The sequence below is a fragment of the Streptomyces sp. NPDC012935 genome, assembly GCF_042900345.1.
Taxonomy (GTDB): domain Bacteria; phylum Actinomycetota; class Actinomycetes; order Streptomycetales; family Streptomycetaceae; genus Streptomyces.
The window spans coordinates 1-44,992 of sequence record NZ_JBIBBC010000031.1; the positions used below are offsets into that span (position 1 = coordinate 1).

Below are 44,992 nucleotides of genomic sequence, written 5' to 3' on the forward strand. Positions count from 1 at the left end.
CTCCGCGCCATCGGCGAAGCCCGCCTGATCACCCCGCTCCGTTCCGCAGGCGGACACCGCCGCTACTCCCGCTACCAACTGCGCATCGCCGCCCGTGCCCGCGAACTCGTCGATCACGGAACCCCTATCGAGGCCGCCTGCCGCATCGTCATCCTCGAAGACCAGCTCGAGGAAGCCCAGCGCATCAACGCCGAATACCGCCGCGCCGCCGGTTCAGCGGACCAAGCGTCTGCGGCCGCAGACGGCTGAGCCCTGCCGCTCCCCAGGGACTTCGCGGCTGCCGCTCACGCAAGTTGCCCGGAACGCAGGTACTCCGGATCACGCAAGTTGCCCGGAACGCAAGCATCCCGGGCAACTTGGTCTTTGCGGCCATGCCCAAGCCTCGCCGGTGAGGGGGCGGGTGGCGACGGCCTGTTCCCTCTGTGCGTGGGTGCGGGCGCCGGAGAGGGCGACCGCCGCGGGGGAAGCCGGTGGGCGCTCTGGTTGCCACCGGCTTCTCGGCGGACCTGCCCTGCCGTTCTCGCCGTCACCCTCTTCGTCTGCACCGTCGTCTACCGGGCCGCTGCAGCAAGTGGCGCTGAGTGGCCTGCACCAGCGCTGCCACATATCACATTGTCATCCGGGCGAGACCTGGCTGCGCTGGTGTCGGCGGGCCGGCCTGAGCGAGAGTGCCGCCAGCCCCTAGCGATATTGAGGTCTGTCGTGACTGCTGTGCCCTTCCTTGCCCCGTGGCTGGCCCTGGCCTCGGCGCTGTGGACGATGCTGCCCTTGATGTTCCCCCGGCGGCGCCGGGCAGGAATTCTCATCGCCCTCGCGCATCTCCTCGCCACCGCGGCCCTCATGCGCCCCTGGACGCAGGGCTGGTACTGGCGCGACGGCGCCTGGTTGCTCCTGGTGTTCGGTCAGGGCGCCCTGGTCTCGCTGGGACGGCTCGGCTTCGAGCTCAGCCCGCTCGGGGCCCGCTCCCGCACAACCCCCGCCGACCTGGACGGCACTTCGTAGCCTGCGGACAGCAGTTCGTGCGCCCGCACGCCGACGACGGGCCGGAGCCGGTGCACTTGCATAAAGACGGCCTTTGCTGTCCGGGTTGTCGGTGGTGCGCTTGCGGCGCGGCGCCCCGCGGACCGCCCCGCACCCCGCCGCCGAGGCACGGGTTGTCTGTGGGGCACCGTCAGTCCTCTCGCGTGGGCTGGCGGGGTCAGAGGTGTTCGCGGAGCCAGGCCAGGAGCCCTCCCACGGCGACGGCGCCCAGGGCTGTGGCGGCTCCGCGGACAAAACCGGTCAGTGCGGTTCGGGACAGGTGCCGGGACAGGCGGCGCTGTCGCAGCGGGTGCCGGCAGCTGCGGCCGGGCTTGGGGTGCGGTGTGGTGCTGATGGTCGGGCTCCAGTCATGTGGGCCGATGCGCCCCGGGTGTGCCGGGGTTCTGGTCTGCGCATTCGGGCCTCGTCGGACGTGAACACCTGAGACGATGCCCGGGCCTGATTTGTTGCCCAAGTCGCAACAAATGCTGTGAGCAGGTCTTTTGGAGTGATGTACGTCATGGCGAGCGGCGGCCCGGGAAGTTCGGGCGGCGGGGGAGCGGGTCGCGGCCGCGGCCGACCGCGTAAGGATCTCGACCCGGAACTGGCCCCCGAAAGTAGCCCGGTGGGCCGGCCACTTACGGAGGCTGATCGGCGGCTGCTTCGCCCGGACGCCGACGCGGCGCGCGCCCTCGGGGTGACACCGGTGACGCTGTCGTACTACCTCTCCGGCAAGAAGGAAGTGCCCGAGCGGGCCTTCGTACGGCGCCTGCACACGGTGCTCGCCCGGCAGAACAACACCCCCACCGACGCCGAGGCGGTGGAGCAGACCGATCAGCTCTACCTGGCCGCACTCGCCGTGCTCCAGCCGCTGGTGTTCAAGCTCCACATCCTCACCGACCAGAGGGAGGAGGCCTTGATGAGGGAGCAGGCTGCCCGCGAGGCACTGCGCAGGGCCCGGTCCTCGTTGGAGCTCGCCGAGCGCGAGGTTGCCGGGCTGCGCCGACAGCTGCGGCTGGCCCGCAAGGAACGGGAGGCTCTTGCCTCTCAGACCGAGGACCTTGTGCGGCAGTTGCGCCGGGCACACGAGGAGGCAGCCGGCGCTGTCGTCGCGGAAGCGATCAGGATCGCCCAACAAGCCGCCGTGGCACAGTCCGCCCGTGACGCGGCCGGCCGCAGAGCAGGCAAGATCATCGTGATGGTGTGTGCGGCAGCCTCTGCGGCCGCTGCCGCGGTGGTGGCACTCGGACCCGTGATGCTGGGGGGCGACACACCGTGGCAGGCGTGGGGATGGACCGCCTGCGCCGGCACGGCCGTGGCCCTGGGGGCTGCGGGCGCCAGGCGCTACCGACTGCTGCGACGCCTGGATGTGTACTGGGACTGGCGCGCGCACCTCCTGCTCCTGGCCCTGTCGGTCGCGATGGTCGCGGGCTGCGCGTTTCTCCTGGCTGCGGGCCTGGCCACCCACCAGGACTACGTGGCACGCCGGCTGCGCGTGTCGGCCGACGTCAGCAACTGCCGACAGACCGGCAGAATCCTGATCAAGGCAGCAGACGAGAACGGCCCGAGCCAGTACGCCCCCATGTACGACTGCGATTACGAGTGGACGGTCAACGGCCGCACCTACCGTCAACGCACCGACGGCCTGCAGGAGTTGGACGGGGAGCGCACGACCGTCTTCGTGGAACCGACGCGACCGGACACCATGGTCCCCGAGGTCATGTCCCCGTACCGGGGCCTGTACGGCATGGCTGTGCTCGTCCTCCTCATGCTCGTCTTCCCCGGCTGGCATCTCAAGGAACTCCAGGACAAGGTCGCCGACCAGGTACGCAAGCGCGTCGACCATGCCCTCTCCAACGCGAGGGAATCAGTGGTGACCACATCCTCCTGAGTTCGGTGCGTCGACCTGCGTCAGCGACCCATAGCATCGCTCCCTGCGTCGCCCGTTCCAGTCCGTGGTGGGTGAGGGCGCTGGGAAGACCACCGCTGCAGGGGAGGCCAGCAGCCAGCCCGCCATCTCAGTGTTGTCGGTGAACGCGCCGGGCTAGTGTGAGTACAGGTTCAGCGCGCCGAGGTCTTCTTCGCCGGGTGAACAGCAAGCCCCGGCCGCGCCTTGCTCGGCCGGGGCCGAACGCTGTCGTCGTCACCTCGGGCGGCATCCTCGCCGCGCTGTGCGGCACGCTGCTCTCGTTGCCGCACGAAAGAGTCGTGGCCCTCAACTGGGGGACCGTCAACGCCTTACTGATCGTTTCAGAATGACTGCTGCGCTGGTCGCCGCCTCACGTCAGGCGGGGTCCTTCTCCCAGTAGTTCTGCGACCCGCTGGGCGGCCTCGTCTGCTGGTAGCTCGGCCGGCCAGGGGAGTCGTTCGGCGCCGTCCTGGACTGGTTTCTCATCACGATCCAAGGGGATGAACTGCCAGTCTCGGCCGTGCCGCCAGAACACGATCACTCCGTGAGGCCACGCAGGAAGGCTGGTGGTCCACCAGAATGCTGTCCCGCCAGCCTTCCTCGTGGCGCTCGTCGGGGCCGTGACCTATTGCGATGCAAGCCGCGGCGAAAGCGGCATCGGCGGTACGTCGATGCTGCCAGAACAAAGCCACTGACCGATCTTATCGATGGCTTCAGCGAGTCTGCGATCTTGCGTCTGGCGATCTTGATCGGCAGGCTGTGCGGGTGCGTGCTGATCTTGCCTGACTTTCAACGAGCACGCTCACTTCGCCGGCGATCGCCGCCGCATGCTCATCTACCGCTGAACCAGGCAGTCATCTACTCGGCCGGCGCTGCCAGGGACACAGCGGGGCCGCGCCGAAGAGCGCGTACACGCAGGCACGGACCTGGTCTGCGACCACCTCGGGTGTGGAGCTGTCCAGCTTGCCGTCGAGGTGCAGGAATGCCAGACCGTGGACGAGGGCCCACACGGTACTCGCCGGGGCGCCCGAGCTGTCCGCAGCCGGGAAGGGCGCACGCCCCGGCACCACCGCCCGGACGAGGGACTCGGACGCTCCCGGGGCGGCCTGACCTGCAAGATCCACCTGGCCGGTGAAGGCGGACTCCGCCCGCTGGCGCTGCTGATCACGCTGGGCCAGTGGGGCGACGCTCCGCAGCTCATCCAGGGGCGGACGGTCCGCCGGCTTCGACAAGACGACCTGCAAACGCAGGAGCGAAGTGGAGCGGACGATCAACGCGTTGAAGTTGGCTCCGCCCATGATCAGCCGGGCAGGCCCTAGACCTGCCCGGCGAGGGGATACCTTCACGTCTCGGCGCGGCGCAACTTACGGTTTGTGGGTTACCCAGAGCAGTTCCGCCGGCCAGCGGTGTGCCCAGTCGGGTGGGTCGGTTTCGTTGTAGCCGTTGGGTGTTCCGGGTTCGGGCCGCGGCTCGATGAGGTCGTCGATGATGAGACCCGCGCCGCGCAGAACCTTGACCCAGTCGCCGTAGGTGAGCTGATAGCTGGTCGCGCCGTCGTCTTCGGCGATGGTGTTCAGCCCGAAGTAGTCCTGCTGCAGCGTCGTAGTCACGCGGCCGGCGGCTTCGTCGTAGCAAGCTTCGAACCATGGGCTGGCGACGTTGAACACCAGGCGCCCGCCTCGGCCCAAGACGCGTGCGGCCTGCGGGACGGCCAGGTGCGGGGGCGCCCAGCTGAGCCCACCGAAGTCGCAGAACACCAGGTCGAAGCTTTCGGCGGCGAAGGGGAGCTGTTCGGCGGCGCCCTGCACCAGCGGGTAGCGGGCCGCTCCCATCGCGCGGGCCGCTGCGGCGAGTTGGGCTTCGGACAGGTCGAGCCCGACCACGGTGGCGCCCTCGGCGGCGAGCACCCTGGACCACTGGCCGGCGCCGCAGCCGAGTTCGAGGACGCGCTTGCCGGTGACGTCGCCCAGGGCGTGCAGGTGCGCGTCGGGGATGGAGTACATGCCCCACAGCCGGGGTGCGGCGCCGATTTGCGGATCGTGCTCGTGCTGGTAGGCGCTGCTGATCTGGTTCCAGAGCCGCCGGTTGGCGGGGATGCTGTCCACGCGCCGACTCCAGCACTGCCTGCCGGGGGCGGTCAACACGATGAGGGCACCGGCCGGCCCTCGCCTCGCTCCGGCCCTGTCTCGGCCATGATCCGCCGGACGAGCCCTAGCCCCGGCATGTACTGATCGTCGTTGGCCGTGCGCTCGGCCCCGAACGCCGGCATCGCGGCGAAGTGCCCGTCTGCGTGTCCGGCACAAACCCTCGCCCCACCTGCCACGCACGGCTGCGCCTTCGCCCGCTTGAGCCCAAGCTTCTCCAGCCGCTAGATGTAGACATGCATAGGAGACATAAGCCCACTGTCCCCACTCGGTAACGTCGCAACGCGAGCGCCGTGCGCCCTGGCGGTGGCCTGCTCGGCCTTCATGCCCTCCGGTGTGATGCTGCGCGAGTGGGTCCGCCCCATCGCGTAGCCGACCGCCGGGGACGCCGGGTTCTAGGCCCGCCCGCCGACGGCGTGGGCACCGCGTCTCTCGTCATGCAGTGCTCACACGGAGAGGCTGGAGATACGGGCCCAGACGGTCTTTCCGGTCGGGGCGCTTGCGGCGAGCCCAACTGGCTGCTCAGGGCGTCACGATGAGCAGGCCCCGGCTGTGTCCGCCAGGTACTCCAATGGGCGACGCGAGGGGGCGTGGGGCTGGGATCGGGCACGGCGCACACCACCGTGCTGCCGGTGCGGGCTATGCCGAGCCATCCCTTGGGCTGCGCATCGCCGGGACTGGGCAATGCGTGCTGAACGGCGTTGGTGGTGAGCTCGTTGACCACGGTCGTCAGGTCTACGGCGAGCGCGTTCAGCCGCCAGGCGCTGATGGTCGTGAGAATGACGCGGCGGATGGCCTTGAGGCTGTCGGGATCGCAGGTGAACGCGCGGGCGGCGAAGTCGGCCGTGCTGATCCCCAGTTCGAGTCCCTAGTCCGGTGTGATGGACAAGGCCCGGGCAGGTGCGAGTCGCCCTCGCTGCCGGCCCTCGATGAGCTCGGCTCCCGCGGCGAGCTGGACCCGCGGTAATCCATCGGTTGCACGCCGATCACGGCGTTGTCCTGCCAGTCTTCGCCCTACTCGAAGTAGCCGTCCATCCCGCACTGTGGGGCACACAACCGTCCTGCTTGGCCTTGGCGGAGCGGGTCGTTGCCCGGCGCGCTCCGTCCTGGTAGTCAGGGGCTGGCTGTCGCTTTCAGGGCGGCTTCTACCTTCTTCACCTGTCGCAAGACCAGATCTGTCGGGAGTACCGGCATGAGATCCGCCTTCTTCTGCTTCGGCAGAGTGCTGCCGAAGGTTTCATTGATGTTGAACCAGACGAGGACGTTACTGCTGCGCACGATCCCGTACGCCGTGTGGTTCTCAATCCCGTTCATTGAGAAATGCATGCTCACCCTGAGCGACTCGTCGCCTGGTTCGAGTGGTTCTCCGAGCGAGAGCTTCGCGCGCACCGATTGGACGGACTTGTACACCACCGACGGACACGCCTTGAGTGACTTTTCGACCGAAGCGAACACCTGCTTGGCCTGACCGGTGGGATAGCTGGTCAGTGCCACCGATTTGGTCCCTACGCTGTTCTCGGGGTCACGCAGGTGGAACCGCGTATAGCCCACTGTGCCTTCCGCCCAGCCGTGGTGGAGCAGCTTCACGCGGGCAGACAGATCTCCGGCGTGGTGGTGGTCACCGCCGGCTTCATGTCCGCCGGTGTTTCGGTGCCGTGCGCTGCTCCGTAGCCGCTCGCTTCGCCCTCGGCCAGTCTCGCGGCTTCCAGTTCTCCCTGAGTGAGTGCGCGAGCCTGGACGGCGGCAGCCTTGGGGCTGGATGCCTGCGCCCCGCATCCGCTCACGGCCGACACAGCAAGGATCATCACCGACGTCGCCGCCCAGAGTCTTCGCCGAACAAGCCCGATGGGCCCGCGGCCCCTACGCGAACTGCGAAACATCCCCGCCCCTCCCGAACAATTGGGTCGAGAGCATAAGCCAAGCGTCGGCGTAGCAGCCCGGGCGGGATGCTGAAGCATCGCAGAACGTGTAGGCCCGGATCCTGACTACGCAGTGACCTCCCGTGTCACGACACGCCTCCCGTCCTGCTGACGACCCACTCTGTGCGGGCGGCGGCCTCCCGGTCACCTGCGAACACTGGGGCCAGGCTCTTGGCATCTGCTGATCTCGCGCGGGTACGCGGCAGGTCCTGACAGCGGCCCGAGTGCCAACTGCCGGGCATGGGGTCGGGGTCCGACCGGGGCGAACGGGCCCGATATCCGCGCCAAGTCACGGTCTACGGCTGGGGTACCAGGCATGGGTCAACGGCCGCCGTTCCCCGTCAGGGTTTGATGCGTCGAGTCATTGCCTTGACGAGGTCGGTCCTGGCGACGTGGAGGGCGAAGCCGTCCTCGCCGTCCGCGGCGGGCTTCGCGTACCAGGGCAGCGCGCGGCGGCGCCACTTCGCGGCGGTGAGGTTGCTGGGGAGCGCCGGGAGGGGCAGTGCCCAGTCGCCGAGCCGTAGTTCGCCGTGCCAGATGCCGGCGGGGAATTCGGCGACGGAGACGCGTACGACGAAGGAGCCGCCGGTGGCCGAGGCGACGAAGGAGGTGCTGTCTCCCCGGTCGTTGCTGAGAGCTACCGCGAGAGCGCCCTCGGGGTGGGCGGTGAGGGTACAGCGGCCGGTGAACTCCAGCTCGGTGGGGGCGTCGGGGGCCCATCGGACGGTGTCGTTCAGGCCGAGGTGGGGCAGCACGGGGTGCTTTTGTTCGCCGAGGTCGAGCGTGAAGTTGCCGTGCGGGTGGGTGGTGTAGAGGGTGGCGGCCCGTGGCCCCGTGGTCGTGTTCACGACGTGTGTGGCGGCTTTGCCGGACACGGCGTTGGCCCGCTTGCTGCCGATGCGGACTTCCCGAGTGATGCCCTGGGCGCCGATGGCGAGGGAGATGTCCCACAGTCCGTCCCGGAGCGGATCGCCGTCGGCGGCCGTGGTGATGTCGACGGAGGCCTCGAAGCCGGCCTTCTCGTAGGCGTAGTGTCCGTTGTCCTCATCGGCGCCGAGTCCGGGCGTCGCGGTGTGCGTGACCGGCAGCCGGAACTCCTCCTTGGAGTCGCGTTCGCGCAGGACGAGTTCTGTGCTGACGTCCTCGGTGGCGACGCGGTGGAGGTAGCCGTGTCCGGCGAGGTGCAGCGTGGTGCCGTGCAGTTCGGCACGGTCGATTCGGTGGCGTACGCCGAGTTGAGCCGTGACGTCGTAGCAGTTGTCGGGGATGGCGCGGTCGGGGTCGCGGAGGAAGGGGTAGCGGGCGAGGGCGCGGCCGCGGTCGATGATGAGGGGGGTGGACACGGAGCTCCGGGCGAGTTCCTTCTCGAACCGTACGAGTGCGAGGAGTTCGTCCAGCATCCGGTGCCGTACGAGGTGCAGCCGCAGCCGGGCCATCGCCGAGAGCCGCTCGTTGAGGCCCTCGTGCCACAGCGGGGCGATGGTCTCGGCGAGGCGGGCGAGGGCCTTTTCCTGCTGGGGGCGGGGCTCGTGGACCAGATGGTCCAGGAGCTGCTGCACCTCGACGGTGAGGTGCCGCTGCGCCAGGTGGTCGCGTCCGGGGCCGGGCGGCACGCTTTCCAGGATCATGTCGACCACGCGGGGCAGGAAGGTCAGCCGGGGCTCGGTTCCGCCCGTCCGCAGGGTGATGTTGCCCTCGTCCTCGCGCTGTACCCAGAACAGGCAGTCGTAGGAGGCCAGTACCGAGATGCCCGCCGCGTGGAGGTAGGCGGGCCCTACGAACAGCTGGTCCTCGCCGATGGACAGGTCCACGGGGAAGCGCAGGGCGTGACGCTCCAGCAGTTCCCGGCGGAAGAGCTTCATGGGGTTGAGCGTCCAGTAGACGCGGGAGGAGAACACGTCGGTCTTCGGCTGGTCACGCCGGAACATCGAGGCGGGGGCCTCGCGTCCGCCGACGCCCACCATCTTGCCCAGCACGACGTCGGTGCCGTTCTTCTCGGCCATGGCCACCATGCGTTCGAGGGCTTCCGGGCCCAGGTAGTCATCGGCATCCAGGAAGAACACGAAGCGTCCGCGTGCGTGGTCGAGTCCGGCGTTACGAGGTGCCGAGGGGCCGCCGGAGTTCGGCTGCTCGAAAATGGTGATCAACCCTGGGTACACGCCCGCCAAGCGGTGAAGTTCCCTGGCGGTCTCGTCGGTTGACCCGTCGTCGACGACGATGATCTCCAGCTCATCCTGGCCGATGCTCTGCTCGGCGACGGATGTAATGCAACGCGTCAGATAAGGCATCGCATTGTACGCGGCGACAATTACGGAAACGGCCGGGGTAGCCATCGTCACGCTCTCCAAGGAATACAGGGAACGCCCCGTATTCTGGATGGCTTTTTAATTGGCCGATCGAATGCTGTTGGGCGTCAATTGCGAGGGAAGGTGCCACAAAGGAATGTGAAGATACCATGACCTCTCTGTGCCCGCGTAATGACCACTCGATGAAGGGCCGGTTCGAGCCAGGTCGGATCTGCTGAGATGGACGACACTGCGCCGCAGGTCAGCCGAGTGGCGATGCCTTGGAGGCCCCTTCGCTGCGGTTGATGCCGAGCTGATCCCATGCGCTCCCTATGGGTGATATGAGCATTCGCTGTGATCTTTGTCATACCCGCGAGTAACGGGATGTGTATTGCGTGTGCGCTTCGCGTAAAGGGATGATCACTTGACCTTCTTTAGCTTCTCTTTATGTACGAGGTATCTGTGTCAAGGGTGGGGAAAGGCTGGCGGCTTGGTGCTGCCACTGTTCTGGCGGGGGCACTACTGACATGGGAGGGCACTGTAGGCGGTACACCCGCCACAGCCGCCGTTGCGTGCCCGTCGGGTATCAATTCGGACTTCAACGGCGACGGCGTCAGGGATACGGCGATCGCCGACCCTGAGGCGAGTGTCGACGGCGTGCAGAAGGCGGGGGTCGTGCATGTCGTCTACGGCGGCGGGAAGGGCACCCTCACGCTCTCGCAGGCAACAGACGGCGTACCGGGCGTGCCCGAGGCCGGCGACCAGTACAGCCACGCGCTGGCCGTCTACGACGCCGACCTCGACGGCTGCAGCGACCTGGTGGTCGGATCCCCGTACGAGGACATCGGCGCCGCGCCCGACGCCGGCGGCGTGCAGGTGATCTACGGCTCGACGAACGGGCTGAACGCCGGCGGCAGGGCCGTGAAGGAGATCTACCAGGGCAGCGACAAGCCGCTGGGCGGTACCGCGGAGGCCGACGACTGGGTCGGGTACGCAGTCGCGGCCGGCAAGACCTCCGGCGGCACGCCGTACCTGCTGATCGGCAGCCCCGGTGAGTCGATCGGCACCGTCGAGGACGCCGGCTCCTTCTACTACGTGAGCGGCACCGCACAAACAGTCGTCGGCATGGACCAGGACACCGAGACCGCTGGCGCTGTCCCCGGCGTGGCCGAGCAGGACGACCGCTTCGGCAGCGCGCTCGCCGCGACGCCGACCCACTTCGCGGTCGGCACACCCGGCGAGGCGCTGGGCACCGCGACTTTCGCCGGCGGCGTGGCCTGGTTCAGCCACACGCTGACCTCCGACTATCCGAAGCCGCTCGGCGGACTCGGGCAGGACCAGGACACGATCGACGGGGACGCGGAGATCGGCGACCAGTTCGGCACCGCACTCGCCATGGTCCCCCACCGGCCCTCCGGAGCCACCTCCACCACCGAGTCGCTGCTCGCGGTCGGTGTTCCCGGCGAGGACGGCAAGACGACCGTCGACGCGGGCGCCGTCCAGGTCTTCCGGCTCACGGCCGGCGGCACCTTCAGCGAGACCGCCTGGATCAGTCAGAACACCGCGGACGTGGACGGCGCGGGAGAGGCCGGCGATCTCTTCGGCAAGCGCCTCGCAGCCGTCAACACCTCCCCGAACGCGACCTCTACGGCCACGACCACCAGGCTCGCGATCGGCGTGCCCGGCGAGGAAACGACCGAGGAGTTCCCGGACGAGGGCGGCGTCCACATCGTCCCGCTGGTCGGCGCGCCGGGTGCTTCCGACGTCTCGATCGACCCGGCATTCGGCATTCCGTCCGCACCGGCACCGCGCATGCTCACCGGCCTTGCCCTGGACGGCACTTCCTCGCTGCTGTACGTGGGCGTGCCCTATGGGCCGGCCGAAGGACGCGCGGTCTACGGCTTCCCCTGGAACGTGGCCTCCGGCGGTGCGCCGACGCAGACCTTCAAGCCCGGCGAGGGCGATATCCCGGCGGGCGGCGTCGCCTTCGGCGCCACCACCCGCTGACAACGTCACCACACTCGTGGCACTCACATGCCCGACGGCCGTGCTGACGCGCGACCCGATGAGGGCGGCAGCCCTCGCGGGGACGCTGCCGTGCGCCTCCGGTTCAACTGACGACCCGTCAAGTGCCTGGCATGGCCTCACCGGAGCAGGCGTTCCGGCGAACCGGACCTTCTGACAGACGTGAACCAACTGGAGAGCAGACCCGTGTCCGCAGACAGACACAGACCGATACGCCGAGGCGTGGTGCTTCGTGCCGCCGTGGCGGCGGCCGTCACCGGCGCGGTGGTGGCCGGCGTGACGGTCCTCCCAGGCGGGGGAGACCAGCCGGCGCAGCCGCAGACGCCGGTGGCCGCCGAACAGCCGATGCAGACCGAGGAGCAGGCCCTCGCCGTCGCGCAGGAGACCGGCAAGAAGACCGAGGTCGTCGGCCTGCGTACCGAGCGTAGGGAGATCTTCGCCGAGCCCGACGGCTCCTTCACGGCCCGGGAGTACACCGAGCCCATCCGTACGGTCCGGGACGGCAAATGGTTCGACATCGACGCGACGCTGGTGGAGCGGGCTGACGGCAGTTGGGGGCCGAAGGCCGCCACCGTCGATCTGAGCTTCTCCGCCGGGAAGGCATCCGAGCCGTTCGTCACGATGCAGCGGGCAGGCCGTGAGTTCGCCCTGACCTGGCCGTACGGCAAGCTGCCCGCGCCGCGCGTCGAGGGCGACACCGCCACCTACGTCGACGCCCTGCCCGGCGTGGACCTCGCCGTCCGGGCCGAGGCCGACGGGTTCGGGCATCTGCTGGTCGTCAAGTCGCCCGAGGCGGCGGCCGACCCGCGGCTGGACAGGGTCGACCTAGGCCTGACCACCAAGGGCCTGAAGGTCGCCGAGGACACCGCCGGCGCCATCGTGGCCGAGGACGCCGCCGTCGGCGGCACCGTCTTCCAGGCGGGCGAGCCCGCGATGTGGGACTCGGCTGCCGTGACCGAGGCCGCAGCCCGCAAGCAGGGCCCCAAGGCCGTGTCAAAGGCTCTGAGTTCCGCCGTAGCCGGTGCGGACGAAAACACGACGCCCGGCCCGCAGGCTCATACAGCCCCCGAGCCCGCCCTCGAAGGCCCGGGCGGCGGCGGACGAGTCGCCCCGCTCAGCGTCGAGGTCGGCAAGAACAAGATGAGTCTGCTCCCCGACCAGAAGCTCCTCCACGGCGATAACACCGTCTTCCCGGTCGTCATCGACCCGATCCAGCGCACCACCTCGCGCACGTCCTGGACCGGCATCATGTCCGGAATGCCCAGCGAGCAGGACTGGAAGTACTCGGGCAGCGCGGGTGTCGGAAAATGCCCCACCGACTACAACCCGGTCTCCTGCAACGGCGTCGGCGTGCGCCGCACGATGTTCACGATGCCGCTCTCCTACTACAAGGGGAAGCAGATCATCGGAGCGACCTTCTCCGCCCGGGTGGAGCACATCTACAGCGCCACCCCCACCGCGGAGCCCATCCGGTTGTACCGGGTCGGCGGCAAGGACTACTCGCTCACCTCGTCCAGCAACTGGTCCAACACCTCCGGCGACTGGGTGGACCAATTGCAGACCGTTGACAAGGCGATCTCCCCGACCTCCTGCTCAAGCCAGGCCAACCTGCACTTCGAGAGTGGTGAGACCGGCGAGCTGACCAACGAGATCAAGACGGCAGCCGCGGGCGGCTGGAACGCGATGACGCTGGGCCTGCGCGCTGCCGACGAGACCCGGTTCGCCGAATGGAAGCGGATCTGTGGCAACGCCTACCTGTCGATCAAGTACAACAACCTGCCGCGGCAGATCAAGACGTCGGACATGTACACCGACCCTGGTGGCCTGTGCCGCTGGGGCTCGACCCGCGCGTACGTCGACCAGCCTCCGACGCTGCAGGCCATCGCCAGCGACCCCGACCACGGAAACGGCCAGACCGACAAGGTCAAGGTCGAGTTCAAGGTCGAGTGGACCGAAAACGGCATGGCCAAGTCCTACACACACCTGACCAAGGAGTGGCTGTCGCCGACTTCCGGCACCAAGTTCGAACACACCGTCAGGTCGACGATCCCGCAGAACACCGTCATCTACTGGAGTGCCCGGGCCACCGACGGTGATGGCTACGGCCCCTGGAGCTCGGAGGGCGACACCGCCCAGCGCTGTGAGTTCACCTACGACGGGCGCTGGCCGGGCAAGCCGCTGGTGAACTCCACGCAGTATCCGCCGGGCACCGATTACCACGACGGAGTGGGTACCTACGGCACCTTCACCTTCTCGCCTAACCCTAACGACACCATCCCGGACACCGATGTCGTCAAGTACCGGTACTCCTTCGACGGCGCCGCGCTGAAGGACCTCCCCCCGGCCACGCCGGGCGGCTCGGTCTCCGTTGACTGGATGCCGACCTGGCCGGGACGGCACGTGCTCGAGGTGATCGCCGTCGACAAGGCCAACCACGCGAGCAGCACCCCGTATCACTTCCTGGTCAGCGAGGGTAAGCCCGTTCTCGCCCAGTGGAACCTCGCCGACAAGGCTGGCAACACCGAGGCGCATGACGAGAGCGGGGAGTTCTCGGCCACGGCCGGCACGGCTGTTACCTTCGGCGTGGACGGCCCGGGCGGAAAGGTCGACAAGGCGGCCCGCTTCGACGGCAGCGCCGATGCCTGGCTGGACACCGGCAAGACGGTGCTCGACACCTCCAAGAGCTTCAGCGTGAGCGCCTGGGTGCGGCCCACCGCCCTGGACCGGAACATGACGGTGATCAGCCAGGACGGCACCGGCGAGCCCGGCTTCACTCTGGGCTACGACGCTGGGGCGCAGGCCTGGAAGTTCGCCGTCCCAACCAACGACGTCGACTCGCTCGGAGAGTGGAAGGCCGTCTCCACCGGAGTGTCCGTGGTCAAGGACCAATGGGTGCTGCTGACGGGTGTGTACGACGCCCAGCGAAGTGGCGGCCCTCAGCTCCAGCTCTACATCAACAAGGACCTCAAGGCCTCGGCCGGCCGGCGCTCGACCTGGAAGTCGTACGGTCCGCTGCAGATCGGTCGTGCGACGGCCAAGAGCGGCTATCGCGACCACTTCGTCGGCGACCTCGCCGAGGTCCGTGTGTTCGACCGCGTCCTGCCGCCGGCCCAGGTCGCCGAGCTGATGACGATCAAGCCGGTGCGGAAGGGCTATTGGCAGCTCGACGATGCTGCCAGCGGTGCCTCCGCCGATACCGGCGGCGGTCAGGCGCTGGCTCTCGCGGGCAACGCCTCCATCTACCGCCCCGATCCGGACGACCCGTTGGGCACCGCCGCCTTGGTGGGGGACGGCCACCTGGTGGTGGACGGAGACGGGGACTACGCGTCCACCGCGACCGCCCCGGTCACCGGCAACAGCAGCTTCACGATCTCAGCCCGCGCCCAGCTCACGTCGCTGGACCCGGTCAAGTCGCAGACGGTGCTGTCCCTGCCGGGCGCCAACGCCAACCGCGTCCAGGTCCGCTACCAGGCCGCCACCCAGCAGTGGGAGCTGGCCGTGGCGAAGACCGACTCGGCGACCGCTGAGATCGTCACCTTCACCGACAACCAGGAACTGGCGAAACCCGACGGCTCCGGCCAGCACCTCGCGGTCGTCTACGACGCAGTCGCCAACTCCATCCGTTTGTACGTGCAAGGCCAGCTCGTGGCCGGTGCCTACGGCGAGAACGACACCCTGTGGTCCGCCACCGGCGGTCTGCAGGTGGGCCGTTCGCTGCGCGGGCCAAGCGAGTACTTCGCCGGCGCCCTGGACGAGGTCCGCGTCTACAGCGGTGCCGCCGACCAGATCGCGGTGCAGCAGATGGCCGCGCTGACGGCGGTACCAGACATGTGACGCTACGTCACTTCCCTGGGTGTGCCGGGGCCTTGAGGGCCCGGCACACCCGTCCCATGCCGCTTTCCCCTCCAATCCATGACGTTCTCCTCTGAAAGGGAACCGACCTCATGTTTCGTGGCCGCTCACTGAGCCGCCGCATGCCGAGACAATCGGTCGTCGCGACAGCGATGGGGCTCGCCCTCGCACTGTCCGCGTCGACCGTCCAGGCAGTGGCGCTCGACGACGGCGCCCGGGGCCGCACCAGCCGCCCCGGCGTCCAGGACGACGGCGATCCCGCCAAGGGACGCGACGCCAAGTCCAAGTCCCGGCCCTCGGACCCGGCCCGCAAGGCCGCGGTCAAGGGCCTCGACAGGGCGGTGTGGCCCAAGCGGGGCGGCACCGAGGTGAAGCTGGGGGCCACCGCGGAAGCGGGCGGCCTGCCGCTGAAGGTGCTCAAGCCCAAGAGTGCAAAGGCTGCCAAGGCCGCGCCCAGCGAGGTGCAGGTCGACGTCCTCGACCCGGCCCGCGCCGCGAAGCTCGGTGCCGGCGTCCTCCTCGGGGTCGAGCGGTCCGACGGCGGCGACAAGGCCGCCAAGGTCCGCCTGAGCGTCGACTACTCCGACTTCGCCGAGGGCTTCGGCGGTTCGTACGCCTCCCGGCTGCGTCTGGTGCAGTTGCCCGCGTGCGCCGTGTATGCCGCGCCCGGCAGCAAGGAGTGCCCGCAGCAGCCCAAGGTGCTGCCCACGGTGAACGACGTACGCGCGGGGACGGTCTCTGCGGACGTGACGGCCGCCCCGGCCGCAGCCGAGGGCGTCTCCACGATGGCGGGCACGACGGCCTCCCTGCTGGCGGTGGCTGCGGGCCCGTCCAGCGCGCAGGGCACCTACAAGGCGACGGCCCTGTCGCCGTCGGCCAGCTGGAACGTCGCCACCTCCTCCGGCGCGTTCAACTGGAACTATCCCCTGCGTTCCGTCCCGACCCCGGGCGGCCAGGTCCCCACCGTAGGCCTCGGCTACTCCTCCCAGTCCGCGGACGGCCGCACCTCGGCCACCAACAATCAGGGCTCCTGGATCGGTGAGGGCTTCTCCTACGACCCCGGCTACATCGAGCGTCGCTACAAGCCCTGCTCCGAGGACGGTCACACCAACTCCGGCGAGCAGTGCTGGGCGTTCGACAATGCAACCGTCATGCTCAACGGCAGCGCCGGTGAGCTGGTAAAGGACGACACCACCGGCAAGTGGCACCTGTCCTCCGACGACGGCAGCAAGGTCGAGAAGCTGACCGGCGCCACCAACGGCGACAACGACGGCGAGTACTGGCGCATCACCACCTCGGACGGCACCGAGTACTACTTCGGCCAGAACCGCCTGCCGGGCTGGGCCACGGGCAACGAGGAGACCAACTCGGTCTTCACCGCCCCGGTCTTCGGCGACGACTCCGGTGAGCCCTGCTACAACGCCACCTTCACCAGCGCCCACTGCAAGCAGGCCTGGCGCTGGAGCCTGGACTACGTCAAGGACACGCACGGCAGCGTGATGTCCTACTTCTACGAGCGCGAGACCAACTACTACGCGCTCAACGGCAAGACGGACGTCAACGGCACGGCGTACCACCGCGGCGGCTACCTCAAGCGGATCGACTACGGTCAGCGCGACGGTCAGGTGTACGCGGCGAAGGCCCCCGCCCGGATCGTCTTCAACACCGCCGAGCGCTGCCTGCCCACTGCCGACTTCGACTGCGCGGTGAGCAAGCGCACCAAGGCCAACGCCGCCCACTGGCCGGACGTCCCGGTCGACCAGGAGTGCAAGGTCGACACCAAGTGCACCTCGCCGGTCCAGACGTTCTGGACGACCAAGCGCCTGACGTCGGTCGTCACGCAGATGCGCAAGGACGCCACGACCTATCAGGACGTGGACGCCTGGACCCTGACGCACCTGTTCACCGACAACGGCGATGACTCCAAGACGTTGTGGCTGTCGAAGATCGAGCATGAGGGCCGCGCCGGTACAGCGGTGAAGCTGCCGTCCGTCGACCTCTTCGGTGAGCAGCTCGCCAACCGTGTCGACGCGGTCGGCGACAACATCGCGCCGTTCCACCGTTTTCGTCTGTCGATGGTCCTCAGTGAGACCGGCGCCCAGCTCGACGTCACCTACGCTGCGACCAACTGCACCAAGGACGCACTGCCCAAGCCGGGCGAGGCGATCAAGCGCTGCTACCCGGTGAAGTGGGCCCCGCCGGGCTACACCGATCCGATCACGGACTGGTTCCACAAGTACGTCGTGTCGTCGGTCATCGAGACGGACCGCACCGGCGGCAGCGACGGCATGGTTACCCGCTACACATACGAGGGCGACGCAGCCTGGCGTAAGGCGAAGCCGGACGGCATTACCGACGCCAAGTACCTCACCTGGGGTGGCTGGCAGGGCTACGGCAAGGTCACTGTCACCAGCGGCACCGCCGACAATCAGACCACCCGCATCGACTACACGTTCATGCAGGGCATGAACGGCGACGCGGATCCGGCCGGCGGCATCCGCTCGGTGACGGTCAAGGACTCCACGGGCGCCACGTACACGGACGACGAGGAGTTCACCGGCCACCAGTTGGAGGCGGCGACCTACGACGGCGACAAGCTGGTCTCGAAGACCATTGCGACTCCGTTCCGGCACTACACCGCCACCCAGACGCGCAGTTGGGGCACCACTCGTGCGGCGATCGTGCGTACCCAGACTGGTCGCGGCTTCGAGCTGAAGTCCGACGGGACCTGGCGGGAGACGAAGTCCACGACGACATACGACACAGCGAAGGGCGGCCGGGTCACCCAGGTCGAGGACCTGGGCGACGTCTCAACTACCAAGGACGACTCCTGCACCCGCACCTGGTACGCGGACAGCACGGCGCAGAACATCCTGTCGCTGCCGTCCCGCAGCGAGTCGGTGGCGGTGAAGTGCTCCGCCACTCCGGACTACAAGACGCAGGTCCTGGCGGACGAGCGCACGTCCTACGACGGTGGTGCGTACGGTGCGGCGCCGACCAAGGGTGACGCGACGAAGACCGAGCGCCTGACGTCCCACAACGGCACCACGGCGACGTACCAGGTCACCGGCACCACGACGTACGACAGCTACGGCCGCCCGCTGACCCAGAAGGACGCCAAGCAGAACCTGACGAAGACGGCGTACACGGAGACCAACGGCCTGCTGACCAAGACGGTCGTCCACAACGCCCTCGACCACGCCACCACCACCGACTACGCCCCTGCCTGGGGCATGTCCAAGGGGCAGACAGACCCCAACGGCAGACGGACGGACCTCGCCTACGACGCAATGGGCCGCCTGACCTCGGTGTGGCTGGCGGACCGGGCGTCGACTCAGACACCGAGCATCAAATACTCGTACAACGTCCGTAAGGACAAGGTCACCTCGATCAAGACCGAGAAGATCGAGAACGACGGCTCATACGGCAGCGAGTACCAGCTCTACGACAGCCTGCTGCGGCCCCGGCAGATCCAGACCGAGGGCCCGGACGGCACTCGCATGGTCGCCGACACGTTCTACAACGGCACCGGCAGCATCAAGAAGACCAATTCGACGTACAACGCCGCCGGCGCCCCCTCCGACGAACTGCTGCTGGTGAGCAACAGCCAGGTCGGCCAGCAGAGCCTGCTGGAGTACGACGGCCTGGGCCGCACCACGGCACAGATTTTCGCGGTAAGCGGCGCCGAGCAGTGGCGCACGACGACCACGTACGACGGCGAGCTGACCCACGTCAACCCGCCGACCGGCGGCGTGCCCTCGACGACGATCACTGACGGCCAGGGCAACGTCTCGGAGCTCCGCCACTACCGGGGCGCGTCCCCGGGCGCGGGTGTGCCGTACGACGCGATGAAGTACACGTACACCACGCGCGGTTCACTGGAGACGGTCACCGACGCCAAGGGCAACGTGTGGCGTCACGAGTACGACCAACTGGGCCGCAAGACCAAGTCGATCGACCCGGACGCGGGCACCTCGCGCACGGAGTACGACGAGCTGGACCGGCCGGTCGCCGCGTACGACGGCCGCAACAAGAAGATCTCCACGGTCTACGACAGCCTCGGCCGCGTGGCGACGACCTGGCAGGGTGAACCCACCACTGGCACCAAGCTGTCGGAGACCAAGTACGACAAGGCCGGCTGGCTCGGCCAGGCCTACGGCTTCCTGAGCTACGTCTCGCCGACGGAGTACTTCACCACCGCCGTCCAGTCGATGGACGAGTTCTACCGCCCCCTGAAAACGGCCTACCAGGTCCCAGCGTCGCAGGGCTCCCTGGCCGGCACCTACGTCTTCACCGCAACGTACAACCGTGACGGCACCCTCCAGAGCACCGGCCTGCCCGCCATCGGCGACCTGCCGTCGGAGGCGCTGACCTACACCTACGACGCCCTCCAGCGTCCCAAGACGATGACGGGCTCCACGTCGTATGTCACGAACACCGTCTACTCGCGCACCAGCCGGCTCCAGCAGCTGGAGCTGTACTCGGGCAGCGGCAAGAAGGTCTGGCAGACCTTCAGCTACGAGACCGGCACCGACCGGCTGACCCGCTCGGTGGTCGACGTCTACGGCGCCACCGCACCGGCGAAGGACTCCACGTACTCCTACGACCAGGCGGGCAACGTCCTGTCCATCGCGGACACGGCGAACTCGGCCACGCCGGACGTGCAGTGCTTCGCGTACGACAGCCGCCAGCGCCTCGCGGACGCCTGGACCCCGGCGGCAACGGAGACGACGGCGGGCGGCACGGGCACCCGTGGCTCCACCACCCCGGTGAACGGCACGGGACCGGCCGCCTGTGACGCGGCGCCCGGATCGAACTCGCTCGGCGGCCCGGCCCCGTACTGGAAGTCGTACGAGACCGACGCCCTCGGCAACCGCACCGCGGAGACGCTGCACGACACCGGCCTCGACACTGCGAAGAACATCACCCGCAGCTACGAGTACGGCACCGCCGGAGCCCAGGGCGATGGCCCGCACCAGCTCACCAAGGTCACCGAGCAGACCCCGACCGGCGACAAGCAGTCGACGTACGAGTACGACGACGCGGGCAACACCACCAAGCGCACCATCGGGGGCAACGCCCAGTCGCTGACCTGGACCGACACCGGCAAGGTCAATGAGGTCACCGAGGCGAACGGCTCGAAGACCAGCTACCTTTACGACGCCTCCGGCAACCGGCTCGTCCGCAAGGACCCAACTGGTACCACCGTCTACCTGCCCGGTACAGAGCTGAAGCTGTCGGCCGACGGCACCAAGACGGAAGCCACCCGCTACTACGAGTTCGCCGGACAGGCGGTCGCGGTCCGCACCGCGGCCAAGCTGTCCTATGTCGCCTCGGATCACCACGGCACGGGCGAGGTGGCGATCGACGCCACGACCGGCGCGATCAGCCAGCGCCGCTTCGACCCCTACGGCGTAGCCCGCGGCGAGAAGACCGGAACCTGGCCGGGTGAGAAGGGCTATGTCGGCGGCACCATCGACGCGTCGACCGGACTGACGCACCTTGGGGCGCGCGAGTACGACCCGGTGATCGGAAAGTTCATCTCGGTCGACCCGCTCATCGACTACACGCAGCCACAGCAGATCAACGGCTACGCGTACGCGACCAACTCGCCGGTCACCAACGCCGATCCCACTGGCCTGAAGAACGCGGCCTGTGAGGACCCACGGGTCGAGTGCCGCGGAGGCCAGCCTGTCGGCTATAACTCGGACCCCGTTGTAGACGCTCAGTCCGATGCCAGCGCGGCTGCCGCGAATCTGGCGGGCGCGCAGTCCCAGCAGTCCTCCGCCAAGCAGCGGATCAAATCCGCGGGCAAGGCCCTAGTCAAGATCGCCCGGGACATCCTGGGCGTGGACGCAGCCCTCGACTGCATCTCCACCGGGGACGTCGGAGCCTGCGGCGAGACCCTGCTCAACATCGCCGGCAGCTTCGCCGGCGGCCTGGCAGGCAAGATCCTCGCCAAGTACGGCGCGCCGTGGAACTGGGCCAAGGGCATCAAACTAGCCAAGCGGGTCACCGGCCTGATCGGCGACCTGATCGGCGGGGCCAAGGACCTGTGGAAGGCCAACAAGGCGGTCGGCAAGGCGAGAGCCGGCCTCTCCCGGGCGACGGACAAACTAGCGGACGCCAGGAAGAAGGCAGCGGAAGCCCTCAAGAAGAGAAAGAAGAACGAGGACAGCGGCTCCTGCCCAATCGGCGGCAAGCACAGCTTCCTGCCTGGCACCAAAGTGCTGCTCGCGAGTGGAAAGACCAAGAAGATCGAGCAGGTCAAACTGGGCGACGAGGTTGTAGTGACGGACCCGAAAACGGGGGCAACCAAGTCCCGGGAAGTCGTCGGCACGATCGTTACCGAGGACGATAAGCATTTCGTCGACCTGACGGTCAAGAGCAAGTCAGGCAAGACCGAAACCCTGGTATCCACCACGACCCACCCCTTCTGGGCGGACTCGGAGCAGCGGTGGGTGGAAGCCGGGCAGCTCAAGCCAGGCATGCGCCTGCACATCGCGGACGGCAGCCCGGCCGAGCTGACGGCCACCCGATCCTTCGACCAGCGCCAGCGTACCCACGACCTCACCATCAGTGACACGCACACGTACTACGTCCTTACGGAGGAAATTCCCCTCCTCGTGCACAATTGCGGGACTCACCCGGACGACCGTTCGGGTGATGACTTCACCGACGCCGGTCGGCAGAAGGTCTACGACGAGAACCTCGAGGCCAACGACGGGGTCCTCCTGTGTGACTACTGTGGTCGCACGGTGGAACGGCGCGCTTCGCGGGACGCCGACGGCAACCCCATCAAGGGACAGCCGGACGACGCTCAGATCGACCACGAGATTCCCAAGGCGCAGGGAGGTTGCGGGTCACCGCACAACGGTTGCGTTGCCTGCCGGCGGTGTAACAGAGACAAGTCTGCGAAGACAGTCGAACAATGGGACGACGAGTTGCGGGAATTCCTGCCCGAGGAGTAGATGTGTCCGAATCGAGCGAGCGGCCGGTCTCGGCCAGTGGTGCGAAGCTGTTCAAGGTTGCCTTTGACCTTGAGGCAGAGCACGCGGACTGGCCACCGGTCTCGGTGGAACGCCTCTGGGGCGAGAAGACGGACGTCAGGTCCGAGATCAAGGTGGTGAACACACCGTTCTTCGTGCGCGGCATCGCGTACGGAGACCTGATCCGGGTCAGGCCGGACCACGAGCGACGTGAGCTCGTATTCGAGAGCTTCACGTTGGAGTCCGGGCATTCGACGATCCGAGTCGTCTTCCTGCGCAGCGGCCTCCGGGAGTCCGTGGAGCGTCGGCTTCGTGACGCGGGCTGTAGCTGGGAGACCGCGGGCGGCTTCGAGAACCTCTTGGCCGTCGACATAGCGCCGACGATCAACTATGGAGAGTTGCGTCAGTGGTTGGCCGAGCGAGTGGACTCAGGAGACCTTGAGTTCCAGGAAAGCGCGATCTCGGCGATCCACCGGAGTCAGCTGAACAGCACCTCCTAGGCGCCTCCCAGGCCAAGTTAAGAAGATCCAACGGGGCCCGGTTTGCTTCCTCAAGCCGGGCCCTTGACCTTGCCGTCTTCGACTGCGCGCCGGACGAGACGACGGGGCCCGGCCAGCGCGAGCGCAGACGCGGCGCTGCGAGGCCGGGATGGTGCTGGCGGTGCTCCGACCTTGCTGCACACCGTGGATGAGCTCTAACTTCTGCGTGCCTGTCGGCCACCGGCGGCCAGCTTGGGGTGCTGGTAGGTGCGTTGCCAGCTACGGGGCCAAGGTGAGTTCCGCCAGGGGTCGATCGTGTTCAGAGCGTGGGTGGTGTCCCAGGCGTCCTTGCAGGGCTTTCCGGCGTGTCTTGGGTGCGAAGGTGCCGAGTCGCAGGACAACCTCAAGGCGGAGACGATCAGCGGGAGCATGGCGTGCTGTCCGTCAGTGACAGGCGGGGCGCGGCACTCGCATCGTCCGTCCTCGCAGAGGAGGATTTCCGCCCAGCCGCTTCGGGCGGGTTTCGTCTCCGGCAGCCGCACTCCATCGGCCGCTGGACGAAACGAATTTAAAGGGGGTTCGTGAACGTGGATTCGCTTGACTCTGACCTCAACCCAGACGTTCTTGAAGCGGGAAGTCTCATCTCGTTGATGGAACTGGCGGCTGTGAAGAAGAGCCTCGACCTGGGGCGGGTTTACAGTCACCACGCGTCGGGACCCGACCTGCTCACGTCGGCCGAGCTGGATTCGAGTCGAGGAAGGATCTCTATTCAGCTCGACAGCCAGAGCAGGGCCTTCTTCGTTGCAATCCAAGGGCAGGGGTTCACCTGGGCCGACGGTGCGACCGATGATCTCGACGATCTGATTGATGCGGTAGCGTCCTGGCGGGATGGCATTTCGGTGGATGATTTCGCCGGAAAGTTCCCGTTTATGGCGCCGGGGCGTCAAGCAAGAGCCCGCGAGTCAGGTGATCCAACGCTCGCTCAGTGGAATTGGCTGCGGACTGCTGAGGAATTTTCCGAGGAGCGTCCTCTCGTGGAAGAAGCCTATTCGTATGGTCGCTTCGGTGGTTTCTTCCCGACTCTCAGCCATGGAACGCTACGACTTCGCTCACGCCGCCGATTTCAAGGGGGCGGGGAGGCTCGCCTCACTCCACTTTCCGGAGGTCTCTACCGTGTGGAGAATGCCCTCTTTCATGACCAGAAAGTCGTGGATTCTCTGAGGGAAGCCCTTTCTGTGGCTTCTGAATCTCTCGCCGGGGACGACTGAGTCGTTCGCCTTGGCGGATCAGGGGCCCCGTCAGGTCAGAGTCGACGGGGCTCCTGCGGCGGCGACGGTAGTTGACGGGACGTCAGCGAGGCAGCGCATCGTGGCAGGTCGTCGCTGTTGCCATGGGGGTCGTTTCGGCGATCGCCAGCCCCTTGAGCGCGACGCCAAGGGCGTCGACGTCGCCTCGCAGGAGGCGGAACCGCCGCCTTTAGCCGACAGCGCGCTGCCCGGCGCCCCGGGCCCACGGTTGCCTAAAGCGTGTTGCACAAGGTCGTGTCCGGGCAGGTCAGAGCCCGTGAGTGGCGATGTCTGTTCATAAGGCGAGGGCGAGGTTGTGCATGTGGGCGACGGCCTGGACCGCGTGATGGAGACTGTCGCCGCGCTGGCGGCAGTCGCGGAGGATCTTGTAGTTCTTCATCCGGCCGATGACGTGTTCCACGCGGGCGCGGACTTTGCGGTGCTCGGCGTTGTCGTCCTCCTCAGCCTTCAGCAGAGCCCGTCCCGGGCGTTTGCGGTGTGGTACCGCCATCCCGCAGTTGAGGTAGGCGCCGTCGCCGAGCACCGTCACGTCCTGGCAGTGCTGGCTGAGCCCGGATGCCCGCCAGGCATGCGCGTCCGCCGTGGTGCCCGGAACCGGACGGGCCGCCGCTATCACCAGCCTGGTGTCCGCGTCCACGATGACCTGCACATTCGCGGAGAAGCGGTAGTTGCGGCTGGAGGCGGCCACCTTCCGGTCACGGACCGGGACCAGCGTGCCGTCCACGATTCACATCCGTTCCGGGGCATTGGCCGGACGGGAGGCAGGCTCGAGTGCGAGCAGCGGCCCCAGCCGTCGGATGACATGGCATGCGGTGGAGGAGGAGACGCCGAACAGCGGGCCCAGCTGCCGCATGGTCAGGTTCGTGCGGTAGTACACCGCAACCAGCAGTACCCGCTCGGCCAGCGGCAACGACCACGGCCGGCCCCGCAGAGTGCCATTGCCGCCCCGCTCCCGCACAACCTTCAACAGACGCGCAAACTGCGTCACCTGCAGCCCGGTGAATGTCTCCACCCACACCCGCTCAGCCCTTAACACCCCGGCCATACCAGGGAGATGCCCAGCTCAGAGCCTTGTGCAACGGCCTTTAAGGCTTGTCCCGCAATGGTCGCAGTGCTGAGTCGGCGGACCCTGCGTCTGGCCCCGCGGGTCATCCAGCGAGGGCGATGTTGTGAAGGTGCGCGATGCCGAGCATCGCGTGGTGAACGCCGTCGCCCTTGAGGCGGCAGTCGCGGAGGATCTTCCAGCCCTTCATGCGGGCGAAGGTGTGCTCGACGCGGGCGCGGACTTTGCGGTGCGAGCGGTTGTGCTCCTCTTTCCAGGCCGGAAGTTCTGCCTGCCCGGGTTCACGGCGGTGCGGGATGATCAGTCCCGTGCCGCGGTAGCCACCATCGGCGATCACTGTTGTGTGGACGACGGCGGACTTCGCTCCGGACAGCTCCCATGCCTTGCAGTCATTGCGGTTGCCGGGCAAGGGCTGACCGACCGTGACTACGAGGCCGGTGTCGGCGTCGATGACCACCTGGTGGTTGGTGGAGTACCGGTAATTCTTGGACTGCTCAGCCACCGTGTGGTCCCGGGTAGGCACCAGGGTGCCGTCCACGACGAGGACGGTGTCCTTACGGAACCGTCGACGCTGCCGAAGCGCGAGAAGGGGCCCAAGATGGTCGATGTCACGGTCGGCCGCTGACTTCGAGATCCCGAAGAGGGTGCCGAGCTGGCGCAACGTCAAGTTCGTCCGCCAGTAGGCCGCGACCAGCAGCACCCGGTCGTCCAACGGCAGGCTCCACGGCCGACCCCGCCGGACCGCGCCCGCTCCGTCGCGACGAAGTGCAGTCACCAACTTGCGGAAGCAGCGCGGGCTCAGCCCGGTGAACGGTGCTATCCAAGACGACTCCGACGCCGTGATCACTCCAGCCACACGAAGATCATCACACCCTGCGAGCCCTATGAGGACGCTGAGACAGCCGCTCGGACGCGGTCCAACCGAAGCCGGTTTTCCTCCAGCCAATCCGAGGCGACGTCGATCGGTACACGCACCGCAATCTGCGTCGACGGCGAGTCGTGCACAGTCACCCCCACCGGGTCATCGGGAACCACGTCCACCCAGGCGCTGCGGCCACCGGCCGGCCACTCGGCGCCCTCCTCAGCCTGAAGGGCATCGAGGCAACGCTCCCACTCGTCCAGATCCTCATGCGATACCTGTAGACCGATGCGCCCATTGACAAAGCCGCTCTTCAGAACGATCTCTGCTGGGTAGCGCCGCTCTTCGCCCATCGTCAGAGGCGCACCACATCTCACCTCAACGGCGACGCTTTGGACCGTATCTGCGAACCGGAAGAGCTCGAGCGTCTGCGCGCCGTCAACCACAGTTGCCTCTTGAACACTTGATGGGCCAGGTTGCCCTGATCCTCTCTCACGCACCGGCCAGGATGACAGCCGCGGCCTGACATGCGGGACAACCCTTAAAGGCTGTTGCAGAACGCGGACCGATCTCGCAGCAGGGGCTTCGAAGGCCTCACCAGAACGGTGGAAATCGTCGCGCAATCGGGCAGTTGACCTTGCTGCGGGTGGCCGGAACCTGCCGTGATCGCCGATCTGCAACAGCCTTTAGCCCGCATCGGCCTCTTCCAGCATCTGTTCCAGTTCCGCATTGTCATCGTCGCTCCTTAGCTCCCTGAAGAGGCTATGCAGGGCTTCCGCCTCTGGGAGCTGGCGTTCGAGCATCTGCCGCAGCAGTTCGCACACCTCGCCGGGAGCGCGGTGACGAGCAACAGCTGTCAAGAGCACATGCGGGCGCCAGTCTTCCTTGTAGAAGAGCCACAGGAGGTAGTCCAGACTGTGAAAAGGCAGGTGTTGCGCAGACAGGTCGATCAGCCGCTCAGCAGTCTCGTGCAGGGCGGTCACCCGTAGTTGCTCGACGAGCCGGACAATCATCATGGCGTCGCTCAGCCGGACCAGGCCCGTGAGGAACGCCTCCACACGCTCGTCAGCGCCGACCTGGCACATATGGCGAGCGATGGCCTGGGGCGAACGGCCGCGAAACGACGGACGTTCAGCACGGCGTCGTCATCGGCATGCGGGAGCAGACCAGTGCCGTTTCGCACAACCAGATCCGGTCGGAAGGGCTTCCAGGGCTCAAGACCGGCCACGACGCGCCATAGCCGTGAGAACCGCTCGGCCTCGGCCTCGGCATCGCGAACCGGCCGGGCCATGCCGGCGAGAGCCATGACGATGGCGACGACCACCGCACAACTGGCGTTCTCCCCATGACCGGTGAGGACCTGCCGCACACGTTCGTGGCTCACCGTCGTAGGAGCGTTGTCGTTGCCGGCGATGGAATCGCTGATGTCCCGCAGACTCGGGCAGCCCGCGGCGACGTACAGCTCGTGAAGTCCAGCAGTGAGCTCCCTCAGCGGCCCGGCCGGGGGCACATGATCGCGCCCCACTGGTAACCCCAACGCCTGGCCAGCAGAATTCACGTCATGGACGCAGGATTTGCAGGACTCCTCGGCGGCGTCATCGGCGCTGCCGTCGGCGCCGTCGGCGCTACGGCATCCGCATGGATTACCGGGAGAAAGGCAGAGCAACAGGCGAAGATTCAATCTGAGACGCAGTTAGGTCAAGCTCGCCTTCAGATAGAAGCTGACCGGGCTCGTGCTCTGAGCGATTCACGCAAGAGCGCCTACCTGGCTTTCGCCGAAGGCTGGAGCCAAGTGCACCGGGCACTGGGCGATGCGGCCATCAAGCTGGGAGGCATCGCTGCAAGCGACCCGCCTGAGGAGCGGGAGGAGCGCCGCCAAGCCGCCCGCCGCCTCTGGAACGAAGCACGTGCTCTGAACGAACACCTCAGCCGGCTCATGCATGTCATCTTCGTGGAAGGCCCCTTTCCGATGGCCAACGGGGCTCAAGCGGCAACTGGCGCCCTGGTAGATGACTTTGGCGCAGTCATCGACTGGCTGCATGCGGTGGACAACGGAACGGAGACGCCGCAACACGGGGCAGAACAGCAAGCAGCCCACGGCAAGGCATACGGCAAGCTCCTGGAGTTCCTCTATGCCGCCTCGGATGCCACCGCGCTGGACCAGGCGAACATCCGGAACCCGTGAGCGTGTGGTGTTCGCGCGCTACCGTCGTTCGAGGATGCCGAGGCCCTGGCCAGCAGGTAGTAGCCGCAAGGCAGGAGGCGACGGGCCTTGTCACGGTCCACGAGCTCACGGCTCCGCAAAACCCTCAGGTAGCTTGACCGACTGCCCGCCCGGCCGCCGACGCGGATGATCAGGCCGCGGCACGCCCGCCACATGAAGGCGGGTTGATGGGAGCGTCGTTCGGCGGGGGCCCCTCAGTCCTCGTCGTTGAGGGTGTCGTCAGCTGACATGTGGTGAACATTGACGCCGGCTCGGCAGCGGGCGGCGCCGATCGTGTGGTGCAGCCGGGCGAACAGATCGGGCCGGATGAGCAGATCAGCTCCCGCGACCGCGGGCAGGAGCGGTTCGTAGTTTCCGTCGTGGACGAGGTGACCGTGCCACTGGCGGCAGATCAGTGCCTCACCGGTGGCGTCGCTGAGGCTGAACCCGCAGATGCCCGCTGTGGGTTCAAGTCCGAGTGCGGCCACGACGCTGGCGGCGGGTGCGAGTACGTAGAGGGGCAGGCCGAGGCCGCTCAGGGTTCGAGGGCGAGGCGTATCGATCAGGCCAGTGACTCCAGCGTCGGTGAGGGCCGTCAAGGCCTGGTCTGCGGTACTGATGTGCTCGGCTGCTGACTCGGTCGTAAGGCCGAGTCCCAGGCGCCGCCACGGGGTGGTCCACAGCTGCCAGGGGGCCTGGGAGGCGGGCAGCGTGCCGGGCGGCGGGTCGTCGTCGAGGGCTTCCAGGCCGACGGCGATCTGCAGTTGCCGGGCGGGCTGACCCGGGTATCGGCGTGCAGGAGTGCGCTGCCGCTCGAACAAGCCGATCTGTACCCAGCCCTCGTGTGGTCCTTCACCCACGCGAGCAAAGGCCATGGCGTTTCCCGGCAGGGACCCCAGGCCCGCGACCGAAGCGAAGCCGGAAGGCGGCCAGGGCTCATCCGTTTGCTGGCTGTCACTGAACCATGGTGCTGGATCGAGCGACCACACCAGCGCCTCGGGCCGAGTCAGAGGGCGGGGAATGCGGGCGAGTTCGCCACGCAGGGCCGCGCGGGGGGCATCGCGCAGTCGCGCGGCCGCGCCGCGTTCAAAATTCTGGGCGTTGCCGAGATGTCCCGCTTGGGCAAGCGCGGCACGCAGGCCGGCGGCAGCGCGCTGCAGGGAGTCTTCGGCGGCGGCCTGGTCGGCGAGGTAGGCGTCGGGAAGCTGGCTGCGGCGTCCATTGGCCAGAAGATCCAGCTGTGTGCCCATCAGCGTCTCGACGTGGGGGAGGGCATCGACCACGAGGTCGATGACGGTCTCGCGCAGCCCGGCCGGACTGCCGGCGGCGTCGAGACGATCGCCCAGGAAGTGGTCGACGAGGTGGGTCGCGAACTCCCGAGGGTTGTTCATGCGCTGCCCTCGGAAGGGGAGAGGGCGGCGGCGATGGCGCGTGCGAGTGTCGGATGTGCTGCCGTTGCCGCGGGTGCGGGCGCCTGATGACCGGCGCGCGCCAGGATGGCGGAGGCATCCGCACGGACGGACAGCTCGTCACTGCCGCACAGCGTGACGAGCTGTTCGAGGAGCGCGGCATCCAAGGGTCCGTCGGGCAGGTGGCCTTGTAGGACGGTCAGGAGCCAGGTCAGGGGGCCAGCGCCGAGGTCGAAGGAGAGGATGCGCGCCAGGGCTGCTTGCGCCTGGTCGGAACGGCTGGCCAGCAGAATCGTCGCTGCGATCAGGGCGCGGCGCTTGTCGCCACGTTCGGGCAGGGCAATCGTGGCCAACGCAAGCTCGCACAGCGCGGTGTCGATGTCGTGCTGGGTCGCCTGCTCCGGCACCGGGTGGTAGGCCCCCTGACCGAGACGTGCACGGCCCGGCAGACGGTGGGCGATGACGCCAAACGCCGCATCCCAACAGGCGAAAGCGCTGACAGCCCGGGGCGAAGCAAGCGGAGGTTGAACAGCGAACGCCGAGACCAGAGCCAGGCTGACACCGATAGTGCGGCTGTAGGACGCCTCGGCCACGGCGTGGGCCACCTGGTCTGCGAGGTTGCGGGCTGCGGTGGCCGGGTCCGCGGAGTGCGCCTGCTGCCACAGATCCAGCCGGTCATTGCCGCCGAAGGAACGCCATCCCCCAGCGCCTCGCATCTTGGTGTAGGCGAGCATGCCGGCCGTAGCGGCGAGCGGGCCGAAGACACCAGGATCGCTGTCCTGGCGCAAGCGGAGCCCCACGGCGAGGTCGGCCAGTAGCTCAAGAGGGTTGGAGGCGTTCGTCTCGTCGGCGATCCGGTGCAGGAACTGGGCGGCTGCCTCTGTTCCCTGACAGTCGATGATCTCCAAGAGCCGCCACCCGACCGCATTGGCCAGGGCATCCCTCGACCACCGTGGGCCCGAGGGGGCGTCGTATGCCTTGCTGACGCGGTCACGGACAGCGGCAAGCGCGCCAGCAACACCTTCTGACAGCGTCGGGCGCTGCTGGGCGTGCAGATACGCGTCTGTGGTTGGGCGCTTCTCGGGGCCGAACCAGTCACGTGAGGTGTTGTTGGGCACGGGGCGGGGCGCCCAGGGCGAGCCGCCCTCACCGCCACAACGCTGTGCTGCTGTGCGCAGCGCAGAAGTGGGCTCGTCCCCGGCAGCCTGCGATGCGGCGATCAGTGTCTGGTCGTCGTAGGTAGAGGTGATCGCATTGGCCAGCACCGGCAGGAGACGCGATGCACGGGCTGCGTCGTCGCCGGGCAGGTCAGCAAGCCTTGTGAGTAGAGCAACGTCCTGTTGGATGCTGCGGCCATCGGGTCCAGCGGCGATGCGGAGCGCGGCCAGGACGACGGGGTCGGCCGTGTCAGCCTGCGTGGCCAGCAGCTGCCGGTGGGCCGCGCCCACCCGGCCATCGGGCAGCCCGGGCTCGGCCAGCAGCACCTGGGCGCCCAACTGCGCGGCACCCCGCGGATCCAGGCGTGCAAGGGAACGCCACCATTCCTGCGGCGTTCCCGCCGTGCCCCGTCCGTCGGTGCAGTCCGCGACGAGATAGACAAGAGGCTGCGCACGCGCCAGACGCACCTGCGCCTGAACGGGATCGGCTTGCATGAGCTGAGGCAGCGGATCCAGCAGTTCCTCGATGGTGATGTCCTTGTGGCCGCCGTATGCCCCCATGTAGCGGGCGGCGCGCTCCCAGCATCGCTGTGCCTCGTGCGGGTCGTCGCAGGCGAGACTCACGCGGGCCATCTCAAGCTCGAAGTCGGCGTCCTCCGCATACAGAGCACGGCGCTCGGCTTGCGCTTCGCGCAGCGTGCGCATGAGCTCGTGCACGACGTCGGACCCTGCCTGGCCGACGCTCCCGGCGAGCAGGGACACCAGCTCCGTGGTGATCAGTGGACCGGTTCCGGCCATGCCCATGAGAGAGGTGGTGGTGCCCTGGCTGACAGCTTGCAGGGAGGCAATGCCCACAGCGACATCATCGCCGCGCAACAGGGCGACGGCGTCGTGCAGCACCTGCCGCACCTGCCGGTGGATGTCCGCAAGATCGCAGGCCCGGGGGCTGCCCGCGAACGCATGTGCATGCTGGGCAAGTTGTTCGAGCGCCACACGCACGGTGGCGGACGCGGTTTCGGCTGTGAGAGTGCCCGCCTCGATGTCGCGGTGCAGGCCGACGGTGGCAAGGGTGAAGCGCAGCCAGGCACGGTAGAAGCCATCGCCGTCCAGGAGGGGGAGCAGTCGGGCGGGCGCCTGCGGATCGGCGGCATGGGCCACGGCCAGCAGTGTCAGCCACCTGTTCACCGGGCCGGACAGGCCGCTGGCACGGTCGGTCAGTACATCCTGTGTTGCTTCCGCGAGAACCGCGGCGATGTCCCCGGAAAAGATCTCCTCGACAAGGTCTGACACCGCCACGCCATGGCGGAGCAGGCGCCGCGGGTCGCACGGCCCGCTGGCCCAGGCCGCGGTGGCCAGCGCGCGGGCAGACGGCAGCGCGCCGCCCACGGTGCCATGGGCGTCCGCAAGGTGCAGCAAAAGGGCCGCGCGCCGATCGGGCTGCTCGATGAGCTCCGCGCTCTCAAGCAACGGGTCTGGACCCAGACAGTCCAACAGCACACCCAGCGCACGCTCAGGCGAAGTCAGAGCCTCCTGGTCGAGGAACCGGGTCACCCGCTGCGCGAGCGTACGCGGAACCTGCCCGAGCTCGACATCGTCAGCAGCCCGGGCCGGCAACCGGATCCGTCCACGCAACTCCGCCAGGAACACCGACTCATCGCTCTCGGAACCGTAGTGGACACGCTCATCCTTGCGTGCCTCGTCCCAGGCCGTCAGGTACGCCTCCCACGGGGCGGCACAGCCGGCCCGGTCGACCGCCGCACACAGTTCCAGGCCCCACCGAGCCGACATCGTTGGCACACCCTCATACATCAGGCTCGCCGCCACGCGGACGGCTCCCACCAGCGCCACCAGCACATCCGCATACGGCACCAGGGAACCCGGCAGACCTTCGTCCTCATACGTCGCCCGCGCCCGGCTCAGTTCGACGCAGCGCACCAGAGTGGGCCAGTCGCTGCGGACCACCGCACTCCGCGCGGCAACGGTCAGAGTGTGGACGATGGCCTGAGGAGGCTGCAGCCCGGCAATCGCACAGGAGAGGAAATCGGGCCCGATCAGCAGAGCGAGTTCGTCATCGCGCCCCAGTGCGGCCAGCAGTTCGGGCAGGTGCCGGAAGGCGCGAGGATCGGTGAAGAAGCCCCGACGGGACAACCAGTCAGCGGCCCGGGACCGGACCTGATCGACCCACCCGTCGTCGCCGTCGACCCGGCGGATGAAGCGGCTGAAGCTCTCATGATGGATCTTCAGTCCGCCGATACCCGGCTGCTGCGCGACGATCGGTGCCACGCTGTTCAGCGCGGCACCGATCTGCATTCCGGGCAGCGGGAAAATCTCCTCGAGCTCCGATGCGGTCACAGCGAAGTCGCAGACCGCGAGCATGCTGACAGCAGAACGCTGACCGGGGGTCAGACCGGCCAGCAGATAGGCGTAGTAGTCGTCGAGGTCATGCGCCGACGACGGCACCGTCCGCAACCTCTCCAGAGGATCGCCGGCACCATCCGGCGCCACTCCCAGGCGCGGGGCAGGACCAACGGCCTGCCGGCACAAATACGTGGCATACAGAGCATTGCCTCGAGAGCGCTCATCGATCAGTGCGACCGCGGCCTCCACCCGCGCAGCGGGATCGAGCCCCTCACCGGCAGGCGAGGACGCCAGGACCGTCAGCACGCCCAGACGGCCCGCCAGAGCATGCAGTTCGGCGCGGTCGAGCGGGGCAACGGTGAGACGGGAGGCATCGGCGGCGTGGACGGCCTCGAGGTGAGGGCCAGGTTGACTGGCCAGGACGAGCACGACACCGGGCGGCAGTTCCAGGGCGGAGAGGTCCGCGACCAGAGAAGCCGCCGGGTCCACCTGAGGACGAAAGGCGCTGCCGGTAGTGGACCCAAGAACCCGGCTGACATGGTCGATACCGTCCACGATCAGCGCGATCGGCCGGTCCGGAGCCAGGCCGCGCGCAGCAGTGACCGCAGCCGTGAGCGTCTCCGGCGTGGCCGCGTAGCGTGGCCGGACCTGCGCCAGCGCCTCCGGAACGGCCGTACCCAGCTGCTTCAGCAGACTGCCGACCACGACCTCGGTGAGCACGCGCTGTTCCCGGTCGATGTCCGCGGCGCCGAGCCAGCAGTGATGCCTCACCGCCAGCCATGTCTCCCGCAGCGCATCCCCGAGCTGCTCACACAACCAAGACTTGCCGATGCCGGGAGCGCCAGTGACCACCACGACACCCCCGTGCTGCGCAGCGTCTTTCACGGCCGCGACCACGCCCGTGAGCACCGTAGGACGTCTCAGCTCGGTGGCACGGTCCACCGGATGTCCCTCACGGACCGCTCCGAAATCGACTTCCAGGCCCAGACGAGGAAGCAAGTCCTCAACCATCACGGTCCCCGCCCGGCTGCGCGCCGCTTTGGCCGTCTCGATCAGGGCCAGCGCCACCTCCTCGGGCATGCGGTGCCGGTTCGGCGGCCGTCCGGCACCGAGTTCTTCGGTGATGCGATGCAGCAAGGCCACCTCGGCTGGCCCGGGCTCACGGATATTGAGCGAGCACGCCGGAAGATCCGTGTCGACGACCAGGGAGGCGCAAGCGCGGTTGAGCAGGTCATCACTGACCTGTGCGAGCATCTCCTTCCACGGAGCGTGTGCACGCAGCGCAGCGGCGTCGAAACGGAACCGTTTGCTGCTCAGGCCGTGCAGTGCAGGCCCGGGATCGGTGCTCGCGTGGACCGGGGTGAGCACCCGGGTCAGCTCGGGATCCTCCGGTTCCGTGTCGCGCACGACGAGGCGATGCGAGGCACCCGGGCCCGAGGTGAAGTCGTGTTCCATGGAGGAGAAGAGCAGATCCAGGCGGAGGCCTCGCTTGTCCTTCGTGAAACTCTCCAGCGACAACGCGCGGTCGTGATCCGTGTGCTTGATCTGCAGCCGCTCGCGGCTGCCGGTGTCCCACTCGCACGTGATGTCATCGAATCGGTCCCCGGTAAACATCTTCGTGTCGACCAGCAGGGAATTCGCACGTCCCACCGCCAGGTCCACCAGTCGCAGCGCGGTGAGCAGGTCCTGGTAGGCGTAGCCAAGGTGTGTTGGGCGCAGCCCCATGCTCACCTCCAGCGTGCCTTGTTCGTTTGGCACCCCCCATGGTGCGCGTCGCGGTCACCCTAACCTCCCTGACTTACCGGGACTGAACGGAAACCCAAGGGGAGACCGTGTGTACAAGATCCAGCTGGCCCGGGAACAGGTCTGTCACCCACTGCTCGTGCAGCAGGCGCTCTCCAATGACTATCCGGTGCGCAAGCAACGAATCAGGGATGGCAATGATCAAAAACCTCTAGGCTTCGTCAGCAGGAATGCGCACATCAGGCTTGGGGGGGTGTGGTGAGACCACACGGTTGTCGTCACTCAGTGAACAGCTGGTTGCCATCGGGTTTGAGGGCTCGCCGACTGTGCTGAGCAGCGTCCGGTTCGCCCAGAGGAACGAGTTGGTCTTTCGGGCACCGGAGGCCTGGCAGAGCGTGGGCGAGCTGCCATGGGATCAACTGGCCGCGCGTTCTGGGGAACTTCTCGCCGATGGACCACTGCTCCTGGCACCGACGTGGGAGCGAAGGACGGAGTCGGACGGGCGCTGTGCTGTTGGTTCCGACTCCTTCTACGCCGAGGTCATGATCTCCTGCCGCCCGCCTTCACCCGATGCTGTGATGGCGGTGCTGCTTCCCGCGTCCGCCTGGGTATCGGACCAGCCCTGGGCAGCCGAGATGCGCACGAAGGTGGCCGAGCACTGGGACACACTGCTGGTGGTCTATGGGGCGGGCATGCTGACGCAACTGCACGCGAATGTGGAATCGGCGGTTGTCCTCCTGCGGCCGCGTGCACAGACCAGGCCGGTCCTGAAGGTTTTCCAGGTGCCGCGCCCTCGCCCCGATGATGCATCTGTCGTCAAGGACTTCGAGCGGCTGCTGGCCCGGCAGGGCGGTAGGGGAGGTACGGCTATGTGCTGCGGGAGCCGCCCGGCCCTGAACAGGGCCTGTACTTCGATCGCTTCGACCCGCACATCCTTCAGCGCCGCGAGGACCTGGCAGGGTTCGGAGCCGTCAATGCTCTCGGTGATCTCTTCACATTCCACCGTACCTCCTTCAGTGACGCAGCCTTGAAGGGGAGCAAGCAGCTGACGTCATCGAAGGACCCTGACGGGGTGCGCATGGTTCGGCCACGGGACATCGGCCGGGACGGCACGATCGCCCCGCCGTCGGAGGAGACCCTGTGGGCGACCATCCCGGAAGATCAGCAAATCGCTGCGGGAGACCTGGTGATCCGCCGCCTGATCGCCCCGTTCATGGTGCCCCCGCACGGCTTCTTCACCGCCGAGGCCGGTGACGACGACCTTCCCGCGGCTGCGTCCGACCAGGTGGTGGTCCTGAGGCCCATCAAGCCGCTCTCCCGGCCACAGGCCCGCTTGATCACCCTGTTTCTGCGTACTCCGCTCGCCCTGACTCTGGCCGGGCCACGGCTGGCAACCACCACCATGGAAGCGTTGTCCGTGCTGCCTGTTCCGCAGCCCGACGAGGCGCTGACCAAGGCCCTCGACGAAATGACGGCCGCCAAGCAGCAGTTCAAACGTTGGGAGCAGGAGGCCGAGTCGGTGATCGAGTCCGTCTTCCTGGGAAAGACCGCAGCCCGCTCACGTGCCCGTGTCATCGACTCCGGCCGCGCACTGAGGTCGCGAGTCGAAGCAGCCTCACTGCTCGACGATCTTGGCCACAGCGTCCGCACCCGCTTTCCTTACCCCGTCGCCTGCCGCTGGCGCGAGACCGAGGCTCGCATCAGCGCCGGCGACGCCCAGACTGCCTACGCCGCGATCCTGAACACCGCAGAGCAACTGCTGTGCTACGTCGCCCAGCTCGTCCTCGCCCTCGCTCACGCCCAGAACATCACCTTGGGGGCCGTGACGGCGATCCGGGACAAGCTCGCCGGCGGGCGCAGCGGCCCCGGCTTCGGCGACTGGGCCAATGTACTCAACGAAGCCGCGACCAGCCGACAGCTCAACAACCTTCCCGAAGCCCACCCCCTCAATGACATCCGGACACTGCTGGCGCATGCGGATGCCGAGAAGGCCCGCCAAGCCCTGAGCGAACGCCGCAACGACCAGGCCCACCTGCGGCGTGTCGACCCAATCGACCTGCCCCACGCCATCGACGTCGCCTTCGCCGACCTGACCCGCCTGGTCGAACGAGCTCGTTTCCTGGCCGACCTGCAGCTGATTGAAGTCACCGACATCCGCTGGGACACCTTCGCCCGCAGCGCCCAGGTGGAATACCGCGAACTGGCCGGAGACCACCCTGTCGTCCCGACCCGCACCATGACTTCATCGAGTAACGACCTCGAGAAGGGCAGCCTCTACCTCCGCGACACCGATGGCACGCTGCACCTGCTGCGCCCGTTTCTGATCGGCCGGGACTGCCCGGCCTGCCGCACCTGGTCCACCTTCCACGCCGACTGGGCCCCCAAAAGCGCCGTGGTTTTCAAAAGCCTCGAACACGGCCACACCCTCGAAGACAGATCTCCCGATACCCGGCGTCTACCGGGGCAGATCGGATTGGCGTGAAGCGTCATACGCAGGGCGGGCGCCGGGAGTAGCCGACCACTGTCCCTGTGCCCGGCCTGCCGTTCAGCCACTCACAGGTACGCTCCGCCTCCACCCCGATTCGGGCGATCGGACTCCGCAGAGTGCCGCCGCTGCCCGGCGGCGGCTTGTCCACGTAGAGGCGCAAGCCGCCGAGCTTCTCTTTGAGATCGAGGAGACGGTAGTCGGGAAGGTCCGCGCGGACCTGCTCATGCAGACGCTCCAGCAACTGCCGCCAGCCCGGCCCCACCGCGTGGATTCGCGCGGGAATCTGCACTGGGTGCGCAGCAGCGTCAGCGGGGTCGTCAGCCGTGACCCCATCCTCGCGCGCAGCTGGCTCCCGCAGGCGCTTACGCAGGGCGCCTGTACGAACCCAATTCGAAGAAGTCGGCACGCCCGCTAAAAGAACGGCCGACCCGCGATTTTATTGAAGGACGTTAGGTAGGCCTCCAACGCAGCGCGGGCGCGGTCCTCGTTGCCGCCGAACAGTCCACCCTTGAGAGGGCCCCACTGGGCGCCTTGAGTCTCGAATTCGTGCATCAGGTCGGCGCCTGGGTTGCCGTGGCTTCCGGACCGCCACGCCGGCCGCCCGTACCAGTGGGTGCGGCTCCATGACCGCCCCTCTGGGTTTGCGGCCGCACGCACGTTCGTCACATCTTGCGCGAGCGCCCCGAGCACCGCCTCTGCCCGGTCGAACTCCGTGCTGTACGTGTCATCGTCCGGCAACTGGTCCGAGAAGACCGGGCGAAGGATGTGGTGGAGCCACTCGGCAATCGGCGTGTGATACCGGCCGTTGTTGCGTTCCGTGAAGTCCTTCAACGAGTCGCCCAAGTCCCTACCCGTCAAGGTGGCGCGCGCGAGAGCGTTGGCGATCAAGTCCGTGGTGGTGGTGAACGGCTGGTACGGATCCGTCATGTCGATGACTGGCGCCGGCTTGTGTTCGTAGCGGTCTCGGACGGAGGGGTCGACGACAAGTGACTTGAGGTTGGCCCAGTTGCTACTCGACGTACAGGCGAGCGCAGCGGTCATGATGCCCACCATGCCGGGAATATGGCGAAGACCAATGAGGGCTGAATTCCCGCTCTCCGGCCTGACCGCCGCTGCCACGAAAGACCGGATGCCGTTCGTCCATGGCGTCAACGATTCCGGCGTTCCCCATCGTGACGCGACCTGGAGCGACGCGCACAGCGGTTCGGAGAGGGCCCAAAGGTCTTGGGCCTCTTCAGCGATGCGAACGATCTGCTCCTCGTTCGTGCCGATCAGCGGTCCGGTCACGCGGTTCTGATCTTTCAGGACAGCGAGAACACGCTGGACTTCCTGGGAGACCAGGTCGTCCAACTCGATGCGTCGCGAGGGCTCGGGGAGCATCTCCTTGGTGAGCCGCTTGAGAAGGTCCACTCGGTCCGCGGCCTTCGACTGTTCGACAGCGGCAAGTGCGGTAGCCGGGTCGGGCCTCCTCTCACCAAGCAGACGACCGATCGTGGTGACGAGTCTGACCAGGTTGGCCGTGTGTTCCTCCCCGAACAGGTCTGAGTAGTTGAGGTCGCTCAGCGCGCGCCCTGCCCCCAGGTCCCATTCGGGGACGTTTCCTGCGTCGAATCTCACCGGGATCAGCCAGACGCGTCCCGGCGGACGGAGGCGCAACTCCTCGACAGCAAGCGCCAGTTCCTCGTTCATGAATGACTTGTCCTTGGCCCGGGAGTTCTCTGAGAAGCAGGCCAGGAAGACGAGTGATCCGTCCCTGATCGCCGTGCGAATCTTGGCTCTCCAGGCATCGCCCGGCCCCAGGTCCTGGCGGTCTCGCCAGTACGGGATCTGTGCCGCCTTCAGGACAGCGCAGAGGCCATCCACTTGACCCGAGTCCTCATGGACATAGGAGATGAAGACGTGTTTGACCACTTCGTCGCTCATGCGTCGGATGATAAGTCCCCGCTCTGACAGCGGGAGTTGCTTCAGAACCGGCGGATCAGCGACTCGGTCGATGTGACGTCTCAGTCCCAGCGGATGCACACGATCAGCCGGTACGGGCGAGTGTGAGCCACCTTCCTCCGCCGGGCCAGGATGCCCACTTGGCGACGCGGACGAAAGCTGCGGCGGCCTGGCCGAGGAGGCGGAGCGCACTTCGAGCAACTCCATCAGGTCCGCATTGCTGTCCGGCAGCCCACGCAGAGGGACGCCCGCTCGCGGCACCCACCTGCCCCCGCTTGAGACCGTCCTCGCCTATGCCCGCGCTGCCGGTGACTCCGGCACCTACTCCGTGCAGTGGCGGGAATCGAAAGCCCGGAGCCTGTGGAAGGCAGCCGCGATCGAGAAGGCCCGACCGCACCTGACCGGCCGGGGCAGACGCGCCCGACAGGTCCGCTCCCCAGCCTCCCTGGGTGAGGAACTGACGCGCCTGCGCCTGCAGGCCGGCCGACCCTCCTACCGCACGATTGAGCAGACGACCAAGGCCCACGGGCACCGTGTAACGCGCTCGACAGCCCACTTGATCCTGCGAGGGAAGATACAGCCCAGCCATGCGCAGATGTCCGCGCTCCTGAAAGCCTTCGACGTGAGCGCCGCGGACACCGCCGAGTGGCATGCGGTCCTCGAGCGCATCGAGGACCGCCAGCGACCGCCTGAGCCGCTGCCACGCAGGGGTTGGTACACGTGCGCGGACGCCGACCCTGCCGTGCAGGAGCATCTCGAACGCCGCGAGCGAGACGAGGAGATCAAGCGCCGCACCGGGCAGATCCATCCGGACGAGACGTACGAGGACTACGAGGAACGGATGCTCGAGAAGGCGCTCCAGCGAGCCGCAGAGAAATGGCTGTACGAAGACTACGAGGAACCCGAGGACGATGACCGGAGGACGAGGCTGAGAAGCAGGCGCGGGCCGCTGAGCAGGCCGCGTTCCGTGTCCGGCTCAAGGCCATGATGGAGCCCGGCGGCCCCACGGAGCCTGCTGCCGAACGGCCTTGACGGGGTCCCCGGTTCGACTGCCTGCCGCCCTCCGGCCACAGTCGTCTCTGCTGCATTGCTGTGAGCGGGCGCGTTGGTGGCATTGGGTGGGTGTCAGCGGGACAGGGTGCTGGGTGTCTGTTCATGGGGATAGTTGCGGGTAGGCCCGCTGTCATGAGGTGACCAAGCGGCTGCTGTTTTCTGGCCGGTGTGGGGTGGGTCGGCTGTCGTGGAGGTGGCTGTTCCTACGGTTTGAAGGACAACCGCAGGGACGCCCGCGAGACTCGGATTCGGCAGTGGACTGGCGAGGGAGCTCCGATGAGGACACCTGACGGGCTGGATGAGTTTCGTTGGCGGTGGATGCTTCTTCGCCGTCCGAGGACCGAGTGGTTCTTCCTGCTGCACGCCGCGACGCGGCCTGCTGGTTTCCAGGATGTTCGCGTCTACGGCCGTGACGGGATATCCGATGCGCGGCTCGTGTGGAAGGTCTGTCATCAGTGCGAGCGGGGCGTCATTTCGAAAATCTCGCTCTCCCCGGAAGTGCAGCGGCAAGGTCTCGGCACAAGTCTCGTCGACAGGGCACTCCTGGACGGTCCCGGGTATCGCTGGACGACCAGCAGCCAGTCCCCGGATGGTCGGGCGTTCTTCCGGGCGATGACGGCACGCACCGGCGCCGAGTTCGCGGCAGGAGCCCGAACATGCGAGCACATCTTGGAGAGCCGGCCCGGACGCCATAAGCCAGTACTGGATCGACGCCTCCACCGGGCACGTCGCTGACTGTCGGCGCCTCACCTCTGACTGAGGAAGAGGCGTGGGCACGCCTTCTTGACGCAGGTGCCGTTTGACCGGTCGGGCGTGAGACTCGCTGAGCCGGGATGGCAGTTGCCGCCACTGCCGGCATGCCGGTGCCTTCTTCGGTGGGCCAGGGTCAGTACAGGGCGCTGTCGGCGGGACGGGGTGCTGACGGCAGTCCGCGGGGCCGGGTCGTGGAACTGGTTGCTGTCATGGGGTGACTGGGTGGCTGTCACGGGTGTGGTTAGCAGGTCGTGGTCCGATTGTGTTGGGTTTGCCATTTTCTGTACGGGTGGGTGGCCGGGGCGGGTGGGGTTGGCCGTGTGACGGTTTTACAGACCTCGGTGGGGGAGGCGGTGCCGGGTCCGGCTGGTTCGGCGGTGGCCGGGCGGGTGGAGCGGGCCGTGGTGGTGCGGCGGCTGCTGGCGGTGGATCGGGGCGAGGGCGGTCTGTCGGCGTTGCATGTGCGGATCGCGGCCGGTTTGGCGGGGGTGTCGGAGCGGACGGTGTGGCGGTGGCTGCAGCAGGGGCGCGAGGGGCGGGTGGAGGCGCGGCGGCGGCAGGGTGGGTTCACGGTGGGCGATCCGTTGTGGGAGGTGCTCACGCAGGTGGGCGGGAACGTCGCCGAGCTGCGCCGCAGGATGCTCCGGGCGCAGGACGAGGGCGTGCTTCAGCGGTGGGGTGTCGAGGTGGTGCCGTCGTTGGCGACGCTGCACCGCGCGATCAAGGACGAGCTGCGGGCGGGCCGGGTGCTTCAGGTCGCCCGCGCGGCGTCGGGCCGGGTGGAGCCGAGCCGGTACGACCGGGCACTGGCCGAACTCGGCTCCGCAGACGGTGCGAACGGTCCGCCGGTCGTGGACGGCCCGGATACCGAGCCGTCTGGGACGGGCGGTGAACCGCGGCCCGGCGCGGTGAAGACCGCTTCGCGTACCCGGGTGTCGGGTGGGGTGCGCCTGTACGCGCCGGGGGCGCGGCTGGTGTCCACGCGGCAGGTGGCCGGGGTGGTGGAGGCGGTGGGGCACACGGTCGCCGCGCGGGGGATCGGCTGCGTGTACGGGGACACGGGGCTGGGGAAGACGGTCGCGGTCGAGCAGGCTCTGCATCTGCTGCCCGGCCGGGTGCCGGTGTGGCGGGCGGTGGTGGGGGTCGGGCCCGGGCTGCCGCAGGTGCGGGCCGCGTTGTGCGAGGCGCTGGGGCTGCCGTCGGGGTCGCTGACGCACCGTGCCGGACCGGCCGACCAGGCGTTGGCGGAGGCGCTGGCCGAGCCGGGTGTGCTGTTCCTCGATGACGCGCAGCGTCTGTCGCCGCCGGTGCTGGACTATCTGCGGCAGCTGTGGGATTCGCCGGGCTGTGCGGCTGCCCTGGTTTTGTGCGGGGCGGGCAGTGAGCGGGCGCTGGCCCGGGCAGCGGCGATGCGTTCCCGGGTCCTGACCTGGCACCAGGTCAGCCGCCTCGACACGGAGGACGTGCCGCGGACTCTGGGTCTGTTCCACCCGGTGTGGGAGGACGCTGATCCGGTCGGCCTGGTGCGGGCGGATGAGCAGACCGCCCGCGGCAACTTCCGCACCTGGGCGAAGATCACCTCGCATGTCTGCGCTGCCCGGGGCCGCGACCCCGGTGCGGGTGTGGGGCGGGACGCGATCGACCAGGCCTGTGCCCGGCTCGGTCCGTACTCATGACGGCCCCTCTCACGTGCCCGGGGCACACCGGGTTTGACGGCAGAGGGCCTCATCCCGTTCGGCGAGGAGGAGAGGCGGCGCGATGACGGACAACGGACCGCAGGACACCAACGGCGGCCACGGCGTTGACGCGGGAGGGCAGTGGCCGCTGCCGGGGGATCCGGCGGGTGTGCTCGGAAAGCAGTCGCTGGTTGCGCTGCGGGCGCCTGCGGTGCGTCGTCTGCTGGCGCTGAGGGCCCGGGGCGGTCTTTCGCGGCAGCACGTGCGGCTGGCGGGGGAGTGCCTGGGGGCGTCGGAGCGCACGGTGTGGCGGTGGCTGGCCGAGGCATCCCAGAGCCCGGCGGCGGCTGCGCATCCTGGAGCCCGCCACACGAGCAGGTTCGAGATCACCGCGGAGATCCGGGTGCTGCTGGCGTACTGGCACGGCAACGCCTCCGCAGTTCACCGCCAGCTCATGGAGCGCGCCGCGGCCGAGGCCGGGGGCGTACGCGCGCAAGCGTCCGGCGCTGCCGTATCCGTCCCGCCTGGCCTGGTGGCTGTTCCGGGCGGGGCGGCCCTGTCGCAGGTGCCGCTGCTGGATCCGGTCCCCTCTCTGTCGACGTTCCTGCGCGCGCTGCGCCGTGATCTGACGGCGGGGGAGCGCGCCGGTCTCGCCGTCGGACCGGAGGCGGCACGCGCCCATGACGTGTTCGGCAAGCGGCCGGCGTCATGGCGCAACTACGCCTGGGAGACCGACCACGTCCAGGCCCCGCTGCTGGTCGACGCCGACGGCGACCTGGTGCGCCCGTGGATCACCTGGTTCATCGACACCGCCACCAAGGTCATCACCGGTACCGCTGTCACTCCGGGCCATCCCTCCCGCGCGTCGGTACTGGCCGCCTTGCGCGCCGCAGTGGTGCGGGACGAGCCCTACGGCCCGGCCGGGGGAGTGCCGGAGCTGGTGAGGATGGACCGGGGCAAGGACTTCCTGTCGGCCGCCGTCACCACCGCGCTCGGCGCGATGGGCGTGACGGTCAAGGACCTGCCCCCCTACAGCCCGCATCTGAAGGGCACGGTGGAAAGCCTCAACCGGGCTGCGGACCGGATGCTGTTGGCCGCCTTGCCCGGATACACCGCCGGGCCCACCGGGCCCCGCTCGCAGCGGCGCGGACGTACCACGGGGGCGGTGTCCGCCCTGTCGTTCCAGGACTTCACTGCGGAGGTTCTGGAGTGGACGAACTGGTGGAACACCGCGCACCGCCCGAAAGCGCTGTCGGGCCGTACGCCGCTGGAGGCGTGGCAGGCCGATCCGACCCCTGTCACCGACATCGCCGCCGCCGACCTGTGGGCCTTCACCCTCGAGGACGAGGGCCGTCCCCGGAAGCTGACCAGTCACGGTGTGAGCTGGCGCGGCCGCACCTACACCGCCGCGTGGATGGCCGGCCAGGCCGGCCGCCAGGTTCGCGTGCGCTACATGCCGCACCACGACCACGAGATCGAGGTCTGCGATGCCCGTGGCCGCCACCTCGGCCCGGCGCACCTCGCGGACGCGGCCACTCCCGAGCAGCTGCAGGCTCTGCGCGAGGCACGCGCGGAGCGCGCCCGGCGCCTGCGCGCCGACGCGAAGGCCGCCGAACGCGTGCGCCGCCAGAGCTTCGCCCCCACCACCAGTGCGGAGCCCGCCCAGCGGCTGGGAGCCGTCACGGCTGCCCAGGCCGAGCGTGAACTCGCCGCCGCCGACTACACCGACGTCGCACGGCTGGCACTGCCCGACCTGATCCCGCCCGCCCCGCCTCCGGCGCACTGGCGCACCCCGCCCGCTCTGGCAGGAGACGCCTGATGACCGAGGACGCCTACCAGTACGTCGACCTGCCCGACGCGGCCGTCGTCACCACCCGGGCCCTGCTCACCGCGCGGGAGAACATCACCGACACCGTCGCCGCCCGCGCCATGATGTGCATCCACGGCGGCGCCGGCCACGGCAAGACGCTCGCGGTCAACACCTGCCTGCGCGAACTCGAACCGGGCGAGGACGTCCGACGGGTCACCTTCCGCGCCCGCCCCACCGCCCGTGCCGTGCGCTACGAGCTGTTCACCGCCCTCGACCTGCCCGGCGAGCCGCCCCGCCACCCCAGCGAGTTCGACCGCCTGCTGAAAACCGCGCTGGCCGAACACCCCCGCACCTTCCTCGTCGACGAGGCCCAGTGGCTCAACGGCGAGGCGTTCGAGTACTTCCGCTACTTGTGGGACGAACCCTCAACCCAGCTCGCGATCATCTTCGTCGGCGGCGAGGGCTGTCACACCGTGCTGCGCCGCGAGCCGATGCTCTCCTCCCGAATCTTCATCTGGCAGCACTTCACTCGCCTCACCTCCAGCGAGGT

The 44,992-nt window shown here is 68.0% G+C and carries 26 protein-coding genes and 2 pseudogenes; 17 read left to right on the forward strand and 11 right to left on the reverse strand.

Going from position 1 to position 44,992, the window contains the following annotated elements:
- The 5 genes and pseudogenes from ACFY5C_RS39825 to ACFY5C_RS39845 form a co-directional block, all read left to right on the forward strand.
- A partial coding sequence (locus ACFY5C_RS39825) for a MerR family transcriptional regulator (RefSeq protein ID WP_389454806.1) occupies positions 1 to 249 on the forward strand: 249 nt, incomplete at its 5' end.
- A gap of 453 nt (positions 250 to 702) precedes the next feature.
- Positions 703 to 1,002: a hypothetical protein gene (locus ACFY5C_RS39830; protein ID WP_389454808.1), complete on the forward strand. Its 300-nt coding sequence runs from the start codon at positions 703 to 705 to the stop codon at positions 1,000 to 1,002.
- A 643-nt stretch (positions 1,003 to 1,645) separates the two neighbouring features.
- Entirely contained in the window at positions 1,646 to 2,911 is a 1,266-nt protein-coding gene (locus ACFY5C_RS39835) for a hypothetical protein (RefSeq protein WP_389454810.1), read from the forward strand.
- A gap of 197 nt (positions 2,912 to 3,108) precedes the next feature.
- Positions 3,109 to 3,279, forward strand: a complete 171-nt coding sequence (locus ACFY5C_RS39840) for a hypothetical protein (RefSeq protein WP_389454812.1) — start codon at positions 3,109 to 3,111, stop codon at positions 3,277 to 3,279.
- A gap of 702 nt (positions 3,280 to 3,981) precedes the next feature.
- Positions 3,982 to 4,131: pseudogene (locus ACFY5C_RS39845) on the forward strand (IS5/IS1182 family transposase); the annotation flags it as partial.
- A gap of 162 nt (positions 4,132 to 4,293) precedes the next feature.
- On the opposite strand, the gene ACFY5C_RS39850 reads toward ACFY5C_RS39845, so the two are convergent.
- The 4 genes from ACFY5C_RS39850 to ACFY5C_RS39865 all read right to left on the reverse strand — a co-directional run bounded on the left by ACFY5C_RS39850 (position 4,294) and on the right by ACFY5C_RS39865 (position 9,325).
- Positions 4,294 to 5,034 (reverse strand): class I SAM-dependent methyltransferase, encoded by a 741-nt coding sequence (locus tag ACFY5C_RS39850; RefSeq protein WP_389454814.1) that lies wholly within the window; start codon positions 5,032 to 5,034, stop codon positions 4,294 to 4,296.
- Between the two features lie 1,152 nt (positions 5,035 to 6,186).
- Entirely contained in the window at positions 6,187 to 6,660 is a 474-nt protein-coding gene (locus tag ACFY5C_RS39855) for a hypothetical protein (RefSeq protein ID WP_389454816.1), read from the reverse strand.
- Entirely contained in the window at positions 6,657 to 6,866 is a 210-nt protein-coding gene (locus tag ACFY5C_RS39860; RefSeq protein WP_389454818.1) for a hypothetical protein, read from the reverse strand. Before ACFY5C_RS39860 ends, ACFY5C_RS39855 begins: the two co-directional genes overlap by 4 nt.
- Positions 6,867 to 7,333: 467 nt before the next feature.
- Entirely contained in the window at positions 7,334 to 9,325 is a 1,992-nt protein-coding gene (locus ACFY5C_RS39865; protein ID WP_389454856.1) for a glycosyltransferase family 2 protein, read from the reverse strand.
- A gap of 609 nt (positions 9,326 to 9,934) precedes the next feature.
- On the opposite strand from ACFY5C_RS39865, the gene ACFY5C_RS39870 reads away from it, so the two are divergent.
- From ACFY5C_RS39870 to ACFY5C_RS39890, 5 genes are all read left to right on the forward strand, one after another.
- A complete protein-coding gene (locus ACFY5C_RS39870; RefSeq protein ID WP_389454820.1) occupies positions 9,935 to 11,284 on the forward strand; it encodes a VCBS repeat-containing protein in 1,350 nt (449 codons plus the stop codon).
- Positions 11,285 to 11,524: 240 nt separating this feature from the next.
- On the forward strand, positions 11,525 to 15,136 hold the full coding sequence (locus ACFY5C_RS39875; RefSeq protein ID WP_389454822.1) for a LamG domain-containing protein: 3,612 nt from the start codon (positions 11,525 to 11,527) through the stop codon (positions 15,134 to 15,136).
- A 140-nt stretch (positions 15,137 to 15,276) separates the two neighbouring features.
- Complete coding sequence (locus ACFY5C_RS39880; RefSeq protein WP_389454824.1) at positions 15,277 to 22,125, forward strand: RHS repeat-associated core domain-containing protein; 6,849 nt, start codon at positions 15,277 to 15,279, stop codon at positions 22,123 to 22,125.
- Between the two features lie 2 nt (positions 22,126 to 22,127).
- Positions 22,128 to 22,643, forward strand: coding sequence for a DUF4265 domain-containing protein (locus ACFY5C_RS39885; protein ID WP_389454826.1), 516 nt, complete (start codon positions 22,128 to 22,130; stop codon positions 22,641 to 22,643).
- A 566-nt stretch (positions 22,644 to 23,209) separates the two neighbouring features.
- Positions 23,210 to 23,890, forward strand: coding sequence for a DUF6193 family natural product biosynthesis protein (locus ACFY5C_RS39890; protein ID WP_389454828.1), 681 nt, complete (start codon positions 23,210 to 23,212; stop codon positions 23,888 to 23,890).
- Between the two features lie 313 nt (positions 23,891 to 24,203).
- On the opposite strand, the pseudogene ACFY5C_RS39895 reads toward ACFY5C_RS39890, so the two are convergent.
- From ACFY5C_RS39895 to ACFY5C_RS39910, 4 genes and pseudogenes are all read right to left on the reverse strand, one after another.
- Positions 24,204 to 24,974: pseudogene (locus ACFY5C_RS39895) on the reverse strand (transposase family protein).
- Positions 24,975 to 25,077: 103 nt separating this feature from the next.
- The gene (locus ACFY5C_RS39900; protein ID WP_389454830.1) at positions 25,078 to 25,848 is read right to left on the reverse strand and encodes a transposase; all 771 of its coding nucleotides are present in this window, start codon (positions 25,846 to 25,848) and stop codon (positions 25,078 to 25,080) included.
- Positions 25,849 to 25,874: 26 nt separating this feature from the next.
- Complete coding sequence (locus ACFY5C_RS39905) at positions 25,875 to 26,297, reverse strand: DUF5959 family protein (RefSeq protein ID WP_389454832.1); 423 nt, start codon at positions 26,295 to 26,297, stop codon at positions 25,875 to 25,877.
- A 240-nt stretch (positions 26,298 to 26,537) separates the two neighbouring features.
- Complete coding sequence (locus ACFY5C_RS39910; protein WP_389454834.1) at positions 26,538 to 26,909, reverse strand: hypothetical protein; 372 nt, start codon at positions 26,907 to 26,909, stop codon at positions 26,538 to 26,540.
- A 503-nt stretch (positions 26,910 to 27,412) separates the two neighbouring features.
- Here ACFY5C_RS39910 and ACFY5C_RS39915 point away from each other — a divergent pair.
- Positions 27,413 to 28,036 (forward strand): hypothetical protein, encoded by a 624-nt coding sequence (locus ACFY5C_RS39915; protein WP_389454836.1) that lies wholly within the window; start codon positions 27,413 to 27,415, stop codon positions 28,034 to 28,036.
- Positions 28,037 to 28,269: 233 nt separating this feature from the next.
- On the opposite strand, the gene ACFY5C_RS39920 is transcribed toward ACFY5C_RS39915, so the two are convergent.
- Entirely contained in the window at positions 28,270 to 29,445 is a 1,176-nt protein-coding gene (locus ACFY5C_RS39920; RefSeq protein WP_389454838.1) for a hypothetical protein, read from the reverse strand.
- Positions 29,442 to 34,703, reverse strand: a complete 5,262-nt coding sequence (locus ACFY5C_RS39925) for an AAA family ATPase (RefSeq protein ID WP_389454840.1) — start codon at positions 34,701 to 34,703, stop codon at positions 29,442 to 29,444. Before ACFY5C_RS39925 ends, ACFY5C_RS39920 begins: the two co-directional genes overlap by 4 nt.
- A 109-nt stretch (positions 34,704 to 34,812) precedes the next feature.
- On the opposite strand from ACFY5C_RS39925, the gene ACFY5C_RS39930 reads away from it, so the two are divergent.
- Both ACFY5C_RS39930 and ACFY5C_RS39935 read left to right on the forward strand, forming a co-directional pair.
- Positions 34,813 to 34,983 (forward strand): hypothetical protein, encoded by a 171-nt coding sequence (locus ACFY5C_RS39930; RefSeq protein WP_389454842.1) that lies wholly within the window; start codon positions 34,813 to 34,815, stop codon positions 34,981 to 34,983.
- Positions 34,984 to 35,592: 609 nt separating this feature from the next.
- The gene (locus ACFY5C_RS39935; protein WP_389454844.1) at positions 35,593 to 37,203 is read left to right on the forward strand and encodes a restriction endonuclease; all 1,611 of its coding nucleotides are present in this window, start codon (positions 35,593 to 35,595) and stop codon (positions 37,201 to 37,203) included.
- 417 nt (positions 37,204 to 37,620) lie between these two features.
- On the opposite strand, the gene ACFY5C_RS39940 is transcribed toward ACFY5C_RS39935, so the two are convergent.
- Entirely contained in the window at positions 37,621 to 39,132 is a 1,512-nt protein-coding gene (locus tag ACFY5C_RS39940; RefSeq protein WP_389454846.1) for a toll/interleukin-1 receptor domain-containing protein, read from the reverse strand.
- Positions 39,133 to 39,745: 613 nt separating this feature from the next.
- Between ACFY5C_RS39940 and ACFY5C_RS39945 the strand changes: the two genes are divergently transcribed.
- From ACFY5C_RS39945 to ACFY5C_RS39960, 4 genes are all read left to right on the forward strand, one after another.
- Positions 39,746 to 40,138 carry a hypothetical protein gene (locus ACFY5C_RS39945; protein ID WP_389454848.1) on the forward strand — a complete coding sequence of 131 codons (393 nt, stop codon included), beginning with the start codon at positions 39,746 to 39,748 and terminating at the stop codon, positions 40,136 to 40,138.
- 1,138 nt (positions 40,139 to 41,276) lie between these two features.
- Entirely contained in the window at positions 41,277 to 42,632 is a 1,356-nt protein-coding gene (locus ACFY5C_RS39950; RefSeq protein WP_389454850.1) for an AAA family ATPase, read from the forward strand.
- Between the two features lie 82 nt (positions 42,633 to 42,714).
- Positions 42,715 to 44,451 (forward strand): Mu transposase C-terminal domain-containing protein, encoded by a 1,737-nt coding sequence (locus tag ACFY5C_RS39955; protein ID WP_389454852.1) that lies wholly within the window; start codon positions 42,715 to 42,717, stop codon positions 44,449 to 44,451.
- A partial coding sequence (locus tag ACFY5C_RS39960; RefSeq protein WP_389454854.1) for an AAA family ATPase occupies positions 44,451 to 44,992 on the forward strand: 542 nt, incomplete at its 3' end. The genes ACFY5C_RS39955 and ACFY5C_RS39960, both read left to right, overlap by 1 nt.

Coding starts and splice junctions, on each gene's coding strand:
- ACFY5C_RS39865 (WP_389454856.1), bottom strand. CDS start 9,325: ATGGCTACCCCGGCCGTTTCCGTAATTGTCGCCGCGTACAATGCGATG.
- ACFY5C_RS39880 (WP_389454824.1), top strand. CDS start 15,277: ATGCCGAGACAATCGGTCGTCGCGACAGCGATGGGGCTCGCCCTCGCA.
- ACFY5C_RS39915 (WP_389454836.1), top strand. CDS start 27,413: ATGGACGCAGGATTTGCAGGACTCCTCGGCGGCGTCATCGGCGCTGCC.
- ACFY5C_RS39920 (WP_389454838.1), bottom strand. CDS start 29,445: ATGAACAACCCTCGGGAGTTCGCGACCCACCTCGTCGACCACTTCCTG.
- ACFY5C_RS39925 (WP_389454840.1), bottom strand. CDS start 34,703: ATGGGGCTGCGCCCAACACACCTTGGCTACGCCTACCAGGACCTGCTC.
- ACFY5C_RS39940 (WP_389454846.1), bottom strand. CDS start 39,132: ATGAGCGACGAAGTGGTCAAACACGTCTTCATCTCCTATGTCCATGAG.
- ACFY5C_RS39945 (WP_389454848.1), top strand. CDS start 39,746: ATGTCCGCGCTCCTGAAAGCCTTCGACGTGAGCGCCGCGGACACCGCC.
- ACFY5C_RS39955 (WP_389454852.1), top strand. CDS start 42,715: ATGACGGACAACGGACCGCAGGACACCAACGGCGGCCACGGCGTTGAC.